At 66.4% G+C, this 56,788-nt stretch carries 52 protein-coding genes (2 of these 52 only partly in view); 30 read left to right on the top strand and 22 right to left on the bottom strand.

Translation table 11 applies throughout. The features are described from left to right. Window positions 1-172, bottom strand: partial view of an asparaginase gene (locus RMR04_RS21475; RefSeq protein WP_311910410.1) — the 5' end (the start) only. 827 nt of this gene lie to the left of the window's left edge; the window shows 172 of its 999 coding nt (coding positions 1-172); its start codon is at window positions 170-172; its stop codon lies beyond the left edge, outside the window. A 199-nt stretch (window positions 173-371) separates the two neighbouring features. Here RMR04_RS21475 and RMR04_RS21480 point away from each other — a divergent pair, with 199 nt between their 5' ends. Then, the gene (locus RMR04_RS21480) at window positions 372-1,211 is read left to right on the top strand and encodes an alpha/beta hydrolase (protein WP_311910411.1); all 840 of its coding nucleotides are present in this window, start codon (window positions 372-374) and stop codon (window positions 1,209-1,211) included. A 72-nt stretch (window positions 1,212-1,283) separates the two neighbouring features. Then, window positions 1,284-1,520 carry an Lrp/AsnC ligand binding domain-containing protein gene (locus RMR04_RS21485; RefSeq protein WP_069690405.1) on the top strand — a complete coding sequence of 79 codons (237 nt, stop codon included), beginning with the start codon at window positions 1,284-1,286 and terminating at the stop codon, window positions 1,518-1,520. 9 nt (window positions 1,521-1,529) lie between these two features. On the opposite strand, the gene RMR04_RS21490 is transcribed toward RMR04_RS21485, so the two are convergent. The 5 genes from RMR04_RS21490 to RMR04_RS21510 form a co-directional block, all read right to left on the bottom strand. Continuing rightward, window positions 1,530-1,889, bottom strand: a complete 360-nt coding sequence (locus RMR04_RS21490; protein ID WP_069690404.1) for an HVO_A0114 family putative DNA-binding protein — start codon at window positions 1,887-1,889, stop codon at window positions 1,530-1,532. After that, complete coding sequence (locus RMR04_RS21495; RefSeq protein ID WP_311910412.1) at window positions 1,882-2,097, bottom strand: toxin-antitoxin system TumE family protein; 216 nt, start codon at window positions 2,095-2,097, stop codon at window positions 1,882-1,884. The genes RMR04_RS21490 and RMR04_RS21495 overlap by 8 nt, the downstream gene beginning before the upstream one ends. A gap of 160 nt (window positions 2,098-2,257) precedes the next feature. Beyond that, a complete protein-coding gene (locus tag RMR04_RS21500) occupies window positions 2,258-2,644 on the bottom strand; it encodes an LCCL domain-containing protein (protein WP_311910414.1) in 387 nt (128 codons plus the stop codon). 13 nt (window positions 2,645-2,657) lie between these two features. Further along, a complete protein-coding gene (locus tag RMR04_RS21505; protein WP_311910415.1) occupies window positions 2,658-3,935 on the bottom strand; it encodes a vWA domain-containing protein in 1,278 nt (425 codons plus the stop codon). Continuing rightward, window positions 3,932-4,957, bottom strand: a complete 1,026-nt coding sequence (locus RMR04_RS21510; RefSeq protein ID WP_311910416.1) for an AAA family ATPase — start codon at window positions 4,955-4,957, stop codon at window positions 3,932-3,934. The genes RMR04_RS21505 and RMR04_RS21510 overlap by 4 nt, the downstream gene beginning before the upstream one ends. Window positions 4,958-5,288: 331 nt before the next feature. Between RMR04_RS21510 and RMR04_RS21515 the strand changes: the two genes are divergently transcribed. Both RMR04_RS21515 and RMR04_RS21520 read left to right on the top strand, forming a co-directional pair. Continuing rightward, the gene (locus RMR04_RS21515; protein ID WP_311910417.1) at window positions 5,289-7,592 is read left to right on the top strand and encodes an NADP-dependent malic enzyme; all 2,304 of its coding nucleotides are present in this window, start codon (window positions 5,289-5,291) and stop codon (window positions 7,590-7,592) included. Between the two features lie 304 nt (window positions 7,593-7,896). Further along, on the top strand, window positions 7,897-9,510 hold the full coding sequence (locus tag RMR04_RS21520; RefSeq protein WP_311910418.1) for a peptide ABC transporter substrate-binding protein: 1,614 nt from the start codon (window positions 7,897-7,899) through the stop codon (window positions 9,508-9,510). Window positions 9,511-9,577: 67 nt separating this feature from the next. Here the strand turns inward: RMR04_RS21520 and RMR04_RS21525 are convergent, their stop codons facing one another. After that, window positions 9,578-10,519: an IS110 family RNA-guided transposase gene (locus RMR04_RS21525; protein WP_311909627.1), complete on the bottom strand. Its 942-nt coding sequence runs from the start codon at window positions 10,517-10,519 to the stop codon at window positions 9,578-9,580. A gap of 289 nt (window positions 10,520-10,808) precedes the next feature. Between RMR04_RS21525 and RMR04_RS21530 the strand changes: the two genes are divergently transcribed. Genes RMR04_RS21530 through RMR04_RS21540 form a run of 3 tightly spaced genes read left to right on the top strand, consistent with a single transcriptional unit; the run spans window position 10,809 to window position 14,509 of the window. Continuing rightward, window positions 10,809-11,729 carry an ABC transporter permease subunit gene (locus RMR04_RS21530; protein WP_092176644.1) on the top strand — a complete coding sequence of 307 codons (921 nt, stop codon included), beginning with the start codon at window positions 10,809-10,811 and terminating at the stop codon, window positions 11,727-11,729. A gap of 10 nt (window positions 11,730-11,739) precedes the next feature. Beyond that, window positions 11,740-12,891, top strand: a complete 1,152-nt coding sequence (locus RMR04_RS21535) for an ABC transporter permease subunit (RefSeq protein WP_311910420.1) — start codon at window positions 11,740-11,742, stop codon at window positions 12,889-12,891. Between the two features lies 1 nt (window position 12,892). Further along, window positions 12,893-14,509 (top strand): ABC transporter ATP-binding protein, encoded by a 1,617-nt coding sequence (locus RMR04_RS21540; protein WP_311910421.1) that lies wholly within the window; start codon window positions 12,893-12,895, stop codon window positions 14,507-14,509. A gap of 162 nt (window positions 14,510-14,671) precedes the next feature. On the opposite strand, the gene RMR04_RS21545 is transcribed toward RMR04_RS21540, so the two are convergent. Then, complete coding sequence (locus RMR04_RS21545; protein WP_311910422.1) at window positions 14,672-15,370, bottom strand: NAD(P)-dependent oxidoreductase; 699 nt, start codon at window positions 15,368-15,370, stop codon at window positions 14,672-14,674. Then, window positions 15,367-15,657 (bottom strand): Rossmann-fold NAD(P)-binding domain-containing protein, encoded by a 291-nt coding sequence (locus RMR04_RS21550; protein WP_311910423.1) that lies wholly within the window; start codon window positions 15,655-15,657, stop codon window positions 15,367-15,369. The genes RMR04_RS21545 and RMR04_RS21550 overlap by 4 nt, the downstream gene beginning before the upstream one ends. Window positions 15,658-15,837: 180 nt before the next feature. Here RMR04_RS21550 and RMR04_RS21555 point away from each other — a divergent pair, with 180 nt between their 5' ends. Next, window positions 15,838-16,695, top strand: a complete 858-nt coding sequence (locus RMR04_RS21555; RefSeq protein WP_311910424.1) for a D-amino-acid transaminase — start codon at window positions 15,838-15,840, stop codon at window positions 16,693-16,695. A 337-nt stretch (window positions 16,696-17,032) separates the two neighbouring features. Here the strand turns inward: RMR04_RS21555 and guaD are convergent, their stop codons facing one another. Further along, on the bottom strand, window positions 17,033-18,346 hold the full coding sequence (guaD, locus tag RMR04_RS21560; protein WP_311910425.1) for a guanine deaminase: 1,314 nt from the start codon (window positions 18,344-18,346) through the stop codon (window positions 17,033-17,035). A gap of 266 nt (window positions 18,347-18,612) precedes the next feature. After that, window positions 18,613-19,563, bottom strand: a complete 951-nt coding sequence (locus RMR04_RS21565; protein ID WP_311910426.1) for an IS481 family transposase — start codon at window positions 19,561-19,563, stop codon at window positions 18,613-18,615. 336 nt (window positions 19,564-19,899) lie between these two features. Between RMR04_RS21565 and xdhA the strand changes: the two genes are divergently transcribed. From xdhA to RMR04_RS21630, 13 genes are all read left to right on the top strand, one after another. Next, window positions 19,900-21,378 (top strand): xanthine dehydrogenase small subunit, encoded by a 1,479-nt coding sequence (gene xdhA, locus RMR04_RS21570; RefSeq protein WP_311910428.1) that lies wholly within the window; start codon window positions 19,900-19,902, stop codon window positions 21,376-21,378. Next, window positions 21,371-23,737: a xanthine dehydrogenase molybdopterin binding subunit gene (gene xdhB / locus RMR04_RS21575; RefSeq protein ID WP_311910429.1), complete on the top strand. Its 2,367-nt coding sequence runs from the start codon at window positions 21,371-21,373 to the stop codon at window positions 23,735-23,737. The genes xdhA and xdhB overlap by 8 nt, the downstream gene beginning before the upstream one ends. Window positions 23,738-23,960: 223 nt before the next feature. Further along, window positions 23,961-24,803 carry a xanthine dehydrogenase accessory protein XdhC gene (gene xdhC / locus RMR04_RS21580; protein WP_311910430.1) on the top strand — a complete coding sequence of 281 codons (843 nt, stop codon included), beginning with the start codon at window positions 23,961-23,963 and terminating at the stop codon, window positions 24,801-24,803. Then, complete coding sequence (locus RMR04_RS21585) at window positions 24,787-26,343, top strand: ABC transporter ATP-binding protein (RefSeq protein ID WP_311910432.1); 1,557 nt, start codon at window positions 24,787-24,789, stop codon at window positions 26,341-26,343. The genes xdhC and RMR04_RS21585 overlap by 17 nt, the downstream gene beginning before the upstream one ends. Then, window positions 26,336-27,400 (top strand): ABC transporter permease, encoded by a 1,065-nt coding sequence (locus RMR04_RS21590; protein ID WP_311910434.1) that lies wholly within the window; start codon window positions 26,336-26,338, stop codon window positions 27,398-27,400. The genes RMR04_RS21585 and RMR04_RS21590 overlap by 8 nt, the downstream gene beginning before the upstream one ends. Window positions 27,401-27,656: 256 nt before the next feature. Beyond that, complete coding sequence (locus RMR04_RS21595) at window positions 27,657-28,580, top strand: ABC transporter permease (protein ID WP_311910435.1); 924 nt, start codon at window positions 27,657-27,659, stop codon at window positions 28,578-28,580. A 31-nt stretch (window positions 28,581-28,611) separates the two neighbouring features. Further along, window positions 28,612-29,694, top strand: a complete 1,083-nt coding sequence (locus RMR04_RS21600) for a BMP family ABC transporter substrate-binding protein (RefSeq protein ID WP_310153229.1) — start codon at window positions 28,612-28,614, stop codon at window positions 29,692-29,694. Between the two features lie 317 nt (window positions 29,695-30,011). Further along, window positions 30,012-31,181: an ABC transporter substrate-binding protein gene (locus RMR04_RS21605; protein WP_311910439.1), complete on the top strand. Its 1,170-nt coding sequence runs from the start codon at window positions 30,012-30,014 to the stop codon at window positions 31,179-31,181. A gap of 195 nt (window positions 31,182-31,376) precedes the next feature. Next, the gene (locus RMR04_RS21610) at window positions 31,377-32,303 is read left to right on the top strand and encodes a branched-chain amino acid ABC transporter permease (RefSeq protein ID WP_311910440.1); all 927 of its coding nucleotides are present in this window, start codon (window positions 31,377-31,379) and stop codon (window positions 32,301-32,303) included. Further along, window positions 32,300-33,307, top strand: coding sequence for a branched-chain amino acid ABC transporter permease (locus tag RMR04_RS21615; RefSeq protein WP_311910441.1), 1,008 nt, complete (start codon window positions 32,300-32,302; stop codon window positions 33,305-33,307). Before RMR04_RS21610 ends, RMR04_RS21615 begins: the two co-directional genes overlap by 4 nt. Next, entirely contained in the window at window positions 33,300-34,049 is a 750-nt protein-coding gene (locus tag RMR04_RS21620; protein ID WP_311910442.1) for an ABC transporter ATP-binding protein, read from the top strand. The genes RMR04_RS21615 and RMR04_RS21620 overlap by 8 nt, the downstream gene beginning before the upstream one ends. A 169-nt stretch (window positions 34,050-34,218) precedes the next feature. Next, a complete protein-coding gene (locus RMR04_RS21625) occupies window positions 34,219-34,917 on the top strand; it encodes an ABC transporter ATP-binding protein (RefSeq protein WP_311910443.1) in 699 nt (232 codons plus the stop codon). An 18-nt stretch (window positions 34,918-34,935) separates the two neighbouring features. Beyond that, window positions 34,936-35,394 carry a cupin domain-containing protein gene (locus tag RMR04_RS21630; protein WP_311910444.1) on the top strand — a complete coding sequence of 153 codons (459 nt, stop codon included), beginning with the start codon at window positions 34,936-34,938 and terminating at the stop codon, window positions 35,392-35,394. A gap of 166 nt (window positions 35,395-35,560) precedes the next feature. Here RMR04_RS21630 and RMR04_RS21635 read toward each other — a convergent pair whose 3' ends face one another. After that, window positions 35,561-35,923 carry a tudor domain-containing protein gene (locus tag RMR04_RS21635; protein WP_311910445.1) on the bottom strand — a complete coding sequence of 121 codons (363 nt, stop codon included), beginning with the start codon at window positions 35,921-35,923 and terminating at the stop codon, window positions 35,561-35,563. Between the two features lie 364 nt (window positions 35,924-36,287). Between RMR04_RS21635 and RMR04_RS21640 the strand changes: the two genes are divergently transcribed. Both RMR04_RS21640 and RMR04_RS21645 read left to right on the top strand, forming a co-directional pair. Then, window positions 36,288-36,653 (top strand): PilZ domain-containing protein, encoded by a 366-nt coding sequence (locus RMR04_RS21640; RefSeq protein ID WP_311910446.1) that lies wholly within the window; start codon window positions 36,288-36,290, stop codon window positions 36,651-36,653. Between the two features lie 295 nt (window positions 36,654-36,948). Continuing rightward, window positions 36,949-37,266: a PilZ domain-containing protein gene (locus RMR04_RS21645; RefSeq protein WP_311910447.1), complete on the top strand. Its 318-nt coding sequence runs from the start codon at window positions 36,949-36,951 to the stop codon at window positions 37,264-37,266. On the opposite strand, the gene RMR04_RS21650 is transcribed toward RMR04_RS21645, so the two are convergent. Beyond that, complete coding sequence (locus tag RMR04_RS21650) at window positions 37,267-38,511, bottom strand: flavin-dependent oxidoreductase (RefSeq protein ID WP_311910448.1); 1,245 nt, start codon at window positions 38,509-38,511, stop codon at window positions 37,267-37,269. A gap of 259 nt (window positions 38,512-38,770) precedes the next feature. Here RMR04_RS21650 and RMR04_RS21655 point away from each other — a divergent pair, with 259 nt between their 5' ends. After that, a complete protein-coding gene (locus RMR04_RS21655) occupies window positions 38,771-39,073 on the top strand; it encodes an HU family DNA-binding protein (protein WP_311915903.1) in 303 nt (100 codons plus the stop codon). A 159-nt stretch (window positions 39,074-39,232) separates the two neighbouring features. Next, complete coding sequence (locus tag RMR04_RS21660; RefSeq protein ID WP_311910449.1) at window positions 39,233-40,408, top strand: vWA domain-containing protein; 1,176 nt, start codon at window positions 39,233-39,235, stop codon at window positions 40,406-40,408. A 12-nt stretch (window positions 40,409-40,420) separates the two neighbouring features. Here the strand turns inward: RMR04_RS21660 and RMR04_RS21665 are convergent, their stop codons facing one another. Next, window positions 40,421-40,834 carry a nuclear transport factor 2 family protein gene (locus RMR04_RS21665; protein ID WP_311910450.1) on the bottom strand — a complete coding sequence of 138 codons (414 nt, stop codon included), beginning with the start codon at window positions 40,832-40,834 and terminating at the stop codon, window positions 40,421-40,423. Between the two features lie 120 nt (window positions 40,835-40,954). Between RMR04_RS21665 and RMR04_RS21670 the strand changes: the two genes are divergently transcribed. Beyond that, complete coding sequence (locus RMR04_RS21670) at window positions 40,955-41,557, top strand: hypothetical protein (protein ID WP_311910452.1); 603 nt, start codon at window positions 40,955-40,957, stop codon at window positions 41,555-41,557. 5 nt (window positions 41,558-41,562) lie between these two features. Here the strand turns inward: RMR04_RS21670 and RMR04_RS21675 are convergent, their stop codons facing one another. Next, a complete protein-coding gene (locus tag RMR04_RS21675) occupies window positions 41,563-41,985 on the bottom strand; it encodes a universal stress protein (protein ID WP_311910453.1) in 423 nt (140 codons plus the stop codon). Between the two features lie 193 nt (window positions 41,986-42,178). On the opposite strand from RMR04_RS21675, the gene RMR04_RS21680 reads away from it, so the two are divergent. After that, window positions 42,179-43,417 carry an MFS transporter gene (locus RMR04_RS21680; protein ID WP_311910454.1) on the top strand — a complete coding sequence of 413 codons (1,239 nt, stop codon included), beginning with the start codon at window positions 42,179-42,181 and terminating at the stop codon, window positions 43,415-43,417. A gap of 9 nt (window positions 43,418-43,426) precedes the next feature. Here the strand turns inward: RMR04_RS21680 and RMR04_RS21685 are convergent, their stop codons facing one another. Together RMR04_RS21685 and RMR04_RS21690 are read right to left on the bottom strand one after the other, a co-directional pair. Continuing rightward, a complete protein-coding gene (locus RMR04_RS21685) occupies window positions 43,427-43,747 on the bottom strand; it encodes a 2Fe-2S iron-sulfur cluster-binding protein (RefSeq protein ID WP_311910455.1) in 321 nt (106 codons plus the stop codon). A 216-nt stretch (window positions 43,748-43,963) separates the two neighbouring features. Continuing rightward, complete coding sequence (locus RMR04_RS21690) at window positions 43,964-44,302, bottom strand: Hpt domain-containing protein (RefSeq protein WP_103719860.1); 339 nt, start codon at window positions 44,300-44,302, stop codon at window positions 43,964-43,966. Window positions 44,303-44,569: 267 nt separating this feature from the next. Between RMR04_RS21690 and RMR04_RS21695 the strand changes: the two genes are divergently transcribed. The 3 genes from RMR04_RS21695 (at window position 44,570) to RMR04_RS21705 (ending at window position 52,074) form a co-directional block, all read left to right on the top strand. Next, complete coding sequence (locus RMR04_RS21695; protein WP_311910456.1) at window positions 44,570-50,239, top strand: apolipoprotein A-IV repeat region-like domain-containing protein; 5,670 nt, start codon at window positions 44,570-44,572, stop codon at window positions 50,237-50,239. Window positions 50,240-50,349: 110 nt separating this feature from the next. Continuing rightward, window positions 50,350-51,441, top strand: a complete 1,092-nt coding sequence (locus RMR04_RS21700) for a serine hydrolase domain-containing protein (protein WP_311910457.1) — start codon at window positions 50,350-50,352, stop codon at window positions 51,439-51,441. Window positions 51,442-51,516: 75 nt separating this feature from the next. Then, the gene (locus RMR04_RS21705) at window positions 51,517-52,074 is read left to right on the top strand and encodes a sugar O-acetyltransferase (protein ID WP_311910458.1); all 558 of its coding nucleotides are present in this window, start codon (window positions 51,517-51,519) and stop codon (window positions 52,072-52,074) included. 151 nt (window positions 52,075-52,225) lie between these two features. Here RMR04_RS21705 and RMR04_RS21710 read toward each other — a convergent pair whose 3' ends face one another. The 5 genes from RMR04_RS21710 to RMR04_RS21730 all read right to left on the bottom strand — a co-directional run. After that, the gene (locus RMR04_RS21710; RefSeq protein ID WP_311910459.1) at window positions 52,226-52,816 is read right to left on the bottom strand and encodes an ABC-type transport auxiliary lipoprotein family protein; all 591 of its coding nucleotides are present in this window, start codon (window positions 52,814-52,816) and stop codon (window positions 52,226-52,228) included. Window positions 52,817-52,820: 4 nt separating this feature from the next. Further along, window positions 52,821-53,963, bottom strand: coding sequence for an MlaD family protein (locus RMR04_RS21715; protein ID WP_311910461.1), 1,143 nt, complete (start codon window positions 53,961-53,963; stop codon window positions 52,821-52,823). An 11-nt stretch (window positions 53,964-53,974) separates the two neighbouring features. Beyond that, the gene (locus tag RMR04_RS21720) at window positions 53,975-54,790 is read right to left on the bottom strand and encodes an ABC transporter ATP-binding protein (protein WP_311915904.1); all 816 of its coding nucleotides are present in this window, start codon (window positions 54,788-54,790) and stop codon (window positions 53,975-53,977) included. Window positions 54,791-54,851: 61 nt separating this feature from the next. Then, window positions 54,852-55,997 carry an MlaE family lipid ABC transporter permease subunit gene (locus RMR04_RS21725; RefSeq protein WP_311910462.1) on the bottom strand — a complete coding sequence of 382 codons (1,146 nt, stop codon included), beginning with the start codon at window positions 55,995-55,997 and terminating at the stop codon, window positions 54,852-54,854. Between the two features lie 4 nt (window positions 55,998-56,001). After that, a protein-coding gene (locus RMR04_RS21730) for an MFS transporter (protein ID WP_311910463.1) crosses the window boundary here: on the bottom strand, window positions 56,002-56,788 show its 3' portion. 452 nt of this gene lie beyond the right edge of the window; the window shows 787 of its 1,239 coding nt (coding positions 453-1,239); the start codon falls outside the window, past its right edge; it ends in the stop codon at window positions 56,002-56,004.

Genomic DNA, 56,788 nt, shown 5'->3' on the forward strand with positions numbered 1-56,788 from the left:
ACAGGGGCAGCGCCTGGATCGCTTTGACGGCCGAGCGCGGGAACACCGGCCGCTCGACATCGCCGGCCGAGAAGACCACGCCGCCATCGGCATCGACCACGATCAGCGCGCCGCGATGGCGCGACTCGATGGTGTTTCCGCGGGTGACCTCGGCGAGAACGGGATTTTCCATGGCAGGCTCCGATATCCGACAGGCCACTATGCGACAAGGTCATGCCGACCAGGTCATGCGGCCGGCGCGTGGCCTTGTGGCGTTTGGCGCTCGACCTGTCAAAAGCGATGGCGCAGATTGGCACGGCCTGCGATGAAAGCGGCGCTCGCCCGCGCCGATCCGGGCTGCAATCAGGAACCGGGAAGCCTTCGAGCCGCTGATGTCAGAGACCGCAACCTCGCCGGACTATGAGACCGAATACAACAACCGCGCCCGCGTGCCCGAGCATCCCGGCATCATCGCCGGCTGGGCCAGCGACGCGGCGGCCTATCGCGAGGGCGCCGTCTGCGAACTCGGCGTGTCCTATGGCGAAAGCGCGCGCCAGTATTACGATCTGTTCAAGCCCCAGGCCGTCCGCGGCAACGCCATCGTGATGTTCATCCATGGCGGCTACTGGCAGGCGCTCGATCCGAGCTTCTTCTCGCATATGGCGCGTGGGCTGAACCAGCTCGGCGTGCCCGTCGCCGTCACGGGCTACGATCTCTGCCCGCAGGTCGAGCTTGGCCACATCGTCTGGGAGATGCAGCAGGCGGCCGCCGCGCTGTGGCGGCGTTTCAACCTGCCGGTCGTCGCGGCCGGCCATTCCGCCGGCGGGCATCTCTCAGCCTGCCTGCTCGCGACCGATTGGAAGAATGTCGGCTCCGACCTGCCGGAAAAGCTCGTGCCGGCGGCTTATGGCATCTCCGGCCTCTACAATCTGAAACCGCTGACCGAGACCAGCATCAACGGCGCCCTGAACCTCACCATGGAAGCCGCCGAGCGCGAAAGCCCGCTCTTCTGGCCGGCGCCGTCGCGACTCCTGATGGATGCCGTCGTCGGCGGGGCTGAGAGCGAGGAATATCTCAAGCAGAGCCGCCGCATCGTCGATGTCTGGGGCATCGAGGGCGTGCAGACCCGCTACGGGGAAATCACCGGGGCCAACCATTTCACGGTGCTCGCCGACCTCACTGACCCGACAAGCGCCATGAGCCGCAGGATCGCCGAACTCGCCGGCGCTTGATTTCGGAGCGCACGCGGTTCTATCCAGAGAAGACGTTCTATCCAGAGAATCTGTCACCTTTCGGAGCGCGCGATGCAGACCTTCTTCGTCGAGATCAAATGCAAGCTCGGCAAGACCTATGCGGTCGCCAGTGAACTCGCCGACCGCGAGATCGCCTCGGAGATCTACTCGACCGCCGGCAATTACGACATCCTGGCGAAGTTCCATGTCGCGGCCGATGTCGATATCGGCCATTTCATCGCCCAGAAGGTGCAGTCGATCCCCGAAATCTCCGACACGCACACGATCATTACGTTCAAGGCGTTCTGAGGCGGCGTATCAGGCGGCCTCCTCGCCGAGTTCAGCGGTGATTTTCGTCCAAGGCACGCTGATCAACCCCTTCTCGTCGCGTTCGATGAGACCCGCTTCGATAAGCTTCGTTGCGTCGGTGTGAACCGCCTTGTAGTCGCGGCCTAACGCACCGGCGAGCGCCCGGATCGACCAGGGACCATGCCCCCGCAGCACTGAGAGCAATTGCCAGCGATTGGCGTTCAGCAATTCGAACAAGAGCTGCGGCGTTACAAAACTAAGCCCGAACTCCTGCACGCCATAGTCGCCGGAATCGATGCGTTTTGCCGCGCGCCTCGCACGCACGAAGAAATCGTCAGTGCTCTCGACGCGGATCTTGAATTCACTCATGGCGCTTCCTTTCCGCCGCGACATCCGCCTGGAAGTCGATCAGCAAAGCCTCGAGCGTCGTGAAGACATAGGCTTCCTCGACACCACGATAATGGCGATGGTCGCCTTTGCCCCATTCATTATCGTAGCCGATGATGCGCTCTCCCGGCCGGCCGTAGAATAGCGAGTACTTCAGCCGGTGCGGACGTTCGGAATTGGCCTGCGGCAACAGCCAAACCCTGATCTGCTCGATGCAACCATCTGGCAATACGATCTTATCATCGATCAAAAGCGTCGCCGACATATGTCCATAATGACATATGTCACTTTGCCTGAAAAGACCGTGTTCGGGTTCATGTCAGCGCTGGCATTTTCGTGCGAGCACGGCGTCAAATCGCCGAAAGCTGCCACGCGTATTGGTAGCTGCCATATTCGGTGCTGGTCACGCCGTTACGTTCGGTGCCGGGGAATTTTTCCGGCGGCGTCACCACCGTGACCCGGAAGACGCCGGTCTTGCCGGGCTTCAGCAGCCCCATATGCACGGCTGCCGCTCCAAGCGCCGAATCGCCGCTATAGATGTCCGTGCCCCAGAGCTGGCCCTCGACCACGCCCGTAATGCGGAAATAATAGACCGCGCCGACCTCTTCGCAGAGGCCGTGCATGTTCGGCGGCGCCTCGGAGGCGACGGAGTTCTGGTCGAGCAGCTTCTTGAGCTGCCGGCGCGACAGCTTTCCGCGCCGGTCGAAATAGGCGATCAGATCCTGGACGACTTTCATGGCGTATCTCCTGTCATGGCATGTCTCCCGGCTGCAGGGTGATGACCCGCCCATAGGGCGGCTGGAAGGTCGAGGAGGGTTTCGGCAGCACCCAGAGCACCGCATAGGGAACGGGCTCGGTCGGGTAGGAGATGTCGCCATCGGTGATGACGACTGCGGCGGACACGCGCCCATCCTCAGCCAAAGCGGCGAGCGCCGGCGTCAGGTCGCTGCCGCCATAGCCGCTGATCTCGTAAGTCGCGAGCCCGCCTGGCGAGAGGATCTCGTCGGAGGTCACGACCGTGTCGCACTGGACGACGCGGATCTCGTCGACGCCGGCCATATCGCAGAAATCGGCGATGGCGCCGAGCACGAGCGGGATCTCGTCCCCCATCGAAGCGCTGGTGTCGAGGATGACGTTGAGCATCCAGGAATAGCGCTTGCGGCCCGGCATCACGACATCGGTGCTGTCGTTGCCGCGCCGCGAGGCGCGGGTAAAAGTCCGCTCGCCCGGCGCCGCGCCTTCGAGCCAGGTCTGGAGCGCGACATGCCAGGGCGTGCGGTAGAGGCCGCGCTGCGCCTGGACATGCTGCTGCGTGCCGCCCGGCCCGTCGCCGCGCCCGCGCATCGCGCCCATCGCCTTGGCCAGCACCATGCCGCGCCCTGCGAGATCGCGGATCCCCCGGCTGCGCTCGGCCTGGTCGGTCGTATCCTCGGGGAAGAGCTCGCGCTCGCGCCTGGCGTCGAGCGCATCGCCCATCGTGCCGTCGGGCGCCTGCCGCGCCGCCCCGAGCACCTGCTCGACGGTCGCGACCTTTCCCTCCCAGACCTGCGTGCGGGAGGACATGAAATGGCTGCTGCGGCGCATGTCGAGGACGATCTCCTCGGCCGATTTCTCGCGCGCGCCGGGCATGTCGAGCCCGCCGGCCGGGATCGTCGTCGTGCCCAACGCATGCCGCAGCATGTCGTTGATGATGTAGTCATGGGCGTAGTTGAATTCGAGCGCGGCGCTGCCGCGCGCCCGGTCATGGGTGCGCAGCGCCAGATGCAGGAGTTCATGGGCGAGCACGAAGACGAGATCGTCCGCCGACAGCCGCGCGGTGAAAGACGGGTTCACCAGCATCCGGCCGGAGGCGAAGACGCCCATCGTCGGCACGCGCGCATCGATCTCGACGCGCACCGCCGCCGCGAGGCCCGAGAGATGCGGGAACGGGGCTGTGACCAGCCGCAAGCCCTTCGCGATCCGCGCGCGGGTGGCGCGTTCGTCGCGGGTGGCGCGTTCGTCGAGAGACCTCTCCGGAGTGTCGTTCACGTCGCCGCGACCTTGCGCAGGAGGTCGTACATGGCGCGGTCGGCCCCGAGCGCGCCCCATGTCTCGACCATGTCGTTGAGCACGAGGAGTTGATGCTCGCTGGAGAGAGCGCGCAGGAAGCGGTTGATGAACTGCGGCCTGATGCCATCTGCCCGGCCGTCGCGGACGAACTGGCGGATGCAGTCGAGGATAAACCAGCGCGCGGAATCGCCCTTGGGCAGGAGCTCCGGCTTGCGCAGATACTCCTCCAGCGGCCGCACGGCGCCGATCGAATCCTCAGCCAGCGCGCAAAACACCACCGCATCCTCCGGCGAGAGCCGCCCGAAGGCGAGCGCCCTGCGCGTCTCGTTGCTGAGCAGCCCGGCCTTCTCAGCCATGTCGAGCGCACGCGACAGCAGCGCCCAGGCGCGCGGCGTCGAGAACGGCATCGGCTCGGCCGGCACTGGGCGCATCAGCGCATCGGGGATCGTCGCGATGAAGCTGCGGATCTCGGCTCGGACGCCGGCGCGCTGTGCCCAGGCGAGCCATTCCGCGACATCGACCCGCAATTGCAGGATGGTGACGCGGTTGACCAGGGCCGAGCTCATCGCCCGCACCAGGGCGCGGTCCTGCAGGCGGTTGCCCGCCGCGACCACCCAGGTGCCCTTCGGCAGGGCATGCTCGCCGAGCCGGCGCTCGAGCAGGAGCGAATAGAACGCCTTCTGGACGTCGGGCGAGCAGGCCGGCAATTCATCGAGGAACAGGCAGAACGGTTCGGGCTTCTCCGGCAGCAGGACGCGCGGCGGGCAGAAGACCGAGCGCTCGCCGACGATGCGCGGAATACCGCTCACATCCTCGGGAGCGATCTGCGTGCCGAGCAGCGAGCGGCAGGGCAGCCCGGCCTCGCGCGCCGCCTCATAGACCAGCTCGGATTTGCCCAATCCCGGGGCCGAGAGCAGCAGAAAGCTCTGCTCATGCGCCATGCACTGGATCAGTTGCTTGGCCTGACGCAGCGTGACGACTTCGTCGAACGCTGATCGCATTGCGTCCATCATCCCCTCCCAGGAATAGCCACCAATAATAGCCGGCCAATGACCGAGCGGCGGGCATGTGGGAACGATAGGTCAGCGCTGCCATGGCGCTTCGGGATGATTATTTTTTCGCAATGCCGATCTTGTTAATCAGCCATTCATGCTGGGCTGGCGGCGGGCTTCTACGCTGCATTCGGCAGGTGAACTCGCAGCTGGGCTCGAAACCGGGCCCGAAGAATTTGCCTCGGCGCAAGCCCTTCATCTCCTGCCCGCGCTTGACGCCGCCGCTTTTCCGCGCGACCCCCTTTGCTCGGGTTGACGGCGATATGAAGGAAGCGTGGGGATGGCCAAGAGTACCTTGTCGGCGGATATGCGCTCGGGCGCGCTCGTCTACCATCGCAGCCCACGCCCCGGTAAGATCGAAATCCAGGCGACCAAGCCGCTCGGCAACCAGCGCGATCTGGCGCTGGCCTATTCGCCCGGCGTGGCTGCCGCCTGCGAGGCGATCGTCGACGATCCCAGCCAGGCCGCCGAACTGACCTCGCGCCAGAACCTCGTCGCCGTCATCACCAACGGCACCGCCGTGCTCGGCCTCGGCGATATCGGGCCGCTCGCCTCCAAGCCGGTGATGGAGGGCAAGGCGGTCCTGTTCAAGAAATTCGCCGGTATCGACTGCTTCGACATCGAGGTCGAGCAGAAGAACATCGAGAAATTCGTCGAGGTCGTCGCGGCGCTGGAGCCGACCTTCGGCGGCATCAATCTCGAGGACATCAAGGGTCCGGAATGCTTCGAGATCGAGGAGCAGCTCAAGGCCCGGATGCAGATCCCGGTCTTCCATGACGACCAGCACGGCACGGCGATCATCGTCAGCGCGGCGGTCCTGAACGGGCTCGATCTCGCCGGCAAGCATATCGGCGAGGTCAAGATCGTCGTCTCCGGCGCGGGCGCCGCCGCGCTCGCCTGCCTCAACCTGCTGGTCTCGCTCGGGGCCCAGCGCCGGAATATCTGGGTCACCGACCTCGAAGGCGTGGTCCATAAGGGCCGCAACACGCTGATGGATCGCTGGAAGGAGATCTATGCGCAGGAGACCGACGCCCGCACGCTGGCCGAGGTCATCGGCGGCGCCGACATCTTCCTCGGCCTCTCCGCCGCGGGCGTGCTCAAGCCCGAGATGGCCAAGCAGATGGCCGCCAAGCCCCTGATCCTGGCGCTCGCCAACCCCAACCCCGAGATCACGCCGGAAGACGCTCTTGCCGTGCGCCCGGACGCGATGATCTGCACCGGGCGCTCGGACTATCCGAACCAGGTCAACAACGTCCTGTGCTTCCCCTATATCTTCCGCGGCGCGCTCGACGTGCAGGCGACGACGATCAACGAGGCGATGAAGCTCGCAGCCGTGCGCGCTATCGCCGCGCTCGCCCGCGAGGCGACCTCGGACATCGCGGCGCGCGCCTATGGCGGCGAGGCCTCGACCTTTGGCGCGACCTCGCTGATCCCCAACCCCTTCGATCCGCGCCTGATCCTGCGCATCGCGCCGGCCGTCGCCGAGGCCGCGATGGCGACCGGCGTCGCGCGCAAGCCGCTCGAGGATGTCGAGGCCTATCGCGAGGATCTGTCGCGCTTCGTCTTCCGCTCCGGCTTCATCATGAAGCCGCTCTTCGCTCTGGCGAAGGCCGACCCCAAGCGCGTGATCTATGCCGAGGGCGAGGATGAGCGCGTGCTGCGCGCCGCCCAGGTTGCGCTCGAGGAAGGGCTCGCGATCCCGATCCTGATCGGCCGCCCGAGCGTGATCGAGACGCGCATCGAGCGCTTCGGCCTGTCGATCAAGCCCGGCCGGGATTTCGAACTGATCAATCCGGAGGACGATCCGCGCTATCGCGACTACGTCCAGACCTATCTCGACATCGCCGGCCGGCGCGGCATCACGCCCGATGCCGCCCGCTCGCTGGTGCGCACCAACAACACGGTGATCGCGGCGCTGGCCGTGGCGCGCGGCGAGGCCGACGCCATGATCGCCGGGCTGGAGGGGCGCTATCTCTCGCGGCTGCGGCACATCAAGGACATCATCGGCCTGCAACCCGGCGTCTGCGACATCTCGGCGATGACCTTGATCATCACCAACAAGGGCGCCTTCTTCCTGGCCGACACGCATGTGAAGGCCGATCCGACCGCCGAAGAGATCGCCGACATGACGGTGCTCGCGGCGAGCCATGTCGCGCGCTTTGGCATCGAGCCCAAGATCGCCTTGCTCTCGCATTCGGATTTCGGCGCCGCCGACACGCCCTCCTCGCTCAAGATGCGCAAGGCGCTCGGCCTGATCCGCGAGCGTGCGCCGGAGCTGGAATGCGATGGCGAGATGGAGGCCGACACCGCGCTCGTCGCCATGGTGCGCGAGCGCGTGCTGCCGTCGTCGCGCCTGAAGGGCGTCGCCAACGTCCTGATCTTCCCCAATCTCGACGCCGCCAACATCGCCTATCAATTCGCCAAGGTGCTGGCGGACGCGCTGCCCGTCGGGCCGATCCTGATCGGCGCGGCCAAGCCCGCCCATATCCTCACCGGCTCGGTGACGGCGCGCGGCGTCGTCAACATGACGGCGCTGGCGGTGGTCGAGGCGCAGGAACGGGCGGCGGCCGCAGTGGCTGGCTGAGGCCTGCTTTCCGGGAGCCGCGCCGTCATTCCGGGGCGATCCGAAGGATCGAGCCCGGAACCCATTAACACCGGCTCACCCGTCATGGTCGGGCTTGTCGCGACCATCCACGCCTTCCGGCGGCGAGGTCTGTGTTCAAGACGTGGATGCTCGCCACGAGGGCGAGCATCACGGCAGTTGTTCCAATTCAAACCGTCGGTCTCCAAGACCTGTTTTTACGCCTTGGCAGGCGCTGACAGCCGGGCTCTACTTCCCCCACGATGCCTGTGCGCCGCAGAGTCGGCCACCGCCAGGGGAGGCTTCCATGTTCGACGTCACGCGCCGCGCCGCGCCCTTCCTGCTTGCCGCAGCCCTTGCCGCAGGCTTGGCCATCGCCGGCGCGGCGACGGCCGCGGCGCAGGTGGTCTTCCATCGCGGCAATGACGGCGACCCCGAGACGCTCGACGCCCACAAGACCTCGACGGTCACCGAAGCGCATCTGCTGCGGGACCTCTCCGAGGGGCTGGTCATCCACAGCATGAAGGGCGAAGTCGTGCCCGGCGTCGCCGAGAGCTGGACGATGTCGCCGGACGGCAAGACCTATCTCTTCAAGCTGCGCAGCAATGCGAAATGGTCGAATGGCGACCCGGTCACCGCGTCTGACTTCGTGTTCTCGCTGCGGCGGATGGTGAACCCCGAAACCGGGGCGAAATACGCCAATATCCTCTATCCCATCCTCAATGCCGAAAAGATCAACAAGGCCGCTGCCGACACCAAGCTCGAGGATCTCGGCGTGAAGGCAATCGACGAGCACACGCTCGAGCTCAAGCTGGAGCGGCCGACGCCCTATCTCCTGGAACTGTTGACGCATCAGAGCGGGCTGCCGGTCCATCCGGCCTCGGTCGCGAAGTTCGGCAAGGACTTCGTCAAGCCGGAGAACTGGGTCTCGAACGGCGCCTATGTGCTGAAGGAATTCGTGCCCAACTCCCATATCCGGCTCGACAAGAACCAGGCCTTCCACGACGCCGCCAACGTCAAGATCGACACGGTGATCTATTACCCCTCCTCGGATCTGGCCGCCGCGGCGCGCCGCTTCCAGGCCGGCGAACTGCACCTGACCACCGACATCCCGGCCGACCAGATCAAGCAATTGCGCGAGAAGCTCGGCGACCAGGTCAAGGTCGGGCCGTATCTGGGCACCTATTTCCTGATCATCAACAGCGCCAAGAAGCCCTTCGACGATGTCCGCGTGCGCCGGGCGCTGTCATTGGTGATCGACCGCGAATTCATCGCCGACGAGATCTGGAGCGGCACGATGCTGCCGGCCTATGGCGTGATCCCGCCCAATATCGGCAATTACGGCGAGCGCGCCGAGGCCGACTTCAAGAACGCCTCGCCGCTTGACCGCGAGGACGAGGCGAAGAAGCTGCTCGCCGCCGCAGGCTTCGGCCCCGGAGTGCCGCTCAAGGTCCAGCTGCGCTACAACACCACCGACAACAACCGCCGCACCATGATCGCCATCGCCGAGCAGTGGAAGGCGATCGGCGTCGAGACCTCCTTCATCAACACCGACGGCAAGACGCATTTCGCCTTCCTGCGCGACGGCGGCGATTTCGACGTCGCCCGCTATGGCTGGATCGGCGATTATTCCGACCCGCAGAACTTCCTGTTCCTGTTCCAGAGCGACAATACCGGCTTCAATTCGGGCAAATACGACAACCCGACCTTCGACAAGCTGATGAAGACCGCCGCCGACGAGGTCGACCTCGTCAAGCGCGCCGCGATCCTGCGCGAGGCTGACGCGATCCTGGCCGCCGACGTGCCCTGGATCCCGATCCTGTATTACTCGACCAAGAACCTGGTCTCGCCCAAGCTGGTCGGCTTCGAGCAGAACCTGCGTGGGGCGATCCCGACGCGGTTCTTGAGCCTGAAGCCCTAGAACGGCCGTTGTCACCGGAACCACGCCGTCATCCCGGACGCAGCGAAGCGGAGAGCAACTGTCATGTTCAGCTTGCTTTGTTGTTGAATTGCCAGGGTTTTTGATTGCGCGCCATGGCGTTGAGAACGACGAGGATACGTCTGGCGAGTGCGATGAGGGCGACTTTGGCGGCTTTGCCGGCTTTGCGCAGGCCGTCATAGATGGCCTTGGCCCAGGGATTGTGGAGCTTGGCTGCGAAGGCGGCGAGGTAGAGGCTGCGCCGCAGGGCGTCGCGTCCGGCTTCGATGTGGCTGATGCCGCGGGATTTGCCGCTGTCGTACGGATAGGGAGCGACGCCGGCCAGCGCCGCAGCCTTCCTGGCGTCGATATGGCCGAGTTCAGGCATCTCGGCGAGGAGGACCCGGATGGTGTTGGGTCCGATACCGGTCATGCTGTCGAGGAGCTCGGCCTTGGCGCTGAACTCCTCATCGGCTGCGATCAACACTTCGATGGCGGCCTGGGCTTGCTTCACGGTACTGCGGATGGCGTCCATCTCGGTCTCGATCACGCGGCGCAGGGCCTCGACCTCGATGTGATCGAGGCGGTTCTGCAGGCGCAGGAGGTAGGCTTGCGCCCGGGCGATCTCACGCGACCAGAGCGTCAGCTCCTGCTGCGAGAGGCTGGGCTTTGGGAAGGGCCTGGCCTCGTGGGCGACGAGGAAATCGGCGATCAGGCGGGCATCGAGCGGATCGGTCTTGGCGCGGTTGCCGCGTGCCTTGGCGAATTGACGGCAGCGCCAACTATCGACCATCAGCACGGTGAAGCCCGCCTCGCGAAACAGGCTGACGGCAAGCCGTTCATATCCGCCGGTCGGTTCCATGCCGACGGTGGTGAAGCCGGCCTGCAGCAGACGCTTGATCTGCGCCAGGATGGCCGGCGCGGTATTGTCGATCCGCACGACCTTGCTGGCGATGGCAAGGTCGAGCCAGCCTTTGGAAACGTCGATGCCGACGGGGCTGTTCTGTGTCATGGTCATAAGCATCCCAGGCTTGGAAGCGAGGTCAAAAGCCCCGTGCAACTGTTCGGACTGGCTTGGGTGCGGCCGACTGCTCTTGCTCTGTTCAACCTCTTGAGGGCTGACCGGGATCTCGGCATCTCGACCGCGCCGGCTGGGGATGGCCGTCCCCGGCCGGCCAAACCATCTTACACAGTCTGCCTTTCCAATCCGGGATCCATCGTAGAGTTCACTGCCCTTCGATGGATCCCGGGTCGACCTGTGGTCGCCCGGGATGACGCCGAGGGTTTCATGAAGGACCTGAATGCTCCCCTTCATCCTGCGCCGCCTCGCGACCGCGATCCCGACGCTCTTCGTCGTGGTGACGCTGTCGTTCTTCCTGATGCGCGTCGCGCCCGGCGGGCCGTTCGATCTCGAGCGGCCGCTGGAAGCCAAGGTGATGGAGAACCTGCGGCGCATCTACCAGCTCGACCAGCCGCTCCTTCAGCAATACCTGACCTATCTCGGCGCGCTGCTGCGCGGCGATTTCGGCCCATCCTTCTATTTCCGCGATTTCTCGATCGGCGAATTGTTCGCACAGGGCCTGCCGGTCTCGATGCGGCTCGGCGCCTCGGCCCTGGCGCTCGCCCTGCTGATCGGCGGGCCGCTGGGAGCGCTTGCCGCCTTCCGCCAGAACGGCAATGCCGACCATGCGGTGATGGGCTTCGCCGCGGCCGGCATCACCATCCCCAATTTCGTCGTTGCACCGGTGTTGCAGATCGTCTTCGGGCTGACGCTGGCCTGGCTGCCGGTCGGCGGCTGGAATGGCGGGGCCTTGCGCAACGTCATCCTGCCGGTCGTCACGCTCGCGCTGCCGCAGATCGCGGTGATCGCGCGCATGACGCGGGCAGCCATGATCGAGACCCTGCGCGCCAACCATATCCGCACCTTGCGCGCCCAGGGGCTCGACGGTTCGACGGTCGCGTTGCATGCGCTTAGGGCCTCGGCCCTGCCGGTCGTCTCCTATCTCGGCCCGGCGGCGGCGGCGCTTCTCACCGGCTCGGTCGTGGTCGAGACGATCTTCGGCATTCCCGGCATCGGCCGCTATTTCGTCGAGGGTGCGCTCAACCGCGACTACACGCTGGTGATGGGCACGGTCGTCGTCATTGCCGTCTTCGTGCTCGTCTTCAACCTCGCGGTCGATCTGCTCTACGCCCTGCTCGACCCCCGCGTCAGGCTGGATTGAGCATGGCGCGATGAGTGATTTGCCCCCCAGTTCCTTGCCTCCAAGCCCCGTACCTCTCACTCCCCTGCCCACGATCGGCCGCTCGCTCTGGCAGGATGCGCGCAACCGCCTGATGCGCAACCGCGCGGCAAGGCTGAGCCTGATCGTGCTGGGGCTGATGGCGCTCTCCTGCGTCGCCGGCCCCTGGCTCACCGGCCACCCTTACGACCGGGTCTATCCCGACTATGTCCGCGTGCCCGCCAGCCTGGAGAGCTATCCGAAAGCCGAGGCGATCCCCGCCGCCGTCCAGCGCATCGCCGCCCGCATCCGCGCGACACCGGGCGATGTCGTGGTCGCGGGCGAGAGCTTGCTGATGACGCTGACCTCGCCGCGGCCGATCGACCAGCGCCTGCTGGTCTATTTCGACCGCTCCGACCAGTTCGGCACGCCCCGGATCACGGCGAATGAAGAGGATGGCCGCAGGCTTGCCGTCGAGGTCCCGCTCAAGCGGCAGCGTTTCCTGTTCGGCACGGATGCGAATGGCCGCGATCTCCTGACCCGCACCCTGATCGCGGGGCGCGTCTCGCTCGCCATCGGCCTGCTCGCGACCGGCGTCGCGCTGATCATCGGCGTGCTCTACGGCGCAACCGCCGGCTATCTCGGCGGGCGCATCGACATGCTGATGATGCGCGTGGTCGATGTGCTCTACGCCCTGCCCTTCATCTTCTTCGTCATCCTGCTGGTGGTGTTCTTCGGCCGGAACTTCATCCTGATGTTCCTGGCGGTGGGGGCGATCGAATGGCTCGACATGGCCCGGATCGTCCGGGGCCAGACGCTCTCGCTCAAGCGGCAGGAATATGTGCTGGCGGCCGAGGCGCTGGGCGTCACCACGGGTGGCATCATCTGGCGCCACATCATCCCCAACACGCTCGGCCCCGTGATCGTCTATGTCACGCTGCTGGTGCCCAAGGTCATCCTGCTGGAGAGCTTCCTGTCCTTCCTCGGGCTCGGCGTGCAGGAGCCGATGACGAGCTGGGGCGTGCTGATCTCGGACGGCGCGCGCGCCATCCAGGGCGCCTGGTGGATGCTGGTCTTCCCGGCGACCTTCCTGGTGGCGACGCTGTTTGCGCTCAACTTCCTCGGCGACGGCCTGCGCGACGCGCTCGACCCCAGGGATCGCTAGGATGGCGACGAGCGATCCCATCCTCTCGATCCGCGACCTGCGCATCCGCTTCCGCACCAATGACGGCATGGTCGAGGCCGTGCGCGGCATCGACCTCGATGTCGGCACTGGGGAATTCGTCGCGATCGTCGGCGAGTCCGGCTCGGGCAAGAGCCAGAGCGTCATGGCCGCCATGGGCCTGCTCGCCGGGAATGGCGAGGCGACGGGCTCGATCCGCTATCGCGGCGCGGAACTGCTCGGCCTCAAGCCCGCCGCGCTCAACGCCTATCGCGGCCGCAAGCTCGCAATGATCTTCCAGGAGCCGATGACCTCGCTCGATCCGCTGTTCCGGATCGGCGCACAGATCGCCGCGCCCCTGCGCAAGCATCAAGGCCTGTCGCGCAAGGCGGCACGGACCAGGGCGCTCGAACTGCTCGAACTGGTCAGGATGCCGCGGCCCGAGGCCAGGCTCTCATCCTACCCGCACGAACTCTCCGGCGGCCAGCGCCAGCGCGTGATGATCGCGATGGCGCTCGCCAACGACCCCGACATCCTGATCGCCGACGAGCCGACGACGGCGCTGGACGTCACCATCGAGGCGGAGATCCTGGCGCTGATCGCCGAGCTGCGCCAGCGGCTCGGCATGGCCGTGATCCTGATCACCCATGACCTCGGGCTCGTGCGCCAGCATGCCGAGCGCGTCTATGTGATGAAGGCAGGCGAGGTCGTCGAGAGCGGGACGAAGCGGCAGATCATCAACGCGCCCACGCATCCCTATACGCAGATGCTGCTCGCAGCCGAGCCGGAAGGCCGCAAACCGCCGCCGCCGGACGGTGCGCCCATCCTGCTCGCGGCGCGGGACCTGCGCGTCAGCTATGATCTGTCGCGCGGCTACGATCTGTTACGAGGACTCCTGCGCCGCGAGACCGCCCTGCTCCACGCCGTGGACGGCATCGACCTGACGCTGCGGCGCGGCCAGACCATCGGCATCGTCGGTGAATCCGGCTCCGGCAAGTCGACGCTCGGCAAGGCGGTGCTGAAGCTCGTGCCCTCCTCTGGCACGGTTCGCTTCGAGGATCGCGCCCTCGAGCCGCTCGACCGCGCCGCGATGCGGCCCTTGCGCAGCAGCCTTCAAGTCGTCTTCCAGGACCCGTTCGGTTCGCTCTCGCCGCGCCTGACGGTCGGCGAGATCGTCAGCGAGGGGCTGCTCGTGCATGCGCCTCATCTCACCCGGGCCGAGCGCGACCTGCGCGCCGCGCAGGCCCTGGCCGAGGTCTCGCTCGAGCCCGCCTTGCGCAACCGCTACCCGCATGAATTCTCGGGCGGCCAGCGCCAGCGCATCGCGATCGCCCGCGCCATGATCCTGCATCCCAAGCTCGTCGTGCTGGACGAGCCGACTTCGGCGCTCGACCGCACCGTGCAGAAGAGCATCGTCGCGCTGCTCAAGGAGATGCAGGCCCGGCACGCCCTCTCCTATCTCTTCATCAGCCATGACCTCGCGGTGGTCCGCGCCATGGCGGACTGGATCATGGTGATGAAGGACGGCCGCGTCGTCGAAAGCGGGCCGACGGAGGCGATCTTCGAGGCGCCGCAGGCTGATTACACGCGCCGGCTGATCGCGGCTTCGATCAAGGGCTAGTTCCCGCACCGTCATTCTCGGGCGCAGCGGAGCGAATACCCGAGAATCTCGACGAAGAGATGCTCGGGTCAAGCCCGAGCATGACGGCCCGGAGTGTTCACACGTTCAGGGCCCATGGCTGCGCCATGTCCCGGAATGACGGTGCGGTTCCATCGAAAACGCTCAGGAACGCCCGACCACCTCCGGGTTCATCACCCGGCTGGGCTTGCCGTCGAGGAAGGCGAGCGCGTTCTCGATGCTCTCGCCATAGTACTCGGCCAGGACCGGCGCAGCGGAATAGCCCTGATGCGGCGTCAGCACGACATTGGGCAAGCTCCGCAGCGGGTGCTCGCGCGGCAGCGGCTCCTGATCGTAGACGTCGAGCGCGGCACGGATCGCGCCCTTGCGCAGATGCTCCAGCAGGGCGCCCTCATCAATGAGCGGCCCGCGCGCCGTGTTCACCAGGCAAGCGCCGCGCTTCATCGCGGCAAGCTCGGCCTCGCCCACGATGCCGCGCGTGCGCTCGGACAGGACGAGATGCAGCGAGACCACGTCCGAGGTCGCGAACAGTTCATCCTTCCCGACATAGGCTACGCCTGCGGCAGCGGCAGCCTCGGTGGTCAGGTTCTGGCTCCAGGCGACGACCTCCATGTCGAAGGCCTTGGCATAGCGCGCCACGCGCTGGCCGAGCTTGCCGAGACCGACGATGCCGAGCCGCTTGCCGGCGACGACATCTCCCAGCGGCAGGCCCTCATGCCAGCCGCCGGCCCGCATCAGCGCATCGGCCTGCGGCAAGCTGCGGGCATTGGCGAGGATCAGCGCGAAAGCGAGTTCGGCGGTTGCCGCGCCGACATGTTTTCCGCCGGTATTGCTGACGATCACGCCGGCCGCCGTGCAGGCGGCGAGATCGAGCGTCTGGGCGCGCCCCCCGTCAGCGCCAGGAGCCTGAGCTTCGGCAAGCGGCCGATCAGCGAGGCGCCGAAGACCGTGCGCTCGCGCGTCGGGATAATGATCTCGGCGTCGACCAGCGCAGCTGCAACCGCCGCCTCGCTGGCGAAAGCCTCGCTCAGGAAACGAACTTCGGCCCTGGCCTCCAGCCCGGACCAGTCGGCGCATTGCCCGGCGACGTGCTGGCTGTCGTCGAGGACGATGACGAGGGGACGGTTCATGCGGACTTCCTTCACTTCAGCTCGGCCGCTTCAGCTTCAACGCATCCTACTCTCGCGGCGCGGGCACAGTGTTGCGCGCCGCGCTGATCCGCAAGCCGGCTTTGAGGCTCGCCTCGCCCGAAAGGCTCGGCTAGGAAAGAGCGCTATCCCCCAAGCCCTCGGATCCAAGAGTCCTGCCCCATGAGCCGCATCGTCTACGTCAATGGCGAATACCTCCCCGAGGAAGAGGCGAAGATCTCGGTCTTCGATCGCGGCTTCATCTTCGCCGACGGCATCTACGAGGTCTCGGCCGTGCTCGGCGGCAAGCTCGTCGATTGCGAGGCGCATCTGGCAAGGCTCGAACGCTCCTGCGGCGAGATCAACCTGCCCCTGCCCTGGTCGCGCACTGAGCTGGTCGCGATCCATGAGGAAATGATCAAGCGCAACGCCCTCGACGAGGGCGGCGTCTATCTGCAGGTCACGCGCGGCGCCGCCGACCGCGACTTCCCCTTCCCCAAGGACACCAAGCCGACGCTGGTGCTGTTCACCCAGGCCCGCAACTATGTGAATGCGCCGACCGTGAAGACCGGCATCAAGGTGGTGACCTTCCCGGATCTGCGCTGGGAGCGGCGCGACATCAAGAGCGTCGGCCTGCTCGGCCAGGTGCTGGCCAAGCAACATGCCGCCGAACAGGGCGCCAATGACGCCTGGCTGGTGGAGGACGGCGTCGTCACCGAGGGCGCCTCGGCGACCGCCTGGATCGTCAAGGGCAAGACGCTGATCTCGCGCCCGCTCTCCAACAAGGTGCTGCCCGGCATCACGCGCAAGGCCGTGCTCGCCTTTCTCGCCGAGACCGACTTCACCTTCGAGGAGCGGACCTTCACCCTCGAGGAGGCGCTCGACGCCGAGGAGGCCTTCATCACCTCCGCGACGGCCTTCGTCATGCCGGTGACCACGCTCGACGGCCACACCATCCATAACGGCGCGCCGGGCCCGACGACGCTGCGCCTGCGCGAGATCTATGTCGATTTCGCCAGGAAGGGCGGCGTTCTGGGGTGAAAGCACCGCGGGGAACCCCTCTCCCTTCTCCCCTCGCGGGAGAAGGTGGCTCGGCGAAGCCGAGACGGATGAGGGGGCGCTCGACGATTGCCGTTTTGCCTTGCGACGCTAACCGGAAAGGGCACGGCGCCCCCTCATCCGGCGCTACGCGCCACCTTCTCCCGCATCAAAGTCGGCTGTTGCCGACTTTGACACTTTGGGTCGCCCATCTCGGGCAAGCCCGAGATGGGTGGGAGAAGGGAAGAAGCGCTCTTCCTCGCCTGGTCGCGGGATTACCTGGGATTTGGTGTGGATCGTGATCCAAGTCGGAAACATCCGACTTGGATTGGAGAGAGAGTCACGTCGGCGCCACCCGCTCCCCCATCACATAGGTCGCGGCGACATTGCGCTCGTCGCCGAGCGTGACCAGCACGAAGAGCTCCTCGGCCAGATCGCGCGCCGTCTCCAGCCGATGCGCCATCGCCCGCGTCGCAGCGGGGTCGAGCACCACGACATCCGCTTCATGGCCCGGTTCGAGCGAGCCGATGAGATGGTCGAGCTTGAGCGCGACCGCATTGCCGCGCGTGATCGCATGCAGCGCCGCGAAGGCCTGGAGCGACTGCCCCTGCAATTGCAGTATCTTGTAGGCCTCCGACATGGTGCGCAGCATCGAATAGGAGGTGCCGCCGCCGATATCGGTCGCGACCGCGACGGGCACGCCCTCGCGCTTGGCGCGCGCCCAGTCGAACAGCCCCGAGCCCAGGAAGAGGTTCGAGGTCGGGCAGAACACCGCCACCGCCCGGGCTTCCGCAAAGGCGCGCCATTCGCGCTTGGTCATGTGGATGCAATGGCCCATCAGGCTCCTGGGGCCGAGCAGGCCGTATTGCTCGTAGACGCCGGCATAATCGGGCGCATCCGGGAACAATTCACGGGTGAAGGCGATCTCAGCCTGGTTCTCGTTGATATGGGTCTGGACATGGCAGTCGGGATGCTCGGCCGCCAGGCGCCCCGCCGCCGCCAATTGCTCGGGCGTCGAGGTGATCGCGAAGCGCGGCGTGATGGCGTAAAGCTGCCGGCCCTTGCCGTGCCAGCGCGCGATCAGCGCCTTGGAATCGGCATAGCTGCTCCCGGCGGTATCGGTCAGGGCGTCCGGCGCATTGCGGTCCATCATCACCTTGCCCGCAACCATGCGGGTGTTGCGGCGCTCGGATTCCAGGAACAGCGCTTCGACCGATTGCGGGTGGACCGAGCAATAGACCACCGCCGTCGTCGTGCCGTTCGCCAGCAATTCATCGAGGAAGAAGCAAGCGAGCTTTTCGGGGTGGCCCTGCTGCCCGCATTTCTGCTCCTCGACGAAGGTGTACTTATTGAGCCACTCCATCAATTGCGCGCCATAGGAGGCAATCACCTGCGTCTGCGGCATGTGCAGATGCGCGTCGATGAAACCCGGCATGATCAGATGCGGGCGATGGTCGATGATCTCCGCCCCGGCCGGCAGCCCCGGCAACAGCGCGGCGGCCTCGCCCACGGCCGCGATCATACCGCCGGAGATGACCAGCAGCCCGTCCTCGACATAGCGATGGGCGGCGTCTCCCGCAGTCTCGGGATCGTCGACGAACCAGAGCAGGCGGCCGCGCAGCGCCCGGGTGGCTTTCATTTCGGTCACAGGCATAGGGCGTGTCGTCAGTTATGGTTTCGGGTTGGACGGGAGCGATTTTGGTCGAGTGGAAGGAGAATGAGGCCGCAAGCCTTTCGGCTTGCTACGATATTCGACGCAGCAATCGACCAAAAGCGCCCCGCCGCTTCGCGGTGAGGTGAAAAATGACCGGCTGCAGCGTCGCATCGCTTGCCAATACAAATGTATTGGGCTGCGCAATGCTCCTCCCACCCGGGCATTTTTGACCTCATCCAACTCCAAACCATAACTGACGACACGCCCTAGGTGTTTAGTCCCGGCATTTGATGGAGAGGATTGAGCCTGAATCTTTGTGGCTCGCTTGTCCATTGTTTGCAGATGAACTCGACGGGCGAGAGGCCTTTGAGGGTCTTGAGGCGGCGGCCGAAATTGTAGGCCGTGATGAAGTCGGCGAGGTGGCGTCGGAGCTGATCGTGGCTGTCGTAGTGGAAGCGTCTGACGGTGGCTTCCTTGATGGTGCGGTTCATCCTTTCGACCTGGCCGTTGGTCCAGGGATGCTTCACCTTGGTCGAACGATGCTCGATGTCGTTCTCCCGGCAGGTCCGCCCGAAGATGTGCTCCATGGCGGTGCGGTCCTGCTCGCGGTTTTTGAACTGAATGCCGTTGTCGGTGAGGATCGTGTGGATCTTGTAGGAAATCGCCGCGATGAGATGGCGCAGGAATTCGGCTGCGATCATCTTGGTGGCCCGCTCGTGCAATTCGACAAAGGCGAACTTGCTGGTCCTATCGATGGCCACGAAGAGATAGAGCTTTCCCTCGGCGGTCTGCACCTCGGCGATGTCGATGTGGAAGTAGCCGATCGGGTAGCTCTTGAATTTTGTCTTGGCCGGCTTGTCGCCTTCGACATCCGGCAGGCGGGACATGCCGTGACGTTGCAGGCAACGATGCAATGACGAGCGGGTCAGGTTCGGAATCGTCGGCCGCAGAGCGTAAAGGCAATCGTCGAGCGGCAGCAGGGTGTGCCGCCGGAAGGCGACGATCACCGCCTCCTCCTCGATCGTGAGCACCGTCGAGGACGGGTTCGTTGGCCCCGTCGGCACATCGGCCACCGAGGTCCGCTTCTTCCACTTCGCGACGGTCTTCTGGTTGATCCCGTAGCGCTCAGCCAGCGCTATCAGGCTCTCTTGACTATTTTGTATTGCTCGACGGATCGCCTCTGTCGTGGTGGCGCTGCTGTGGAGAACCTGACCCATAGTGCATCCTTCGATTCAGAAGAAAATAATGCACCATCAAAACCCGAGACCAAACACCTAAGGCTCCGGCTCAAATTCAGGTCATATCTGCACCAAATCAAAGCTTTCGGCCAAGCATCGATCATGCCTAATCTGAGGGCATGATTTGGGTTCAGCCGTTCGTTCCGCTCTGTCGTCGGCAACACCCTCCGCCGTCATCCTGGCCGGAGCGAAGCGGAGTGCCGGGATCCATCATAGGGCAGTGTGGTCTCCCTATGATGGATCCCGGATCTGCGCGGCTGTGCCGCTTGTCCAGGATGACGGCGGCGGTTGTTGGCAGCGGGGAGAACTCCCAAGATGCGTGAGACGCAGCGCTTCCTCCTCGGCGACAGGCTGGTCGAGATCGCATCCTGCGATCCGACGCTGACGGTGCTCGACTGGCTGCGCCTCGACCGGCGCCTGACCGGCAGCAAGGAGGGCTGCGCCGAGGGCGATTGCGGCGCCTGCACCGTCGTCATCGGCCGGCTCGACCGGGGCGCGCTGCGCTATGAGGCGATCAACGCCTGCATCCGCTTCCTGCCGACGCTGGACGGCTGCCAATTGCTCACCGTGGAGCATCTGAAGGGCGCCGACGGCGCGCTCCACCCGGTCCAGCAGGCACTGGTCGACTGCCATGGTTCGCAATGCGGCTTCTGCACGCCGGGCTTCGTGATGTCGCTGTTCGCGCTCTGGCTGAACGAGGATGCGCCCGCCGTGACCCGCATCGAGGATGCGCTGGCAGGGAATCTGTGCCGCTGCACCGGCTATGAACCGATCATCGCCGCGGCGCAGCGCATGTATGGGCTCGGCCAGCGCTCGCAGGACCGTTTCGCGATGGACCGGCCGCAGATCGCAAGCCGGCTCGGTGCGCTCCAGGACCAGGCGACGCTGGCGCTTGGCAACGGGGATAGCCGCTTCTACGCGCCGGCAAGCATCGACGCCCTCGCCGAACTCATGCTCGCCGACCCCGATGCGACGCTGGTCGCCGGCGCGACCGATGTCGGGCTCTGGGTGACCAAGGGCATGCAGCGGCTCTCCCCCGTGATCTCGCTCGGCCGGATCGAGGCGCTGCGCGAGATCGCGGATGAGGGAGACCATCTGCGCATCGGCGCGATGGTCAATCATGCCGATCTCCGCAAGGCGCTGGCGGCCTTGTCGCCGCAGCTCGACGAATTGATGCGGCGCTTCGGCGGCGAGCAGGTCCGCAATGCCGGCACGATCGGCGGCAACATCGCCAATGGCTCGCCGATCGGCGATCTGCCGCCGGCGCTGATCGCGCTCGGCGCGCGGCTGGTGCTGTGCCGGGGCGCGGAGCGGCGCGAGATCGCGCTCGAAGACTTCTTCCTCGATTACCGCAAGCAGGATCGGCTGCCGGGCGAGTTCGTCGAGGCGGTTCTGGTGCCGAAGCTGCCGACAGACGCGCTCTTCCATGTCTCCAAGATCTCGAAACGCTTCGACGAGGACATCTCGGCCGTCTGCGGCGCGTTCTTCCTGCAGCGCGACGCCACCGGCCGGATCAGCCAGGCGCGACTCGCCTATGGCGGCATGGCCGGCATTCCCAAGCGCGCGAAGGCCGCCGAGGCTGCGCTGACGGGGCGCTCATGGGACGAGATGGCTGTCACCGCTGCCATCGCCGCTTTGGCGAGCGATTTCCAGCCGCTCACCGACATGCGCGCTTCGGCGCGATACCGCCTCAAGGTCGCGGGCAATCTGCTGCGGCGTTTCATGATCGAGACGACGCAAACCGGGACGGCTACGCGCGTCGCCGGGCTATTGGCGGAGGCCAACCATGGCTGACGCCCGCAAGCGGCTCGATCCCGAGAGCACAACCGGACCTGTCGGCGCGGCACGGCCGCATGATTCCGCCAGCAAGCATGTCGCCGGCGAGGCTGTTTATATCGACGACATCCCGGAACCAGCCGGCCTCGTCCATGCCTGTCTCGGCCTGAGCGAGATCGCCCATGGCCGCCTGGTCGCGCTCGATCTGGAGCTCGTCAGCGCCGCGCCCGGTGTGCTCTGCGTGCTGACGGCTCAGGATATTCCGGGCCAGAACGACATCTCCTCGACGCATCGCCATGACGAGCCGGTCTTTGCGACGGAGATGATCCTGCATCATGGCCAGCCGCTTTTCGCGGTTGTCGCTGGGACGCGCGATCAGGCACGGCGCGCGGCCCTCCTCGCCCGGGCGGAGTATCAGGAGATCGCGCCGCTCCTCGTCGTCGCCACCGCTCGCGCCGCCGGCGGGAAGCTCGTCACCGACCCGCTCAAGCTCGAACGCGGCGATGTCGCAGGTGCGCTTGCCGCGAGCCCGCGCCGCCTGAAAGGCTCGATGACGATCGGCGGGCAGGACCATTTCTACCTGGAAAGCCAGATCGCGCTCGCCATTCCCGGCGAGGACGAGGACATGTTCGTCGCCTCCTCGACGCAGCATCCCAGCGAAGTCCAGCACATGGTCGCGCAGGTGCTCGGCGTCGGCTCGCACGCGGTCACCGTCGAGATCCGGCGCATGGGCGGCGGCTTTGGCGGCAAGGAGACGCAGGCCAATCTCTTCGCCTGCGTCGCCGCGCTCGCCGCCCGCAAGCTCGGGCGGCCGGTGAAGCTCAGGCCCGACCGCGACGACGATATGGTGATCACCGGCAAGCGCCATGATTTCGTCTGCGATTACGAGATCGGCTTCGATGATGACGGCCATATCCTGGCGGTCGATACGGTCTATGCCGCGCGCTGCGGCTGGAACGCGGATCTGTCGGGCCCGGTGACCGACCGGGCGCTGTTCCACATGGATAATTGCTATTTCTACCCGGCGGTGCGCGCCCGCTCCGAGCCCTTGCGCACCAACACCGTCTCGAACACCGCCTTCCGCGGCTTTGGCGGGCCGCAAGGCATGGTCGGGGCCGAGCGTTTCATCGAGGAGGTCGCCTTCGCGACCGGGCTCGACCCGCTGGAGGTGCGCCGACGCAATCTCTATAGCGGCAGTTCCTCCAGTGAAGGGCTTGGCCGCAACGTCACGCCCTATCACCAGACCGTCGAGGACATGATCGGCGGCGAAGTCATCGCGGAGCTCGAACGCCGCTGCGACTACAAGGCCCGCCAAGACGCGATCCGCGCCTTCAATGCGGCAAACCCGATCATCAAGCGCGGCATAGCGCTGACGCCGGTCAAGTTCGGCATCTCCTTCACCGCGACCTGGTACAATCAGGCCGGCGCGCTGGTGCATGTCTATACCGACGGCACGGTGATGCTGAACCATGGCGGCACCGAAATGGGCCAGGGCCTCCATGTGAAGGTCGCCCAGGTCGTGGGCCATGCCTTCGGCATCGGGCTGGACCAGATCAAGATCACCGCCACGACTACGGCCAAGGTCCCCAACACCTCCGCCACCGCCGCCTCCTCCGGCTCGGACCTCAACGGCATGGCGGCGCTCGACGCCTGCGAGACGATCAAGGCGCGGCTGACCGCCTTCGCGGCCAGGCACTGGCAGGAGGAGCCCGACGCCATTGCCTTCCTGCCCGGCCGCGTGCGGATCGGCGCGCGCGAGATCGCTTTCGTGGAGCTCATCCAGGCCGCCTATATGGCCCGCGTCCAGCTCTCCGCCACCGGCTTCTACGCGACGCCAAAAATCCATTGGGACCGCAAGGCCGGGCGCGGCCATCCGTTCTATTACTTCGCCTATGGCGCAGCCGCTGCCGAGGTCGCGATCGACACGCTGACCGGCGAATACAAGGTCGAGCGGGTCGACATCCTGCATGATTGCGGGACGTCGCTGAACCCCGCGATCGACAAGGGCCAGATCGAGGGCGGCTTCATCCAGGGCATGGGCTGGCTCACCACGGAGGAATTGGTCTGGGACGATAAGGGCCGGCTCAGGACGCATGCGCCCTCGACCTACAAGATCCCCGTGGCGTCGGACCGGCCGCGCATCTTCAATGTCGACTTGCTGGAAAACGCGCCCAATCGCGAGCCGACGATCCATCGCTCCAAGGCGGTGGGCGAGCCACCGCTGATGCTGGCGATCTCGGTTCTGCACGCATTGTCCGACGCGGTGGCGAGCGTCGGCGGGCACAGGGTCTGCCCCAGGCTCGACGCGCCGGCGACGCCGGAGCGGGTGCTGGACGCGGTCGAGCGGGTCAAGGCGGAGGCGGGAGGCTTGTCATGAGCCAAAGCGCGCCGCTTTGCCGAGAGAAGCGCGGGGCACCCTCTCGCGTAGGGAGAGGGCAGGGTGAGGGGTCGGCCGTTGGACGCTTTGGCTGTAACCTCACCGCAGCGTCTCGCCGAAGTCGGCAGATTGCTGGTCCAGGGGCCTACACCTCACCCCTGCCCCTCTCCTTACAGGAGAGGGGTTCCCCGCGCTCTAAGCACATGCCTTGCCGAGGTTTCCCATGAACCTCCCATCCTTCCTCGCGACGTATCTCCGTGACGGAGCCATCCTCGTGACGCTGGCGAAGGCCGAGGGCTCAACCCCGCGCGAGGCCGGCGCCACCATGGCGGTCAGCGCGGCTGCGACCGCCGGCACCATCGGCGGCGGGCAGCTCGAATTCCACTGCATCGACATCGCTCGCGAGATGCTGACCGAGGGCGCAGCGCAGCGCGCGCTCGACATCCCGCTCGGCCCGCAAATGGGCCAATGCTGCGGCGGGCGGGTGCGGGTCGCGCTGAAGCGCGCGACGGCGGCCGATCTCGCCAGGCTCACTGCCAGCGAGAAGGCCGACGCGGTTCTGCGGCCCGCCATCCTCCTGTTCGGCGCCGGCCATACCGGCCGGGCACTTGCCCTGGCGCTCGCTCCCCTGCCCTTCGCCACCTCGTTGATCGACGACCGCGACGGCGTCATGGACGGCCTGCCCTCTGCGATCACCTGCATCAGAATGGCCGATCCTGTCGCGGCGATCGAGACGGCGAGGCCAGGCAGCGCTTTCGTGATCCTGACCCATAGCCACGCGCTGGATTATCGCCTGACGGAAGCGGCGCTGGCACGGAGTGACGGGTCTTACGTCGGCATGATCGGCTCGGCGACGAAGCGGGCGCGTTTCGAGTCCAGCTTTCTGCGGGCCGGCGGGAGAAACGAAGCGCTCTCCCGCCTGACCTGCCCGATCGGCGGCTGCGATGTGGACGACAAGCGCCCGGAGGTGATCGCGGCCTTGACGGCAGCCGAGCTGGTGCGTTGCTTGCTTGACCATCGGCAGCCGGCGAAGAGGAGACGGGCCAGACATGAACCAGCCGCGTGAGCAGGAGGTGCCGCCGCGGCTGGCGCTCGCCCATATCTCCAAGAGCTTTCCCGGCGTGAAGGCGAATGAGGATATCAGCCTCAGCGTCCGTCCCGGCGAGATCCACGCACTGCTTGGCGAGAACGGGGCCGGCAAATCGACCCTGGTCAAGATCATCTACGGCGTCCAGCACGCCGATGAGGGCACCATCGCCTGGAATGGCGAGACCGTCTCGATCTCCTCCCCCAAAGCGGCGCGCCGGCTCGGCATCGGCATGGTGTTCCAGCATTTCTCGCTGTTCGACGCGATGACGGTGATCGAGAACATCGCGCTCGGCTTGGACGAGGCGGTCGATCGCGAGGTGCTGAAAGCCCGCGTCGCCGCGATCCTCGACAGCTACTCGCTGCCGCTCGACCCCGAGCGCGCGGTGCATACGCTCTCCGTCGGCGAGCGCCAGCGCATCGAGATCGTGCGCTGCCTGCTGCAGAAGCCGAAACTGCTGATCATGGACGAGCCGACCTCGGTTCTGACGCCGCAAGAAGTCGAGCGCCTGTTCGAGACCTTGCGCCAGATCGCCTCCGAGGGCTGCGCGATCCTCTACATCTCGCACAAGCTGCATGAGATCAAAGCGCTCTGCGAGGCGGCGACGATCCTGCGTGGCGGCCAGGTCGTGGCGACCTGCGACCCGAAGCTCGAAAGCACCAAGCGCATGGCCGAGCTGATGATCGGCGCGGAACTGCGCCAGATCGAGCACAAGCCCGGCGCCGGCACTGGCGAAGTGCGGCTCAGCGTCCAGGGCCTGTCGCTGGCGGGCGAGCCGCCCTTCGGCACCGACCTCGAAGCGGTCTCCTTCGAGGCGCGCGCCGGTGAGATCCTCGGCATCGCCGGCGTCGCCGGGAACGGCCAGTCGGAGCTGCTGACCGCGCTCTCGGGTGAGCGACTGGCTACCGCCTCGGACGCTATTCGGCTCGATGGCAGGCCGATCGGACTAGAGGGCGCGGGTGCGCGCCGGGCGGCCGGCCTCGCCTGCGTGCCCGAGGAACGTAACGGCCATGCCGCCGTGCCGGATTTCTCGCTCGCCGACAACAGCATCCTGACCGCGCGCCACCGCCTGCCGCTCGCCCCGCTCGGTTTCATCGCGCGCGGCGATGTGCTGCGCTTCGCCCAGAGCGTGATCCAGCGCTTCGACGTGCGCACCACCGGCCCCGGCGCGCTGGCGCGTTCGCTCTCGGGCGGAAACCTGCAGAAATTCATCATGGGCCGCGAGATCGGCCAGCAGCCGGCCGTGCTCGTGGTCTCGCAGCCGACCTGGGGCGTCGATGCCGGCGCTGCCGCCGCGATCCGGCAGGAGCTGGTCGATCTCGCCGCCAAGGGCTCGGCCGTGGTGGTGATCTCGCAGGACCTCGACGAACTGCTAGAACTCGCCGACCGGCTCTGCGTCCTCAATGAAGGCAGGCTTTCCGCCCCGCGCGCGATTGCGAGCCTCGGCATCGACGAGATCGGCCTGATGATGGGCGGCGTGCATGGCGCCGGCGAAAGCACGGGAGCGACCCATGCTTGAATGGCGCCGCCGCCGCGAGCCGAGCTCGCTCATGCTCTGGCTGAGCCCGCTGATCGCGGTCCTGCTCACCATGCTGATCGGCATGATCGTCTTCACCGCGATGGGCTATGACGGCTTCCACGCCGTGCGCGACATCTTCCTGACACCGTTCCTGGAGCCGCAGCGCTGGCCCGATCTCGGCGTCAAGGCGGCGCCGCTCGTCATGATCGCGCTCGGGCTTGCCATCGGCTTCCGCGCCAATGTCTGGAATATCGGGGCGGAGGGGCAATACATCATGGGCGCGATCGCCGGCACCGGCGTGGCGCTGGCGACCTACGACATGACGGGATGGTGGATCCTGCCCGCCATGGCGCTCGCCGGCATCCTTGGCGGCATGGCCTGGGCGGCAATCCCCGCCTTCCTGCGCGTCAAACTCCAGGTCAGCGAGATCCTCACCAGCCTGATGCTGACCTATGTCGCGGTGCAGGGCCTGTATTACCTCGTGCGCGGCCCCTGGAAGGATCCGGACGGCTTCAACTTCCCGCAGACGCGGATGTTCGCGCCCGACCAGACGCTGCCCGTTCTGGCGGAAGGTTCTCTCGTTCATCTCGGCATCCCGCTCGCGCTCCTCATCGCCGTCATCGCCTGGCTGGTCATGGAGAAGACGACGGCAGGCTATGCGGTGAAGGTCGTCGGCCTCGCGCCGGCGGCTGCGCGCCATGGCGGCTTCAGCGCCGACGCAGTGACCTGGGCGACATTGTTGACCGGGGGCGGGCTTGCGGGCCTTGCCGGCCTGTTCGAGGCGGCCGGCCCCTTCGGCCAGCTCACGCCGCAATTCCCGACCGGCTATGGCTTCACCGCGATCATCGTCGCGTTTCTGGGCCGGCTGAATCCGCTCGGCATCGTCTTTGGCGGCATCGTGCTGGCGGCGACCTATGTCGGCGGCGAGATCGCGCAGACAACCGTTAAGCTGCCGCAAGCTGCGACCGGCATGTTCCAGGCGCTGCTGCTGTTCATGCTGCTCGCGACCGACGTGCTGGTGCGCTACCGGATCGGCTGGAAGGCGCGGGCGGTATGACGACGCGTGCTCCCACCAACCTCTGTCATTCCGGGGCTTCGCGCAGCGAAGAACCCGGAACCCACGACTGGGTGAGACGGAAAACCCGTCATGGTCGGCCTTGTGCCGACCATCCACGTTTTCCTTCGGCGAGCGTCGTGCTCAAGACATGGATTCTCGCCACAAGGGCGGGAATGACGCTGGAGCCAAGGGCGCACCCGGTCGTGGGTTCCGGGTTCGCGCCTTCGGCGCGCCCCGGAATGACAGGGCGCGCGCCATGACCTCCGCCATCCTCGTCTCGATCCTGATGACCCTCGTCGCCGCCTCGACGCCGATCCTGCTGGCGGCGCTGGGCGAGCTCGTCGTCGAGAAGTCGGGCGTGCTCAATCTCGGCGTCGAGGGCATGATGCTCACCGGCGCGGTGGCGGGCTTCGCCGTCGCCTACAGCAGCGGCAGCACGACGCTGGGCCTCGTTGCGGCGCTCGCTGCCGGCGTCGCCACCGCGATGATCTTCGCCGTGTTGACGCTCTCCCTCACCGCCAACCAGGTCGCGACGGGGCTGGCGCTGACGATCTTCGGCATCGGCGCCTCCTCGCTGATCGGGGCGGGCTTCGTCGGGCGCACCATCACGCGGCTGGGGCCGGTCTTTCCCGAGGCGCTCGCGGGCCATCCCATCCTGCGCGCCGTCTTCGGCCACGACATTGTCGTCTATCTCTCGCTCGCACTGGTGCTGGCAGTGAGCTTGTTCCTGCGCAAGACGCGGCCCGGCCTGATCCTGCGCGCCGTCGGCGAGAACGACGCCTCGGCCCATGCCATCGGCTACCCCGTCATCGCCATCCGCTATGGCGCGATCGCCTTCGGCGGGGCGCTGGCCGGCCTGGGCGGCGCCTATTTCTCGCTGGCATTGACGCCGATGTGGGCCGACCGCCTGACCGCCGGGCGCGGCTGGATCGCACTCGCGCTCGTCGTCTTCGCCGCCTGGCGGCCCGGGCGATTGCTGCTGGGGGCCTATCTGTTCGGAGCGGTGATGACGCTCGAATTGCAGGCCAAGGCGGCCGGCATCACCTGGCTCGCGCCGGAGCTTCTGGCGACGGCCCCCTACCTTGCGACAATTGCCGTTCTGACCATGATGTCGCTAGGACGAAAGACCGGCCGGCTCGATGCGCCGGCCTGCCTCGGCAAGCCATTCTCGGCGTCGTGACGCCGCAAACCATAAACGGGGAGACCACATCATGACCTCGATCATCACGCGCCGCAGATTCAATTTCGGCGCGGGCGCCGCTGCCGCGACCCTGCCGCTGATCGGCGGGCAGGCTTCGGCGCAGGCCCCGCTCGGCGTCGGCTTCATCTATGTCGGCCCGGTCGGCGACCATGGCTGGACCTGGACGCATGACCAGGGCCGCAAGGCGCTGGAGAAGGAGTTCGGCGACAAGATCAAGACCAGTTTCATCGAGAACGTCGCCGAGGGGCCCGACGCCGCGCGCGCCATCCGCCAGCTCGCCCAGGCCGGCAACCGGATCATCTTTACCACCTCCTTCGGCTTCATGAACCCGACGATCCAGGTGGCCAAGCAGTTCCCAAAAATCCATTTCGAGCATGCGACCGGCTATCAGCGCGCCGAGAACGTCGCGACCTACAATGCCCGCTTCTATGAAGGCCGGGCCGTGATCGGCACCATCGCCGGGCATATGTCGAAGACCGGCCAGGCCGGCTACATCGCCTCCTTCCCGATCCCGGAAGTGGTGATGGGCATCAACGCCTTCACGCTCGCCGCCCGCAAGGTGAACCCGAACTTCAAGACCAAGGTGATCTGGGCCTCGACCTGGTACGACCCAGCCAAGGAGGCCGACGCCGCCAAGGCTCTGATCGACCAGGGCGCCGACATGATCACCCAGCACACCGACTCGGCAGCCGCCCTGCAGGCGGCCGAGCAGCGCGGCGTCTTCGCCTTCGGCCAGGCCTCGGACATGAAGGCCTTCGCCCCCAAGGCGCATCTCTCGGCGATCGTCGACGACTGGTCGGGCTACTACATCAAACGCGTCAAGGAGGTCATGGACGGCAGCTGGAAATCCGGCGACGTCTGGGGCGGCATCAAGGACGGCTTCGTCAAGCTCGCGCCCTATAACGACGCGGTGACGCCGGCAGCGCGTGCGGCAGCCGACGAGGTCCAGAAGGGCATTGTGGCTGGCACGCTCCACCCCTTCACCGGCGAGTTGAAGGATCTCAAGGGCGAGGTCCGGGTCAAGGCCGGCGAGAAGGCCTCCGACGAGGTGCTCTCCAAGATGGATTGGTATGTCGACGGCGTGCAGGCGTGAGGGAGCGTGTCATCCCGCACGCGTCGCAGCACGCAGTGCTGCGGCGCAGACGCGGGACCGCATGACGGAAAGCGCCTCTTTCCCGGGAAAGCGCCTCTTTCTGGCGACGGTCCCGTGTCTGCGCAGCGGCACTTCGCGCCGCAGCGCGCACGGGATGACAGCCCGCGAAAATTCTTCGCCTTGAACCCCTTGCAGATATTTTAAGCTTGAAACAATATGCCTTCGTCGCGTGCAATATGCCTGCGGCGCGTGGTGGAGAGGGTGAGGGTCCCCTGCCGCGCCGTCGCTTTCTCGTTCGTCCCGGGAGGACATCGGACATGACACTCAAATTCGCGCTTTCGCTCAGCGTCGGCCTGCTCGCGCTGGGCGCGGCCAGCGCCCAGGCGCAGGAGCCGATCAAGATCGGCGTGGTCAGCGTGCTGACCGGCCCCGCGGCCGCGCTCGGCCAGCAGGTCCGCGACGGCTTCCAGCTCGCGGTCGACCAGAAGGGCGGCAAGCTCGGCGGCATACCTGTGCAGATCACCGTGATCGACGACGAGCTCAAGCCCGATGTCGCGGTCGGCAAGGTCAAGGCCTTCGTCGACAGCGGCAAGGTCGATTTCGTCGTCGGCCCGGTGTTCTCGAACATTCTCGGCGCCATCGCCAAGCCGGTGCTCGATTCCGGCGCCTTCCTGATCAGCCCCAATGCCGGCCCCTCGACCATGGCCGGCAAGGCCTGCAACCAGAACTTCTTCGTGACCTCCTACCAGAACGACCAGGTCCATGAGGTGCTGGGCAAATACGCGCAGGACCAAGGCTACAAGCGCGCCTATATCATCGCGCCGAACTACCAGGCCGGGAAGGACTCGCTCGCCGGCTTCAAGAACTACTTCAAGGGCGAGATCGTCGATGAGGTCTATGCACCCCTGACCTCGATGGACTTCGCCTCCGACCTCGCCAAGATCGCCTCGACCAAGCCCGATGTCGTCTTCGCCTTCCTGCCCGGCGGGCTCGGCGTCAACTTCGTCAAGCAGTGGTCGCAGGCCGGCCTGCAGGGCAAGATCCCGTTCCTCTCGGCCTTCACCGTCGATGAATCGACGCTGCCGGCGCAGCAGGACGCGGCGGTCGGCCTCTTCGGCGGCATGACCTGGGCGCCCAACATGGACAACCCGCAGACCAAGGCCTTCGTCAGCGCCTATGAGGCGGCCTACAAGATCGTGCCCGGCTCCTATGCCCAGCAGGCCTATGACGCCGCGCTGCTGATCGACTCCGCCGTCAAGGCGACCGGCGGCACCGCCGACAAGGACAAGCTGCGCGCCGCGATCAAGAAGGCCGATTTCACCTCGCTGCGCGGCAAGTTCAAGTTCAACACCAATGGCTACCCGATCCAGGACTTCTACCTGGTCAAGGTCGCCAAGCGCCCGGACGGCAAGTTCCAGACCGAGATCGCCCAGAAGGTGTTCACGGACTACGCCGACCCGCATGCCAAGGATTGCGCGCTTAAGTAAGCCAAGCGAACCGCGGGGAACCCCTCTCCTGCAAGGAGAGCGGCAGGGGTGAGGTGCTGGCCCGAAATCGTCAGCCTGAACCAAGGTGCGCGGTCAGCGCCAGCCTGACTGGTCAAACGGCCTACCCCTCACCCTGCCCTCTCCCTCCGGGAGAGGGTTCCCCGCGCCTTTACGAACAGGCGATCGCGGAGACCCATGACCACCAGCCTCCTCATCGTCCAGATCCTCAACGGGCTCCAGTTCGGCATCCTGCTGTTCCTGGTCGCGGCGGGGCTGACGCTCGTCTTCGGGGTGATGGACTTCATCAACCTGGCGCATGGCGTGCAGTACATGCTCGGCGCCTATCTCGCCGTGACCTTCGTCGGGCTGACCGGCAGCTTCGTGCTCGGGCTGGCGCTGGCGCTGGCGGCCGCCCTGCTGATCGGGCTCGCGCTCGAATTCCTGGTCTTCCGCCATCTCTACGAGCGCGACCATCTCGACCAGGTGCTCGCCACCTTCGGGCTGATCCTGCTGCTCAACCAGGGCGTCAAGATCATCTGGGGTGCGGCCCCGCTCTCGGTGCCGGTGCCGGAATTCCTGACCGGCTCGATCCGGCTGATGGATGGCATCCTCTATCCCGTCTATCGCGTCGCCTTGATCGGCTCGGGGCTCGCGGTCGGCGGACTGCTCTGGTTCATCGTCGAGAAGACGCGCACCGGCATGCTGCTGCGGGCCGGCGCCTCCAATGCCTCGATGGTCTCGGCGCTCGGCGTCGACATCCGCAAATTGTTCATGATCGTCTTCGCCTTCGGGACCATGCTTGCGGGCTTTGCCGGCGCGATGGCGGCGCCCATCCTCTCCGTCGAACCCGGCATGGGCGACACGGTGCTCATCCTCGCCTTCGTCGTCATCGTGGTCGGCGGCATCGGCTCGATCCGCGGGGCGTTCGTGGGCGCCTTGATCGTCGGCCTCGTCGACACGCTTGGCCGCTCCTTCATGAACGATCTCCTGCGCCTGTTCATGAGCGCGCCTTCGGCCCGAGCGACGGGGGCTGCACTCTCCTCGATGCTGATCTATCTCGTCATGGCGATCGTGCTGTTCGTGCGGCCCGAGGGCCTGCTGCCGGCCAAGGGCCGCTCATGAGCGCCGAGTTTGCCAGTATCCGGCCCGCCCTTGCCGAGGCCGCCCGGCCGGCCGCGCCACCGCGCCGGCGGCCAGTCGTCGCCATCGTGCTGTTCCTGGCGCTGGCCGCCATGCCGCTTGCGGTCTCGCTCGGCTTGCCCGCGCATTGGCTGACGCTGGTGACGCGCGCGCTGATCTTCGCCATCGCCGCGCTCTCGCTCGATCTCATCCTCGGCGTCGGCGGGCTCGTCTCCTTCGGCCATGCCGCCTTCATCGGCATCGGCGCCTATGCCACCGGGATCATGATCACCGAGGGGCGCAGCGAGGCGCTGCTGATCCTGCCGGTCATCCTCGCGGCCTGTGCGCTTTTTGCGGCGATCACCGGCGCCGTCTCGCTGCGGACGCGCGGCGTCGCCTTCATCATGATCACGCTGGCCTTCGGCCAGATGGCCTATTTCCTGGCGCAGGCGCTCTCGGCCTATGGCGGCGATGACGGGCTGACGCTCTATGAACGCAGCACGCTCGCCGGCTTCAAGCCCTTCGCCAACCGGACATCGTTCTACTACGTCACGCTGGCGACGCTTGCCGGCTGCTATCTGCTGATCAGCACCATCGTCGCCTCGCGTTTCGGCCGGGCTTTGCGCGCCGCACGCGAGAACGCGACGCGGGTCACGGTGACCGGCTACGATGTCGGCCGCATCCGCCTGATCGCCTATGTCATCTCGGGCATGATCGCGGGCCTCTCCGGCTTCCTGCTCGCCAACCAGACCGATTTCGTCAGCCCCGCCTTCATCTCCTGGCAGCGCTCGGGCGAGCTCATCTTCATGGTGGTGCTCGGCGGCGTCGGAAGCCTGCATGGCGCGATCATCGGGGCGCTGGCCTATCTCTTCGCCGAGGACGTGCTGTCGGGCTGGACCGAGCATTGGCGGGTGATCTTCGGACCGCTGATCGTGCTCTTCGTGCTGTTCACGCGCGGCGGCCTGGTCGGCATCATCGGCAAGCTCGGGGGCAGGCGCGATGACTGAGCCGGTGCTTGCGCTCAGCGGCGTCAGGAAGGCCTTCGGCGCGCTGAAGGTCACCGACGGGGTCGATCTCTTGCTCGCACCCGGCGAATTGCACGCTCTGATCGGCCCCAACGGTGCCGGCAAGACCACGCTCGTCCACCAGATTTCCGGCATGCTGCGGCCCGATGCCGGCAGCATCCGCTTTCGCGGCGCCGAGATCACCGGCTTCACGCCCGAGAAGCGGGCGCGCGCCGGCCTCGCCCGGACCTTCCAGATCACCTCGACCATCGCCTCGCTCTCGGTGCTGGAGAATGTCGCGCTCAGCGTACAGGCGCGCGCCAGCCATCCGCTCGCGCTCTTCCGCAACGCCGCGCGTGACGAGAGCCTGAACCGGCCCGCCTGGGCGGCGATCGAAGCCGTCGGGCTCGCTGAGCGCGCCCATGTGCTGGCGGGCCGCCTCTCCCATGGCGAGAAGCGTGCGCTCGAGATCGCGATGGCGCTGACGCTGGAGCCTGCCGCGATCCTGCTCGACGAGCCGCTCGCCGGCGTCGGCCGCGAGGAAGGCGAGCGCCTGATCGCCCTGCTCAAGAGCCTCAAGGGGCGCTACGCCATGCTCCTGGTCGAGCATGACATGGAGGCCGTGTTCGCGCTCGCCGACACGGTCAGCGTGCTGGTCTATGGCCGCGTCATCGCCTCGGGCGATCCGGCAATGGTGCGGGCCGACCCCGCCGTGCGCGAAGCCTATCTCGGCGAGGAGGGGTGATGGCGACACGCAGGCCCTCCGCTGTCATTCCGGGGCTTCGCATAGCGAAGAACCCGGAACCCACGACCGGGTTTGCTGGTCATGACGCCATCGGATCGTCGAACCCAGTCGTGGGTTCCGGGTTCGGCCCTGCGGGCCGCCCCGGAATGACAGAAGGGGCCGCCCTGCCATGCTGACCGTCGAGAACCTCGATGCCGGCTATGGCGAGGCGCAGATCCTGTTCGGGATCGACCTCAGCATCGGCGAAGGCGAGGTGGTGACGCTGCTCGGCCGCAACGGCATGGGCAAGACCACGACGATCCGCGCGATCATGGGCCTGATCCCGCCAAAGGCTGGGCGGATCAGCGTTGCGGGCCGCGACCTCACCGGCGCCGCCCCGTTCAGGATCGCGCAGGCCGGCATCGGGCTGGTGCCGGAGGGCCGGCAGATCTTCCCGACGCTCTCGGTCGAGGAGAACCTGATCGCCACCGCCGCCAGCCGCTTCGGCAAGCCGCGCTGGGACATCGGCCGGATCTATGATTTCTTCCCGCGCCTGAGGGAGCGCCGCGCCAATCGCGGCAACCAGCTTTCGGGCGGCGAGCAGCAGATGCTGGCGATCGGCCGGGCGCTGATGACCAATCCCAAGCTGATCATCTTGGACGAGGCGACGGAGGGCCTGGCCCCGATCATCCGGCAGGAGATCTGGTCCTGCCTGACGGCGCTGAAGGCCGAGGGCGAATCCATCCTGGTGATCGACAAGAATGTCGACGCGCTGGCGAAATTCGCCGACCGGCATGTCGTGCTGGAAAAAGGCCGCATCGTCTGGCGCGGCTCGAGCGACGAGCTGCGCAGCGACAGCGCGGTCAAGGACCGCTTCCTGCATTTTTAGAAGGCAAAGGAGAAGCCGATGAAACCGCTGACCGCCGGCGTGACCAAGGCCAATGAGGGCATCGATGCCATCTCGTGGAACATCCTGGGCCAGACCTATGTGCCCAAGACGCTGAGCGAGGATTCGTTCTCCTGGCATGCCACCTTCCCGCCCGGCACCTTCGTGCCGCCCCATATCCACCCGACCCAGGACGAGTTCATCTATCTGCTCGAAGGCCGGCTCGACCTCGTGCTCGACGGGCAGGAGAGCTTCGCCACCGCCGGCGACCTGATCCGGCTGCCGCGCAACGTCCCGCACGGGCTGTTCAACAAGAGCCAGGCGACGGTGAAATGCCTGTTCTGGGTCGCGCCGACCGGGCGGCTCTACGACCTGTTCTGGGCGATCCATTCGATGCCGCAGCAGAACCCGGCCGAGGTCGTGGCCTTGGCGGCGAAATACGAGATCGACTTCCTGCCGCCGCCGCCCGAAGGCGCGTGAAGCCCGCGAGGCCGAGGCCAGGGGGCTTTCCACCGACGTCAAGCCGTCTTTGCGAGCGTGAGCCGAAGCAATCCAGGGGGAGTGCGTGAGGCCCCTGGATTGCTTCGCCGACTGCGCCGCCTGGCAATGACGATTCAAGCCGTGTGAAAAACGCTCTAGAAAATCGTCAGCTTGAGCGGCAAAGCCCCGTCTTGGTGCGCTCCTTGTCGCCATCATCATAATCGATCGCGAGCGCGCTCCCACCCAGCGAGGTGATCTTGCCCGGGAACCACTTGCCGCCGCCCTTGAAATTGCACTCGACGCGACTGCCAATCGTCCAGTTGTAAGGGCGCACGCTGGCGAGCGGGAGCGTTTCGCGGTCACCGTCGTCATACTGAATCGTGAGACGGTCGCCTGAAACGCTTTGGAGCACGCCGGGAAACCAGTAGTTGCCGTTCTTGAAGCGTGCGAGCACCCAATCTCCGGGGCTCTGCGCCTGCGCTGTAGCGGCGCCGCCAAGAAGCGCACCAATCACCAGCCAAATCTTCATTGTCCATCTCCAACTCGAACTGCCGCAACAGGTGACGTAACACGGCCTGAAAAGCCTTTCGACAATAATGAATTGTCGTCACGGGGGTTACCTTACCGCGAAGTCCGGCAAGGATCGGAACCAACTCTGCGTCATCCTCGATACCGCCAATCTGACAAAACATGACTTCGCCCCGCCGGGAGCTACGTCATGATGACCGGGCATCGCCAGAACCCGAGATCGAAGCTCCACCGCTATCCGGAGACGCCGAAAGGCGCTCCGTTAAGGTTAAGCAAAGCTTAAGGCTGTGCCCCGCTACGGCTTCCGCCATAATCGCGCTCAGGTTGCAATACGCAACGACGACGCCATTGGATCAAAGCCTGCGATGACGACCACGGAACGCCGGAAGAACCCGCGCCTGCGTACTCTGCTGGGCGGCACGGTCTGCTTCAACCAGCGGCGCTCGACGCTGGATTGCCTCGTCCGCAACCTCTCAGACGAGGGCGCGCTGCTCCTGCTCTCCGACGCCGTGGCGCTGCCCGGCGCCTTCGATCTCGACATCGCCCAGCGCCAGCGCTCCTACAACGCCCGGGTGCGCTGGCGTGATGGCGGGCGCATCGGCGTCGCCTTCGAGGCGCAGCCGGAAAGCCAAAGCGTGGTGCCGCTCGACATGGCGCGCCGACTGAAGAACTGCGAGCAGGACAATGCCCGCCTCAAGAGCCGCATCCGCCAGCTCACCGAAGCCGGCTGAACCGGATCAGGCGCGTTTGAGCAGCTGTTCAAGCATTGCGCGAAAAGTGGGTATCGGCTTTTCCGTCGAGGCCATGCTCTGAACTTTTAGAAGCGATCATGTTTTTCGTATTCGGACAGAGCCGTCCGAATGCAACGTGAGCAAACAGGCTCGCGCATCGGCAACGCTCCGGAGCGGCCATTTCCGCGGTTAATCTTAAGCCGCAGAATGACATGCGTCGCGTCTTACGCCGCGTCATTATGGTGGCAACCGATAGCCGGCGAAGTCTGGCTTCGTCCGGGAAGGGAACCGCGCCATGAGGATTGAACGTCGTCAAACGCCGCGCAGCCGGGTCCATGGGGGCGCGAGCGTCGTCTTCAACGGCCGTCAGTCGGTGCTCGACTGCACCCTGCGCAACTGGTCGGACACCGGCGCGCTGGTCCGCATGAGCGACTGGATCGCGCTGCCGAAAACATTCGAGATCGACATCGCCAACCGGGACGAGAGCGTCCGCGTCCGGCAATGCTGGCGTCGCGGAGACGATGTCGGCGTCGCCTTCCTGACGCCGGGGGAATGCCAGCCGGTTGCGCCGATTTCGCTCGACGCCATGCGAAAGCGCCGTCAGCTCGGCTGATCAGGCGCGCTTCAGCAGCTGTTCGGCGGAAAACCCCGCCTTCCCGGCATAGGATTTCACGATCGCCTCGCGCTTGGCGTAGCTCAGCACGCGCTCGACATCGTCGAAGCCATTGGGCGCCAGCGCCTCGACGGCATCGATGACGCGCTCGGGGCCGCCAGCGCGGTTCATCGCCACAATCTCGGCGGTTGCGGGCAGGCGGACCGCCTCATAAGCCGCGAGCGCATGGCGCGGATGCTCGGCGCGAACCAGCAGGTCGGCGAGGCAGCGCGCATCGAGGATCGCCTGCGAAGCCCCGTTCGAGCCAACCGGATACATCGGATGGGCGGCGTCGCCGAGCAGCGTGACGCGGCCATGGGTCCAGCGCGGCAGCGGATCGCGATCGCACATCGGATAATCCCAGAAGCCGGGCGAGGCCTGGATCAGCGCCATGATATCGACGCCGGGCACGCTGAAGCGCCGGGCGAAGGGCAGCACGTCTTCGAGCCGGCCGGGCTTCGACCAGGCCTCCTTCGGCGGCGGCTTGGCCGGGTCGCCGGTTCGGATGTTGACGACCCAGTTGGTCAGGCGCGTCTGCGGCGTCGCGCCTGATGCAATCGGGTAGAGCACCAGCTTCCCCGCCATGCCGCCGGCAATGATCATGCTCTCGCCATCGAGAAAGAGCGGCCAGTCGCAGGCGCCGCGCCACATCTGCACGCCGTTCCAGCGCGGCGGCCCTTGATCGGGGCAATAATGACCGCGCACGGCCGAGTGGATGCCGTCGGCGGCGATCAGGAGATCGGCGCGGGCGGTCTCGCCGCCCTCGCCGCGCCGGGAATCGGCGAAATGGGCGGTGACGCCGCCCTCATCCTGCGAAAAACCCTGCAGGCGGCGGCCGGTGCGCAGCGCGTCCGCACCCAGCCGCGCCACCACCGCATCGCGGATCACGCCCTGCAGGCGGCCGCGATGGATCGAGAATTGCGGCACCGGTGCGCCGGCATGCAGGCCGCGCAATTCGCGCCAAACGGTCTGGCCGAAGCGGTTCATATAGACGAGTTCGCGCGTGCGGATGGCCACCGCGTCAAGCGCCGGCAGCAGTCCGAGCTCGGCGAGCTCGCGGATGGCGTGCGGCAATGTGTTGATGCCGACACCGACCTCGCGGATCTCCCCGGACTGCTCGTAGACGGTCGGCGTGAAGCCCCGCGCATGCAGCATGAGCGCCAGCGTCAAACCGCCGATCCCGCCCCCGACGATGATGACCTTCATGCCTGCCCGCCCCTGCCCTTCTAATTATTTTAAGCTTGAAATAACCGGCCCTGATTTGTCAATCGCGCCGCAGCGGCGCCGGAATCGTACGACATTAGCCGCACGGGGAACGGAACGAAGCGGATTTCTGTGCGTATCTACCGCCACAGCTGTCGTCTTTCGATTTTAGCTGTGCCAACTGGCGCCTTCGCGCGCCGCAGATTGCGGGAGCAACGATCCGTGGGAGCAACCCCGTACGAACGCTCGGCCTTGCGCGACGCTGTACAACCCCCTTCTCAAGGAGGAATTCATGACCAAGAATGAACTGATCGCCGCCATTGCCGAAGAGACCGGCAAGACCAAGACCGACGTCTCGGCCATCCTGGCCTCACTGGGCGCGGTCGTCGCCAAGACCCTGAAGTCCGGTGACGACGTCACGCTGGGCGGCGTCGGCAAGCTCTCGGCCGCCAAGCGCGAGGCCCGCGAGGCCCGCAACCCCTCGACCGGCGCGATGATCAAGGTTCCGGCCAAGACGGTCGTCAAGTTCAAGGTGACCAAGGATCTCGCTGACGCCGTCGCGTAATCTATCGTTTCCCTCCCCGCCATCCCGGACCAGCGGCGCCGCCGCCCGGACCCGAGATGGCGGCGGAGGGAACGATGCCCGTCGCCAGGCTATGGCGATCACACCAGGATGTGCGCAAGCGCGGCTTGACCGCAGGCTCCGGCCCCGCACATTAGCCTGATGTTCCTCCGCCTGTTCACAGAGCTGCGCGCCAACAAGGTTCCCGTCACGCTGCGGGAATATCTGGCGCTGCTGGAAGGCGTCGAGGCCGACCTCGCCGAGCACCGCGTCGAGGAGTTCTACTATCTCGCCCGCTGTTGCCTGGTGAAGGACGAGCGCCATCTCGACCGCTTCGACCAGGTCTTCGCCCAGGTCTTCAAGGGCATGGAGACGCTTCAGCAGGCCATCGAGCAGGCCGGCATCCCCGAGGAGTGGCTGCGCAAGCTCGCCGAGAAATACCTCACCGATGAAGAGAAGGCGCAGCTCGAGGCGCTCGGCTGGGAGAAGCTCTGGGAGACGCTGAAGCTGCGGCACGCGGAGCAGAAGGGCCGCCATCAGGGCGGCTCGAAATGGATCGGCACCGCCGGCACCTCGCCCTATGGCGCTTATGGCTACAATCCCGAAGGCGTCCGTATCGGCCAGGACAAGAACCGCAATTTCCGCGCGGTGAAGGTCTGGGACAAGCGCGAATTCAAGGATTTCGACGACACCCGCGAGCTTGGCGTGCGCAACCTGCGCATCGCGCTGCGCCGCCTGCGCAAATTCGCCCGCACCGGCGCAGCCGAAGAGCTCGACCTCGATTCGACGATCTCAGAGACCGCGCGGCACGGCTATCTCGACGTGAAATTGCGGCCCGAGCGGCGCAACGCCGTGAAGGTATTGCTCTTCCTCGATGTCGGCGGCTCGATGGACTGGCATGTCGAGCTGGCCGAGGAGCTGTTCTCGGCGGCCCGCGCCGAATTCAAGCATTTCGAGCATTTCTACTTCCACAACTGCCCCTATGAGCGGGTCTGGCGCGAGAATCGCCGCCGGCACGACCAGGTCATCCCGACCTGGGACATCCTGCGGACCTATCCGGCCGATTACCGCGTCGTCTTCGTCGGCGACGCCTCGATGAGCCCCTATGAGATCGCGATGCCGGGCGGCTCGGTCGAGCATTGGAACGAGGAGGCGGGCCAGGTCTGGCTGGAGCGATTGACGGGACGTTTCCAAAAATCTGTCTGGCTCAACCCGGTGCAGCAGCATCTCTGGAGCTACACCCAGTCGATCCGCCAGATCGGCGGGCTGATGGCCGGCCGCATGTTCCCGCTGACGCTGGACGGGCTGGACGGGGCGATGAAGGTGCTGGCGCGCTAGCCTCCCCCATCATCATGGAAAAGCACGTGTCGGCGTTCCCTGATGAAAAACCATCTGCCAGCTATCGTCGATCAACTTCCAGATCGAGCTTCGAAGCGAATGCACCTCGATTTCATCGACTGTGCTTCGGCGCATCGACCGATATGTCAGTAACGCTACGCCCTCGGCGAGCAAGCAAACGCGGAAATCGCGGGCCGTTCGCTCAACCGAAGCGTCTTGATCCGTTTCGCCGGCGAGCGCCTCCATCGTTTGGTACTTGTCGTAGATTCGGCCTGAACGACCGAACTCCACGAAGTCGTCGGCAAGCAAGGCCATGACATCCGCCCGCGAAGCGCGAGCCTGAGACATCAACAATCGCTCTTCAAGCTCTCGTAACGACACAAGAAGCGATTCCGTCTCAGCGTTGAGTGGACCGCCATCAACCATGCAGCCTCCAATCGTGACCGTCCCGAGCCGCCACCAGCGGTTCCTCGCGCCCCTTCGGCAGAGGGTCTCCTGATATGGTGGTCGAGACAAGCGCTGGCTAAGCCGCTAAGGCTCGCGGCCATGCAGCCTCACCATGACGACGACACCCCTCCCCCGGTCTGGCGCCAGCGCCCGAAGCCGATCGGTTTCGAGATCGCCTACAGGCTCGACGGCGACGCGCTGGAGATCGACACCACCCGCAAGGTCGATCGCGTCAGGCTGGCGGCAATCGAGCAGGTCCGCTTCTTCTACGCGCCCGGCAATATCAGCTCGAAGGGCTACAAGACGCAGCTGCGCCTCAGCGACGGCAAGAACATCACCTTCGGCAACCTGTCCTGGCGCTCGCTGACCGATGTCGAGCGCGACGACGCCGGCTACCACGCCTTCGTCACGGCGCTCGCAGGCGAGGTCCAGCGCGCCAACCCCAAGGCCCGTTTCGTCGCCGGCAAGCCCTTCGCGCTCTGGCTGGCGCTTGCCTTCGTCGGCGGGCTGTCCCTGCTGATGCTGGCCTATTTCACCGCGCGCGCCTTCCAGCAGGGCGCGTATGCGGCCGGCTGGCTCGGCGTGCTGCTGGCGGCGGCCTCGTACTGGCAGGTCGGGCCGATGATCAGGCTGAACCGGCCGCGCGACCTGACAAGCGGCGAGGTGCCCGACGAGCTGGTGCCCGGAGGACGGGCGGGCTGAACCGCCTACCGCACGACCAGGACAGAGCATTTCGCCCGCCGGACGATGGTCGAGGCGTTGGAGCCGATGACATAGGCCAAGATGCCGGGCTCATGCGAGCCGATGACGATCAGGTCGGCGCCGCTGGCGTCGGCCTCGGCCAGAACCTCGCCATGGACGGAGCCGACCAGCACCTTGGCCGAGACCAACTCGGGCGGCAGCGGCACGGCGGCGGCAATGGTGGCGAGCTTCGCCTCGGCGTCGCTCTGCTGCTCCGAATCGAAATCGGCCGGCACGAACTCCATATAGGTGATCGGTACGAGCGAGCGGACATAGACCAGCCTGATCGTGCCGCCGGACGTTTCGGCGAAGGCAACAGCCGCGGCGATCGCGGGATCGGCCAGATCGGCCTCGGCGAGATCGACAGGAACCAGAATCGATTTGTACATCGCATTCTCCTGGTTGTTGGCGTCGTGACGTCCTGCTTTCGCGACCGCATCATACCACGATCCGCTGCGAACCACGCATGTGCATGGGCGCCATGACGGAACGGAATTGACGCTCCCGCGCCCGGCCTTAAGAGTACCGCGGCACGCTAGAGGCTGTTCCTCTACTAGGCTGTTCCTCTTGCCAGGCCGTCCGATGATCGACGCCCCTTCCGCCCCGCGCGGCTTCAGGACGCTCCTGCAATCCCCGACCGTCTTCCTGATGGTGTTGGCCTTCGTGAACTGGCTCGGTTTTGCCAGCTGGAACGCCCTGATCAATAATTTCTCCAAGGAAGCCGCCGGCTTCACCGGCCAGGATATCGGCATCCTGCAGTCGGTGCGCGAGATTCCGGGCTTCCTCGCCTTCACCGCCATCATCCTGTTCTGGATCATGCGCGAGCAGATGCTGGCCTATCTCAGCCTGGTGACGCTCGGCATCGGCATCGCCATCACAGGCTTCTATCCGACGCTGGGCGGGCTGCTGCTGACCACGACCGTGATGTCGCTCGGCTTCCACTATTACGAGACCTCGCAGCAATCGCTGCAGCTCCAGCTCCTGCCGAAAGCAGAAGCGCCGCGGCTGCTCGGCAAGGTCGCCGGCGCGTCCGCGATGGCACAGCTCCTCGCCTTCGGGTCGATCGCCGTGGTCTGGCGGGTTTTCCAGCCGGGCTATGTCGTCGTCTTCATGGTCGCGGGCCTCGCCACGGCGACGTTGGCGTTGGTGGTCTGGCTGCTGTTTCCGCGCTTTCAGGGCACGATTCCGCAGAACAAGGGCTTCGTGCTGCGCAAGCGCTACTGGCTCTACTATGCGCTGACCTTCATGTCGGGCGCGCGCCGGCAGATCTTCATGGCGTTCGGTGGCTTCCTGTTGGTCGAGCGCTTCGGCTACGACGTCTCGGCCACGGCGACGCTGCTGCTGGCGACCTATGGCATCAACACCTTCATGGGGCCGATGCTCGGCAAGCTCGTCGGGCGGGTTGGCGAGCGCGCCACGATCCAGATGGAGAACGTCTCGCTGGTCGCGGTCTTCGTCGGCTATGCGCTGGCGAGCCGCGGGCATTTCGCCGAACTGGGTTATATCGTCGCCGGCTCGCTCTTCGTCATCGACGGCATCTTCACCACGCTGATGCTGGCCCAGCGCACCTATTTCCAGAAGATCGCCGATCCCGCCGACATCGCGCCGACTTCGGCGGTCGCCTTCACCATCAACCACATCGCAGCGGTCTTCCTGCCGGTGACCTTCGGGCTGATCTGGATCTACGACCCGGCAATCGTCTTCATCATCGGCGCAGGCGTCGCGACCGTGTCGCTCTCGCTCGCCTTCCTCGTGCCGCGCCATCCAGCGCCTGGCAACGAAACCACGATGACGCAGGCCGTTCCCGTCGCCGCGGAATGAGCGAAAGAGTCAGCCCTGCCGGGCCGGCGTCCGCACGATCAAGCCGTCGAGATCGTCCTTGACCCTGATCTGGCAGGACAGCCGCGAGGTCGGGCGCACGTCGAAGGCGAAATCGAGCATGTCCTCCTCCATCGACTCCGGATGGCCGGTCTTGGTGGCCCAGGCGTCATCGACATAGACATGGCAGGTGGCGCAGGCGCAGGCGCCGCCGCATTCGGCCTCGATGCCGGGAATGCCGTTGCGCACGGCGACTTCCATCACGGTGGAACCGGTCTCGCCCTCGACGGTCCGGCTTTCCCCTTGAGCGTCGATGAAGGTGATCTTGGGCATCATGAACTCCAGCGGGCGAATGACGCGCTCCGCTTAGAGCATTTCCAATAGTCGAGGAAAGGACTTTTCCAACAGGAGCGGAAAGGGGCCGGAGCGTTTTCGAGCGAAGTGGGCACCGGTTCGCGTGAAGAAAACGCGTTAGAGTAAAAACCAGAGCGGTTGAACGACCCAATCGGATCGGAAACGGCTCTGGCGTTACTCAGGAGTTGATGCCGCTCAGGCCGCGCAGTCGAGCCGTGAGATCGCGGCGCGCGCCTCGGCGGCGGCCAGGGCCAGGGCGTCCATCGCGGTTTCCGTCCGGCGCGAATCCGGTTCGGCCAGATGCTGCTCGATCGCGTCGGCCGCATCGGCGACCTGCCAGGCTCCGATGGCGCGGGCCGCGCCCTTCAGGGTATGGGCTGCGTCCATCCGGGTCTGGGCGTCGGCGCCGGCATGGATGGTGCGCAGATGGCGGACGCATTGCTGCGCGAAGAGGGCGAGAAGCTCGCGCTCCAACGCATGGTCGCCGCCGGTCTGGCGGGCGAGATGAGCGAGGTCGATGGCGGTCTGGGGCATTTCAGGCTCGAGGCGATGACGTTCGGAGAGCCGCGGATGCGGCGGTTCTAGCTGCAAACAAGCGCCATCATGGTGAACGAGGCGTTAACGACGTTTGTGAATCAGCCACTCAAATGGGTTCCCATCACCAGGTGCGTCCACTACCCTTCACAACTGGTAAATGATGGGCGCAGTGTCCTTCCGTAGCGAGAGAGCCAGAGGCGGCTCGCGATCGCGGCGAAGGCACGAGCGGGCGCCCATCGGCAGTGGCGTAGCGAGGCGGCAAGCATGACCCGGCAAAAAAAGCTCCAAGACCCGACCGAAGCCGCGATGTCGGCGATCGAAGAGGCGCTGCGGCTGGACCAGCCGAAGGACGACGCCGAGACCGGCACGGCAGCCGAGCCCAAGCTGCCCATGACCGCCGACACCGATTTGAAGATCGAGCTTCCCCGCGTCGAAACGGCTGCGCCCGTCCAGCCGCAGCAGGCTGCGCCCCCGCCGCAATCGACGCAGCGCCCGCTGATCGCGCCCGATACGAGCCGCGTCGCCAATGACGACCGGCGCGATTCGAGCTCGCTGGTCCAGGCCTTCTCCGCCCGCCCCTCCTTGCGTCCCTACTGGTTTGCTGCGCTCGCCTCGCTCGGCTGGCTCGGCGGCGCCTTCTTCCTGCTGGTCAGCCGCTACGGCACCCTCTCCAACGGCCTCTCCGAGCGTCTCACCGCCTTCGGTATCGGCGAGTGGACGCTGCTGGCGCTCTTTGCCGGCGCGCCCGTGATCTTCTTTTTCGTCCTGGCAGCGCTCTACCGGCGCACCCAGGAGATGCGCCTCGTCTCGCGCGCCATGACCGAAGTCGCCCTGCGGCTCGCCGAACCCGAGATCGTCGGCGCCGATTCCATCCTCTCGCTCAGCCAGACCATCCGCCGCGAAGTCGCCGCGATGGGTGACGGCATCGAGCGCGCGGTGGCGCGCGCCGGCGAGCTGGAGACGATCGTGCGCGGCGAGATCGCCACGCTGGAGCGCGCCTATGCCGATAACGAGATCCGGCTGCGCTCGCTGATCGACGAACTCGTGACGCAGCGCGAAGCGGTCGTCGGCAATGCCGAGCGTGTGAAATTCGCCATCAGCGGCGCCCATGAGAGCCTGTCCAAGGACCTCGACAACGCCAGCCGCGTCATCGCCGAGGCCGTCACCCAGGCCGGCGACAGAGTCACCGGCTCGCTCGGCGAAAAGGGCGACCAGATCACGCTGGCGCTGGGACGCGCCGGCGAACGCATGGTCGACGAGATCAGCGGCCGCGGCAACGACCTTGTCGAGCGCCTGCAGATCACCTCCGGCGAAGTCAGCGAGCGGCTGGCGGGAGCCAGCGACAACCTGTCGACGCTGCTCGACGGCCGCGCCCAGGAGATCGCGACCTCGCTGGAACGCACCGGCGCCATCCTCACCGAGGGCCTGACCACGGGCGCCAAGGACGTGACCCGCGCCATCAGCGAGACCGGCACGCAGGTCGCCGATTCGCTGGCCCAGCGCGCCGAGACCGTCAACGAGACGCTGCGCCTCACCGGCGAAGGCCTCGCCAAAGAAATCTCGACCCGCGGCGCCGATGTCGCCGAGCGCTTCGAAACCTCCAGCCGCGGCATGATCGCGCTGATCGAGGGGCATAGCGAGGCGCTCGGCGCCAAGCTCGCGGAAACCGGCGAAACCCTGCGCGCCTCGCTCTCCGAGGAAGGCGAAAGCGTCACGACGCGTCTTGCCGAGGTCGGACGCGGCGTCCACGGCCTGCTCAGCCGCCAGAACGAACATATCGCCTCGCGCCTGCTCGAGATCGGCGAGAGCGTGAACAGCCTGATCGGTACCCAGGGCGAGACCCTGGTGACACGCCTGAACGAGACGGCGCGGACGGTCGACGACGTGCTGCGCGAGCGCAGCGACGCCATCATCCTGCGCGTCGACGAGGCCGGAAAGTCGATCGGCGATACCGTCAGCCGCCACGGCCAGGATCTGACCTCGCGCATCACCGAGGTCGGCGCCTCGGTCCACGGGCTCTTCACCGAACAGGGCGGCAGCCTGGTGACGCGCCTGGCGGAAACCGGCGAGACCGTCCACGCGCTGCTCGACGACCAGGCGGACAAGCTGGTCTCGCGCGTTTCGGGCGCCGGCAATGAGGCCGTCAAGCTGCTCGATGGCCATAGCGAAACCCTGGTCTCGCGCGTCACCGGTGCGGGCCAGGAGGTGCGGGGGCTGCTCGCGGCTCAAAGCGAAGCCCTGGTCTCGCTTGTGTCGGGCGCGGGCAAGGATGTCGTCGCGCTGATGAACGAGCAGAGCGACGCCCTCGTCACGCGCGTCTCCAACGCTGGCGGCGAGACCGTCAGGCTGCTCGACAGCCGCAGCGAGGCGCTGGTGTCGCGCGTGTCCGGGGCGGGACAGGATGTCGACAGCCTGCTCGAGGCGCGCACCCAATCCCTCGTCTCGCGGCTCGGACAGGCCACGCAGGAGATCGACGTCCTCGTCGGCAAGCATGGCGATGCGCTGGTCGAGCGTCTCGGCCAGGCGGGCGAGCAGCTTCACGGCCTGATCGGCACGCAGAGCGCCGCCCTGATCTCGGGCCTGTCGGAGACCGGCTCGCGCGTCAGCGCGCTGCTCGACGAGCAGGCCGGCGCGATGACCGTCAAGGTTTCGCAGGCCGGGCTCGAAATCAAGGATCTGCTCGGCAATGAGAGCCAGGCCCTGGTGATGCGCATCACCGATGTCGGGCGCTCCGTGCATGGCGTGCTGACTGAGCGCAGCAGCGCCCTGATCACCAGGCTCGGCGAGACCGGCGATTCCGTGAACCGCCAGCTCGACGAGCAGGCGACGGCGTTGACTGAACGGGTCAAGCTGGCGACCGACGGCGCCCGCGCCGCGCTCGACGAGCAGCAGAGCGGCTTCCTCACCCGGCTGGGCGAGACCGGCGACCAGGTCGGCGCGCTCCTGGGCGAGCAGCGCGAGGCGATGGTCCGCGATCTCGTCTCGACCGGCCGCGAGGTCCACGGCCTGCTCGGCGAGCAGAGCGAGGATCTGGCCCGGCGCATGACGGACGCCACCCGCGCCCTGACCGAGACCATCAATGTCGATGGTCGCCATGTCGCCGAGCGCGTCACCGAGGCCACGCAAGGCCTGCGCGACACCTTCACCATCCATGCCGAGGACGCCCGGACCCTGCTCGCCGGCACCGGCCGCGAGATCGTGCTGGCGCTCACGCAGCAGGGCGGCCGCGTCAACGAGGCGCTCGCCGCCAACGCCGAATCGATGCTGCGTTCGGTCGAGAGCCGCTCGCAGGCGCTCAACGAGGCGCTCGCCGGCAAGCATGACGCGCTGATCCAGCTCTTCGACGCGCAGGGCCGCGAGATCACGGACGGTCTCGGCGCACGGCTCGCAGCCTTCGAGGACATCGTGCTCAACCAGGGCGGCGCGCTTGCCTCGAGGCTTGCCGACAATGCCCGCGGCTTCACCGACACCGTGACGACGCGCCTCGCCCAGGTCGAGCGCCTGCTCACCCATGAAGGCCAGGCGCTCGCCGACAAGGTCGGGGCACGTTCCAACGAGGCCTCCGAGCTCCTGGCGGCGCGGACGACCGAGGCCGCCCAGGCGATGGAACTCCAGATCCGGGTCTTCGAGGAACGCTCCAGCGCCAAGAGCGCCGAGATCGGGCAGTCGCTCGACGGGCTGATCGCGCGGATCGACGGCAATCTCGGCTCGCGGGCGACCGCGCTCAACGAGGCCCTGGTCGAGCGCACCGTCGATATCGCACGCGTGCTCGCCGAAGGCGGCCGCGAGGTCACCCGCGCGCTTGCGGCCAAAGCCGACGAGATCGGCGAGGTCGTGACCTCCAAGAGCGAGTCGCTGACACGCACGCTCAGCGACAAGGCCGACGCGATCAATGCGACGCTGGGCGGCCGCGCCCTGCAGATCGCCGATACGCTCGACCAAAGCGTCGCGCGCTTCGAGGAGCGGGTCGTCAACCGGCTCGACACGGTCTCGGGCACGCTCGACGTCCGCAGCCGCGAATTCGCCGACACGCTGCAGAGCAAGTCGGACGCGATCACGGTCGCGCTCGGCACCCGCGCCGACGAATTGCGCGTCATGTTCGACGAGACCGGCGGCGGCATGCTCGGCGCGCTGAGCCAGCGCGGCGAGGCCATCGCCGGCGAAGTCGCCAGTGTCGGCCAGACCGTGGTGCGCGCCATCGAGAGCCGCGGCACCTCGATCATCGAGGGGCTGCGCGATCGCGGCGCCGAGATCACGAGCGCGCTCGACGCCTCGTCCAATGGCCTGCGCGAGACGCTGGAATCGGGCACGCGCCTGTCAGTCGACACGCTCGTCAGCACCAACGAGCAACTGCGCGACGAACTCGGCGGCATGCTGGGACGCCTCGGCGAGGCCAACAAGCTGATGCAGCAGATCGTGACCGGGGCGAACAAGAACCTCGGCGCCGTCGAGGGCAGCCTCTCGGCTCGCGTCGGCGAATTGCAGAGCGTCGTCGCCACCGTGATGGAGGAAACCGGGCGCGCTTCCGAGCAGGTCGCGGCCCAGGTCTCGGAGCTGAAGACCTTCTCCGAGGGCACGCTTCGGCAAACCACTGCGCTCGTCGGCCAGCTCGACGACAAGGGCGCTTCGCTGACCGAGGCGACGCAGGCGAGCGCAGCCGCGCTTCATGCCGTCGCGACGCGGCTGGAGCAGGTCGAGGCCCGCGTCGGCAAGGCCCTCTCCGACCGCAAGGACACGCTGGAGGAGCTGCACGGGCTGATTGCCACCCGCACCGACGACGTGGAATCGATCACGCGCTCCTTTGCCGCCCTGATCGACGATTCGCTGAGCTCGGCTGAAGCGCGTGCGCGCCAGATCGGCGGCGTGCTGAGCGACTCGGCCGAAGCCACGACCACGGCGCTGACGCAGCAATTCGAGCTGATCCGCGCCACGACCGGCAAGGAGCGCGAACGGACCGCCCATGCGCTGCGCTCGGCCTATGAGCAGGTCACCAACGAGGTCGGCGGCGAGCTCGCCAAGGTGACCGAACGCTTCCAGGGCGCGGCCCAGGACATGCGCTCCGTCACAGCCGACATCAAGCGCGAACTGGAAGCGACGCGCGCCGAGCTCTCGCGCGGCGTGCTGGACCTGCCGCGCGAGACGCAGGAATCGACCGCCGCCATGCGCCGCGTCGTCTCCGAGCAGATCAAGGCGCTGAACGAGCTGACCGAGATCGTCACCAAATCGGGCCGCCGCAACGACGTCACCCTCCCCACCGAGGCTCCAGCCCGTCGCACCGCCCCCGTGCAGACGGTGACGGCGCCGGCCTATACGACCGTGACGCAGGCGCGCCTGCCCACAATCAGCGAGCCGCCGCAATTGCGGCCCTCCTTCGACGCGGCGCCCCAGCAGCCCGCCCGAACCGAAGTGCGGGTCGAGGCTCCCAAGCCGACACCGGCGCCCCGGCCCGCCCCGGCCGAGGAGGCGCCGCGACGCAGCCCCGCGCCGCAGCCAGAGGTGCAGCCGCCAGCGAAGGCGGGCTGGCTCTCCGACCTGCTCAACCGCGCTTCGCGCGAGGAGCAGCCCAGCGAGGCCAGCAAGCCGACCGCGCATTCGATCGAGAAGCTCGATTCGCTCTCCGTCGACATCGCCCGGATGATCGACCATGAAGCGGCCGTCGAGTTGTGGGACCGCTACAAGCGCGGCGAGCGCAACGTCTTCACGCGCCGGCTCTACACGCTGCAGGGCCAGCAGACCTTCGACGAGATCCGGCGCAAATACCGCCGCGACACGGAGTTCAAGGAAACGGTCGACCGCTATATCGACGAGTTCGAGCGCCTGCTCGGCGAGGCGGCCAAGGACGACCGCGACTCGATGGTGGCCAAGACCTACCTGACCTCCGAGACCGGCAAGGTCTACACGATGCTGGCCCATGCCAGCGGGCGCTTCGAGTAAGCGCAAGCGGACGGACGAAAACCAAAGGCCGCCCCAGGGGGCGGCCTTTTTCGTCTGAGCGCGGCGTCGCGTTCGCGGCCTATTGGACGAACTTGCTGGAGAACGGTCTCGTGTCAGTCAATCGCCGCAGCCTTCTGGCACTGCCCCTCGCCTGTCTGACACTACGAGGCTCTCCGCTTCGCGCCGCGCCGTTGCCCCATGTCGATGACTGGCCCGGGGGCGAGTGGGATCGGACACCGCCCGAGCAGGCGGGGTGGGACACAGACATCCTGGCCCAGGCCCGGGCCTACTCACAGTCCATCGGCACGGCGAGCTTCATCGTCGTGCAGCATGGCCGCATCGTCGATAGCTGGGGCGATATCGGCCGCCGGCTGCAATTGTACTCGGTGCGCAAGAGCCTTCTGAGCGCCCTGATCGGCATTGCCGTGGCGGAGGGCAAGATCGAGCTCGACGCCACGCTGGGCTCGCTTGGCATCGATGATGTTCCGCCCGCCCTCACCGAGGCCGAGAAACAGGCGACGGTTCGACAGTTGCTGCAGTCCCGGTCGGGCGTCTACCGGCCCGCCCTCGTCGAGATGCCGAGCCAGGTCGCGCGCCGCCCCGTTCGAGGAAGCCATCCTCCAGGCACGTTCTGGTACTATAACAACTGGGACTTCAATGTTCTTGGGACGATCTACGAACGCGCTGTCGGCGCGTCGATCTTCGAGATGTTCCAGCAGCGCATCGGCAATCCCGTCGGCATGCAGGATTACCGGCCGCGCGACGGTCACTACGTCAGAGGCGAGGTTTCGCTGCATCCCGCCTACCCGTTCCATATGAGCGCGCGGGATCTGGCGCGGTTCGGCCTGCTCTATCTGCGTTCCGGGCGCTGGCGCGACAAAGCCCTGGTCTCGCCATCATGGGTCACGGAGAGCACGACCGCCTCGTCGGAAACTTATCTTCAGTCCGGCTACGGCTATATGTGGTGGACCGGTTTCCCAAACCGGCGCGTCGCGATCATGAATCTGTCTCCCGGTGGCTTCTGGGCCGATGGGAACTATGGACAGTTCATCATCATCGACCCCGTGAACGACCTCGTCGTCGTCCACCAGACCGATACGGCCAAGGTCAATGAGCGGCAGATGGGCCATTTGATGTGGTTGCTTCTGACCGCAGCGCACGCCGGTGATCCGGGGCGCGATCCCAACGCGACGCGCAGGTGACGCCCTGACGCGCGGGGATCAGCGCATCCGGCGCGCTTCGAACGCTCGCTCAACCGCCCCGGAGGAAAATGACGAATGGCGAATGACGATCGTACCAGGACCATTCCCAGGAGAACGGCGGAATCAGCGGCCATGTCCGCGGAAGTCAAACGAGCGATGGCCATCACCGCGGCTCTCAATCGTTTGACATTCAACGATGCAGACCAGATCCGAGCGCTGTTCAGCGAGCTCATCGGCAAGACCGTGGACGACAGCTTTGTCTTGGTGCCGCCGTTCTATGCGACCGGTGGAACTGGCACCCGCGTCGGGCGCAACGTTTTCATCAATCAGAATTGCACCTTCTATGACCTTGGCGGACTCGACATCGCCGACGATGTCATGATCGGGCCGGGCGTCAGCATCATCACGTCCGGGCACCCGATCGAGCCCTCCCGGCGGCGTTCCTTCGTCGTCGCAAAGCCCATCGCCATCGGGAGAAATGTCTGGATCGCCGCCGGCGCAACGATTATCGGCGGCGTAACCGTGGGGGAGAATTCGGTTGTGGCGGCAGGCTCGGTCGTTACCAAGGATGTCCCGCCAAACACCCTTGTCGCAGGCAATCCGGCACGGGTCATTCGCTCGATTGCCGAGTGAGGAATATCGGCAATGAGCGGAAAGCGGCCCCGCGGGCCTTCAGCGCCGGCAAGCCCGATCAGGTTGTCGCTTGCAGGTCGTCGCTTGGCGCTCAAACACGTCGCGTTCGTGCGAAAGCGCAATCATCACGGCTGGCGGCCGGCCGAGCCCTTCACCGCGCCCAGCGCACGATCTCGATCAGCACCTGCGACAGCGCCCTGTCGAGCGCCTGCGCGGCTGCGCCGCCATCGCCCGCAGTGGCCGGCACGCGGGCCGTGAACAGGCGCGCGCGCTGGACCTTGCCGGAGCGGTCCCCCACGAGCTTGGCGGTGATCTCGACGACCGCCGCTCCGCTCGCGGTGTCGATGTTGAAGCTGCGGATATCGGTGTTGAGCTGCGTGTCGGGCACGATGCGCTCGCCTGGCCGCGCGACGGAGGCGAGCCGGCCGCCATTCTCGAAGGTCTGGACCAGACGCGTCTGCACCAGCTTCGGCACGCGATCGGCCCATTGCGCGCCGCCGGCGAAGGACAGCGCGCCGGAGGAGTCCTTGACGATCACCCGGTCGGAATCGAGGGTCTGGACCGTCGTCGGCTCGGCGACGACAAGCGCGGCGCGCGAGCCGCCGACCCGGCCGACATCGCGGGGCGCCGAGAGATCATAGGTCGTCGGCGCGGACCCACCGCCGCAGCCGGCCAGCATCAGCAAGGCGGCGAGCAGCGTCGTCGGAAGAGCTAGGCGCGCAAGCGGGTTCGACATCATCATGAGGCTAGCGTGACCCACCATATTGAGGAAGCGACGGCTTGCTGCCGAAGATGAATTGCTGCGGATTGCGCTCGATATTGCGCAGCGTCCGGTTGATATCGGTCAGCGTGCGCTTGCCGTCACTGGCGAGGGACTCGATGTCGCGCAGGCCCGGACCGGTGAAGCGGCTTATGCCGGCGGTGATCTCGGCGGTGCGCTTGTCGAGATTATCGGCCAGGACACGGATCGACCGAGCCGCTTCGCCGACATCGGTGAAGGCGCTCTTGCCGTCGGGCCCGGCGGCCGTGTTCAGGAAGGACTGCGCACTCTTGAGCACGCCCTCGACCTGATCTGCCGCCTTGTTCAGCTTTTCGGTGATCGAGGCGACGTCCTTGACCGCCTTGCCGACATCGCCGCTGGAACCGCCGAGCGCCGCGGTGAACTTGTCGACATTGTCGACGATGCTGGTGACCTTCTTCTGGTCGACCGAGCGCACGATCTGGGTGAGTTCCTCGCTCAGCGTGCCGAGCTTCAGGGCCAGCGGCGAGATCGTCTCGGCGATCTGGCCAAAGCTCTTCATCAGCTTGTCGACGCCATCGGAATTGTCGCCGAGCGCGGCCGAGAAACGCTCGACATTCCGGACGGTGTTGCTGATCGAGCCGGCATTGTCCTTGACCAGCCCCTCGACGCTGCCGAGCACCTCGTCGGCGCGCTTGGCGATGGTGCGGACGGTCTCGAGGATGTCCTGGAACTCCGAGCGCTCGGCGATGATGGTCGGCAATTGCTGGCCGGGCTGCGCCTGCAGGATGGGGGAGTTCGGCTCGCCGCCGAGCAACTGAACCGCGACGACGCCGGCAAGGCCCTGCGCCTCGATGCGTGCGCGGGTGTCGACGCGCAGCGGCGTCGTGTTGTCGACCTGGATCACCGCATAGATGCGGCGCGGATCATCCGGCAGCAATTCGATTCGCGTCACCTCGCCGACCCGCAGGCCGTTGAAGAGCACGCTGGAGCCGCGCCCGAGTCCGGTCACCGTGCCGCTGAAAATGACGCGCACATCCTGCCGCCGGCCGGCGCCGCCGCTGTTGAACCAGTAGATGAAGCCGAACGCCGCGGCGAGAACCGCCAGCGTGAACAGCCCGACCAGCGCGTAATTTGCCCGCGATTCCATTGTCTAGCGCTTCATCCCCGCATACCCGCCGGCAGACGCGCCCTCGCCCGCTCACCACCAAAATAGGCCTTCACCCAAGGGTGATCCGACGCAAGCATGGTCGCAAGCGTGCCGACCGCGACGACCCGTTTGTCCGCGAGCGCCGCGATTCGGTCGCAAGCGGAATAGAGGCTGTCGAGATCGTGGGTTACCATGAAGACGGTCAGCCCCAAAGTCTGCTTCAGCGTCACGATCAGCTCGTCGAACTCGGCGGCGCCAATCGGATCGAGCCCCGATGTCGGCTCGTCCAAAAAGACGATCTCCGGATCGAGTGCCAGCGCCCGCGCCAGCGCGGCGCGCTTGATCATGCCGCCGGAGAGCTCGGAGGGCGCCTTGTCGGCGGCGTCGGGCTTCAGGCCGACGAGATCGAGCTTCACCATCGCCAGCTCGTCGAGCAGGGCCGGCGACAGCTTGAGATATTCGCGCATCGGCACCTGGATGTTCTGCTTGACGCTCAAGGCCGAGAACAGGGCGCCATGCTGGAACATCACGCCGAAGCGGCGCTCCAGCGCGCGGCGCTGCACCAGGTCGAGCTTATCGACATCGTCCCCCAGCACCTCGATCGTGCCGCGGGACTTGCGCACCAGGCCCAGTATGGTGCGCGTCAGGACCGATTTGCCCTGGCCCGACCCGCCGACGAAACCCAGGATCTCGCCGCGCATCACGTCGAGGTCGAGACCGTCCATGATCACCTTGTCGCCGAAGGCGACCTTGAGATCACGCACGCGGATGGCCTCCGGGGCGTCGACCTCCGTCCCGCCGTCAGGCGTCGCGTCCCTCGCGCGCATCCGCTCGCCTGGCTCGGCCGATTGCTCGCTCATGGGCGATTTCATGGCCGGGTTACGATCCTCAAAACGCGATTGATGCAAAAAACATGGCGAAGAGACCGTCGACGACGATGACCATGAAGATCGCCTTCACCACCGAGGCCGTGACCTGCCGGCCGAGCGACTCGGCCGAGCCCTGGACCGCCAGGCCCTCGATCGAGGCGATCAGGCCGATGACGAAAGCCATGAAAGGGGCCTTGATGAGGCCGACCGCGAAATGCTTCCAGGTGATGACCGATTGCAACCGGGCCAGGAAGGTATCGATGCCGATGCCGCCATAGAGCCATGTGACGAGCGCCGCGCCGGTCAAACCCGACATCGACGAGAGAAAGGTCAGGATCGGCAGCGAGATGATCAGCGCCAGGATGCGCGGCACGACGAGGACTTCGATCGGATCGAGCCCCATCACGCGTAGCGCATCGATCTCCTCGCGCATCTTCATCGAGCCGATCTCGGCGGTGAAAGCCGAGCCCGAACGGCCGGCGATCATGATCGAGGTCAGCAGCACAGAGAGTTCGCGCAGGATCAGGATGCCGGTCAGGTTCACCACGAAGACGGTCGCGCCGAATTGCTGGAGCTGGAAAATGCCCTGCTGAGCGACGATGCAACCGACCAGGAACGAGATCAGCATGATGATCGGCGCGCCGTTGAAGGCGATCAGCTCGATCTGGTTGACCAGCGAGGGGCCCCGGAACTTGCGCGGGCCGAGCACGACGCCGATCGAGCCGACCACGACCTCGCCGAGGAACATCGCACCGCCGACCATGTCGCGTCCGAAGCTGACGACCGCCGCGCCGATGTCGACCAGCACGCTGACGACGCCGAAATGGCCGGGATGCGCCGGCACCGCGTGATCCCTGACCGTCACCTCGGCGAGCAGGATCCCATGTTCGGGCCGGTCGCTGACGATGTCGACGGCCGCGCCCTTGGCCTCCTGCTGCAGTTTCAGCCGGTTGAGGACATAGGCGCCCATCGTGTCGAGCCGCGTCACGGCCGAGAGATCGAGCCGGGACGACGCGCCCTTAGTGATGCGTCCGCCGATCTCCGCGATCAGCGCTTCGACCCGCGGCGCGCGGTCAGCGCTCCACGAGCCCGCCAGCGCGACGGCAAGCGTGCCGGCATCGTCGCGGAAGACGGCTTGCGGTTCGGCGGTGTCGAGGCTCGCCATGTCTTTAAGTCAAACCCTTCGCCGGAGCGGTCTCGCGACCCGCCCGCAGCGCCCGTCCGGTCGATCTTGTTGTGCCCCTGCTGCCTGTATCGCCGGGCAGATTGCGCTTTGCAAGCAGGAGCAGGAGGAGACCGACGAGCGCCAGCGGAACCATGGCGAGAAACGCCAGCGAACCATGGCGCTGGTAGAGATAGCCCGACAGAATCGTCATCGCGGCGCTGGCCAGTGCGCTCAACGCCACGAGCCCGCCCTGGGCGGCGGCGCGCCGCCCCTCGGGCGCCAATGCGGAGAGGACCGCCAGCGCGCCGAGATGAGCGCAACCGAAGGTCAGGCCATGCAGCAATTGCAGCAGCAGCGTGACGCCGAGCCCGGGATCGAGTGCCATGGCGCCGAATCGGATGATGGCGGCGACAGCACCCGCCGCGATCCAGGCGAAGCCAGCCGTGCCCCGCGCGACGATGCCGCCGGCGAACAAGAACAACGCCACCTCCGCCACGACGCTCACGGCCCAGAGCCCGCCAATGGCGGTGTCGCTGAAACCCAAGCTGCGCCAGTGCAGCGAGCCGAAGGCATAGAGCGCGGCATGTGTCGCGTTCACGCAGGCGATGGCGACCAGCGCCAGCCGGAAGGCCGGGCTGAAACCAACCGGAACGGGGTTCGCCTGTTGCGCCGGCCTGACGTGCGCCGGCGGCGCGGGGGCGGCGAGCGCCGCAAGCGCCGCCAGGCCCGTGCTCGCCGCCAAGGCGAGCGGAATGATGCCGGCGCCAAGCCGGGCTATCAGGTAGCCGCCG

This window comes from Bosea sp. 685, from assembly GCF_031884435.1.
In the GTDB taxonomy this organism is placed as follows: Bacteria; Pseudomonadota; Alphaproteobacteria; order Rhizobiales; family Beijerinckiaceae; genus Allobosea.

Coding starts and splice junctions, on each gene's coding strand:
- RMR04_RS21490 (WP_069690404.1), bottom strand. CDS start 1,889: ATGAGTGAATTCAAGATCCGCGTCGAGAGCACTGACGATTTCTTCGTG.
- RMR04_RS21675 (WP_311910453.1), bottom strand. CDS start 41,985: ATGTACAAATCGATTCTGGTTCCTGTCGATCTCGCCGAGGCCGATCTG.
- RMR04_RS21695 (WP_311910456.1), top strand. CDS start 44,570: ATGACCCGGCAAAAAAAGCTCCAAGACCCGACCGAAGCCGCGATGTCG.
- RMR04_RS21565 (WP_311910426.1), bottom strand. CDS start 19,563: ATGGGTCAGGTTCTCCACAGCAGCGCCACCACGACAGAGGCGATCCGT.
- xdhB (WP_311910429.1), top strand. CDS start 21,371: ATGGCTGACGCCCGCAAGCGGCTCGATCCCGAGAGCACAACCGGACCT.
- guaD (WP_311910425.1), bottom strand. CDS start 18,346: ATGCCTGTGACCGAAATGAAAGCCACCCGGGCGCTGCGCGGCCGCCTG.
- RMR04_RS21530 (WP_092176644.1), top strand. CDS start 10,809: ATGCTCCCCTTCATCCTGCGCCGCCTCGCGACCGCGATCCCGACGCTC.
- RMR04_RS21585 (WP_311910432.1), top strand. CDS start 24,787: ATGAACCAGCCGCGTGAGCAGGAGGTGCCGCCGCGGCTGGCGCTCGCC.
- RMR04_RS21710 (WP_311910459.1), bottom strand. CDS start 52,816: ATGATGATGTCGAACCCGCTTGCGCGCCTAGCTCTTCCGACGACGCTG.
- RMR04_RS21595 (WP_311910435.1), top strand. CDS start 27,657: ATGACCTCCGCCATCCTCGTCTCGATCCTGATGACCCTCGTCGCCGCC.
- RMR04_RS21620 (WP_311910442.1), top strand. CDS start 33,300: ATGACTGAGCCGGTGCTTGCGCTCAGCGGCGTCAGGAAGGCCTTCGGC.
- RMR04_RS21625 (WP_311910443.1), top strand. CDS start 34,219: ATGCTGACCGTCGAGAACCTCGATGCCGGCTATGGCGAGGCGCAGATC.
- RMR04_RS21650 (WP_311910448.1), bottom strand. CDS start 38,511: ATGAAGGTCATCATCGTCGGGGGCGGGATCGGCGGTTTGACGCTGGCG.
- RMR04_RS21665 (WP_311910450.1), bottom strand. CDS start 40,834: ATGGTTGATGGCGGTCCACTCAACGCTGAGACGGAATCGCTTCTTGTG.
- RMR04_RS21540 (WP_311910421.1), top strand. CDS start 12,893: ATGGCGACGAGCGATCCCATCCTCTCGATCCGCGACCTGCGCATCCGC.
- RMR04_RS21605 (WP_311910439.1), top strand. CDS start 30,012: ATGACACTCAAATTCGCGCTTTCGCTCAGCGTCGGCCTGCTCGCGCTG.
- RMR04_RS21520 (WP_311910418.1), top strand. CDS start 7,897: ATGTTCGACGTCACGCGCCGCGCCGCGCCCTTCCTGCTTGCCGCAGCC.
- RMR04_RS21480 (WP_311910411.1), top strand. CDS start 372: ATGTCAGAGACCGCAACCTCGCCGGACTATGAGACCGAATACAACAAC.
- RMR04_RS21515 (WP_311910417.1), top strand. CDS start 5,289: ATGGCCAAGAGTACCTTGTCGGCGGATATGCGCTCGGGCGCGCTCGTC.
- RMR04_RS21535 (WP_311910420.1), top strand. CDS start 11,740: ATGAGTGATTTGCCCCCCAGTTCCTTGCCTCCAAGCCCCGTACCTCTC.
- RMR04_RS21630 (WP_311910444.1), top strand. CDS start 34,936: ATGAAACCGCTGACCGCCGGCGTGACCAAGGCCAATGAGGGCATCGAT.
- RMR04_RS21590 (WP_311910434.1), top strand. CDS start 26,336: ATGCTTGAATGGCGCCGCCGCCGCGAGCCGAGCTCGCTCATGCTCTGG.
- RMR04_RS21660 (WP_311910449.1), top strand. CDS start 39,233: ATGTTCCTCCGCCTGTTCACAGAGCTGCGCGCCAACAAGGTTCCCGTC.
- RMR04_RS21525 (WP_311909627.1), bottom strand. CDS start 10,519: ATGACACAGAACAGCCCCGTCGGCATCGACGTTTCCAAAGGCTGGCTC.
- RMR04_RS21715 (WP_311910461.1), bottom strand. CDS start 53,963: ATGGAATCGCGGGCAAATTACGCGCTGGTCGGGCTGTTCACGCTGGCG.
- RMR04_RS21550 (WP_311910423.1), bottom strand. CDS start 15,657: ATGAACCGTCCCCTCGTCATCGTCCTCGACGACAGCCAGCACGTCGCC.
- RMR04_RS21725 (WP_311910462.1), bottom strand. CDS start 55,997: ATGGCGAGCCTCGACACCGCCGAACCGCAAGCCGTCTTCCGCGACGAT.
- RMR04_RS21600 (WP_310153229.1), top strand. CDS start 28,612: ATGACCTCGATCATCACGCGCCGCAGATTCAATTTCGGCGCGGGCGCC.
- RMR04_RS21615 (WP_311910441.1), top strand. CDS start 32,300: ATGAGCGCCGAGTTTGCCAGTATCCGGCCCGCCCTTGCCGAGGCCGCC.
- RMR04_RS21720 (WP_311915904.1), bottom strand. CDS start 54,790: ATGCGCGCGAGGGACGCGACGCCTGACGGCGGGACGGAGGTCGACGCC.
- RMR04_RS21670 (WP_311910452.1), top strand. CDS start 40,955: ATGCAGCCTCACCATGACGACGACACCCCTCCCCCGGTCTGGCGCCAG.
- RMR04_RS21635 (WP_311910445.1), bottom strand. CDS start 35,923: ATGAAGATTTGGCTGGTGATTGGTGCGCTTCTTGGCGGCGCCGCTACA.
- RMR04_RS21510 (WP_311910416.1), bottom strand. CDS start 4,957: ATGCGATCAGCGTTCGACGAAGTCGTCACGCTGCGTCAGGCCAAGCAA.
- RMR04_RS21680 (WP_311910454.1), top strand. CDS start 42,179: ATGATCGACGCCCCTTCCGCCCCGCGCGGCTTCAGGACGCTCCTGCAA.
- RMR04_RS21645 (WP_311910447.1), top strand. CDS start 36,949: ATGAGGATTGAACGTCGTCAAACGCCGCGCAGCCGGGTCCATGGGGGC.
- RMR04_RS21485 (WP_069690405.1), top strand. CDS start 1,284: ATGCAGACCTTCTTCGTCGAGATCAAATGCAAGCTCGGCAAGACCTAT.
- RMR04_RS21640 (WP_311910446.1), top strand. CDS start 36,288: ATGACGACCACGGAACGCCGGAAGAACCCGCGCCTGCGTACTCTGCTG.
- xdhA (WP_311910428.1), top strand. CDS start 19,900: ATGCGTGAGACGCAGCGCTTCCTCCTCGGCGACAGGCTGGTCGAGATC.
- xdhC (WP_311910430.1), top strand. CDS start 23,961: ATGAACCTCCCATCCTTCCTCGCGACGTATCTCCGTGACGGAGCCATC.
- RMR04_RS21705 (WP_311910458.1), top strand. CDS start 51,517: ATGGCGAATGACGATCGTACCAGGACCATTCCCAGGAGAACGGCGGAA.
- RMR04_RS21685 (WP_311910455.1), bottom strand. CDS start 43,747: ATGCCCAAGATCACCTTCATCGACGCTCAAGGGGAAAGCCGGACCGTC.
- RMR04_RS21555 (WP_311910424.1), top strand. CDS start 15,838: ATGAGCCGCATCGTCTACGTCAATGGCGAATACCTCCCCGAGGAAGAG.
- RMR04_RS21690 (WP_103719860.1), bottom strand. CDS start 44,302: ATGCCCCAGACCGCCATCGACCTCGCTCATCTCGCCCGCCAGACCGGC.
- RMR04_RS21500 (WP_311910414.1), bottom strand. CDS start 2,644: ATGAAAGTCGTCCAGGATCTGATCGCCTATTTCGACCGGCGCGGAAAG.
- RMR04_RS21610 (WP_311910440.1), top strand. CDS start 31,377: ATGACCACCAGCCTCCTCATCGTCCAGATCCTCAACGGGCTCCAGTTC.